Origin of the sequence: Microcystis aeruginosa NIES-843 (assembly GCF_000010625.1) — a bacterium.
Classification (GTDB): Bacteria; Cyanobacteriota; Cyanobacteriia; order Cyanobacteriales; family Microcystaceae; genus Microcystis; species Microcystis aeruginosa.
The window spans coordinates 974,662-1,032,332 of record NC_010296.1 but is presented as its reverse complement, the minus strand read 5'-3'; the positions used below and the strand labels follow the sequence as shown (position 1 = coordinate 1,032,332).

Annotated in this window: 47 protein-coding genes and 11 pseudogenes (2 of these 58 only partly in view); 29 read left to right on the top strand and 29 right to left on the bottom strand. The window is 41.1% G+C overall.

The genetic code is table 11. The features are described from left to right. The 3 genes from MAE_RS05210 to MAE_RS05200 all read right to left on the bottom strand — a co-directional run. Positions 1 to 5, bottom strand: the 5' end (the start) of a protein-coding gene (locus MAE_RS05210) for a DUF3226 domain-containing protein (protein WP_012264643.1). 517 nt of this gene lie to the left of the window's left edge; only the first 5 of its 522 coding nucleotides appear in the window; the start codon lies at positions 3 to 5; its stop codon lies beyond the left edge, outside the window. A gap of 145 nt (positions 6 to 150) precedes the next feature. After that, positions 151 to 378: a hypothetical protein gene (locus MAE_RS05205; RefSeq protein ID WP_041803830.1), complete on the bottom strand. Its 228-nt coding sequence runs from the start codon at positions 376 to 378 to the stop codon at positions 151 to 153. Further along, on the bottom strand, positions 356 to 1,450 hold the full coding sequence (locus MAE_RS05200; protein ID WP_012264642.1) for an AAA family ATPase: 1,095 nt from the start codon (positions 1,448 to 1,450) through the stop codon (positions 356 to 358). Before MAE_RS05200 ends, MAE_RS05205 begins: the two co-directional genes overlap by 23 nt. Positions 1,451 to 1,630: 180 nt before the next feature. On the opposite strand from MAE_RS05200, the gene MAE_RS05195 reads away from it, so the two are divergent. Then, positions 1,631 to 3,136, top strand: coding sequence for a UbiD family decarboxylase (locus tag MAE_RS05195; protein WP_012264641.1), 1,506 nt, complete (start codon positions 1,631 to 1,633; stop codon positions 3,134 to 3,136). Positions 3,137 to 3,457: 321 nt separating this feature from the next. Here the strand turns inward: MAE_RS05195 and MAE_RS05190 are convergent, their stop codons facing one another. From MAE_RS05190 to ndhC, 3 genes are read right to left on the bottom strand one after another with little or no spacing between them, the layout of a single operon-like run. Continuing rightward, a complete protein-coding gene (locus tag MAE_RS05190; protein WP_002780471.1) occupies positions 3,458 to 3,961 on the bottom strand; it encodes an NAD(P)H-quinone oxidoreductase subunit J in 504 nt (167 codons plus the stop codon). Beyond that, positions 3,962 to 4,705, bottom strand: a complete 744-nt coding sequence (ndhK, locus tag MAE_RS05185; protein ID WP_002760976.1) for a photosynthetic/respiratory NAD(P)H-quinone oxidoreductase subunit K — start codon at positions 4,703 to 4,705, stop codon at positions 3,962 to 3,964. It abuts the gene before it with no gap. A gap of 47 nt (positions 4,706 to 4,752) precedes the next feature. Then, positions 4,753 to 5,115, bottom strand: coding sequence for a photosynthetic/respiratory NAD(P)H-quinone oxidoreductase subunit C (gene ndhC / locus MAE_RS05180; RefSeq protein ID WP_002739390.1), 363 nt, complete (start codon positions 5,113 to 5,115; stop codon positions 4,753 to 4,755). 38 nt (positions 5,116 to 5,153) lie between these two features. On the opposite strand from ndhC, the gene MAE_RS33170 reads away from it, so the two are divergent. Further along, positions 5,154 to 5,381, top strand: coding sequence for a hypothetical protein (locus MAE_RS33170; RefSeq protein ID WP_012264640.1), 228 nt, complete (start codon positions 5,154 to 5,156; stop codon positions 5,379 to 5,381). Positions 5,382 to 5,533: 152 nt separating this feature from the next. Here the strand turns inward: MAE_RS33170 and MAE_RS05175 are convergent, their stop codons facing one another. After that, positions 5,534 to 6,820 (bottom strand): RNA-guided endonuclease InsQ/TnpB family protein, encoded by a 1,287-nt coding sequence (locus MAE_RS05175; RefSeq protein ID WP_012264639.1) that lies wholly within the window; start codon positions 6,818 to 6,820, stop codon positions 5,534 to 5,536. A gap of 238 nt (positions 6,821 to 7,058) precedes the next feature. Between MAE_RS05175 and MAE_RS05170 the strand changes: the two genes are divergently transcribed. The 3 genes from MAE_RS05170 to MAE_RS05160 all read left to right on the top strand — a co-directional run bounded on the left by MAE_RS05170 (position 7,059) and on the right by MAE_RS05160 (position 11,772). Then, positions 7,059 to 8,804, top strand: coding sequence for a VWA domain-containing protein (locus MAE_RS05170; RefSeq protein ID WP_012264638.1), 1,746 nt, complete (start codon positions 7,059 to 7,061; stop codon positions 8,802 to 8,804). Positions 8,805 to 8,995: 191 nt separating this feature from the next. Next, positions 8,996 to 9,718: a hypothetical protein gene (locus tag MAE_RS05165; RefSeq protein ID WP_004163389.1), complete on the top strand. Its 723-nt coding sequence runs from the start codon at positions 8,996 to 8,998 to the stop codon at positions 9,716 to 9,718. Between the two features lie 68 nt (positions 9,719 to 9,786). Then, the gene (locus MAE_RS05160; protein ID WP_012264637.1) at positions 9,787 to 11,772 is read left to right on the top strand and encodes a M48 family metalloprotease; all 1,986 of its coding nucleotides are present in this window, start codon (positions 9,787 to 9,789) and stop codon (positions 11,770 to 11,772) included. 32 nt (positions 11,773 to 11,804) lie between these two features. Here the strand turns inward: MAE_RS05160 and MAE_RS33730 are convergent, their stop codons facing one another. Beyond that, the gene (locus MAE_RS33730) at positions 11,805 to 12,023 is read right to left on the bottom strand and encodes a hypothetical protein (protein ID WP_173351103.1); all 219 of its coding nucleotides are present in this window, start codon (positions 12,021 to 12,023) and stop codon (positions 11,805 to 11,807) included. 265 nt (positions 12,024 to 12,288) lie between these two features. Here MAE_RS33730 and MAE_RS34730 point away from each other — a divergent pair. The 8 genes and pseudogenes from MAE_RS34730 to MAE_RS05115 form a co-directional block, all read left to right on the top strand. Continuing rightward, a pseudogene (locus tag MAE_RS34730) lies at positions 12,289 to 12,463 on the top strand (ISNCY family transposase); the annotation flags it as partial. A 62-nt stretch (positions 12,464 to 12,525) separates the two neighbouring features. After that, entirely contained in the window at positions 12,526 to 13,368 is an 843-nt protein-coding gene (locus MAE_RS05150; RefSeq protein WP_012264635.1) for an IS5 family transposase, read from the top strand. Positions 13,369 to 13,773: 405 nt separating this feature from the next. Further along, positions 13,774 to 14,355: pseudogene (locus MAE_RS05145) on the top strand (IS4 family transposase); the annotation flags it as partial. Between the two features lie 179 nt (positions 14,356 to 14,534). Beyond that, positions 14,535 to 15,080 (top strand): annotated as a pseudogene (locus tag MAE_RS05140) (transposase family protein); the annotation flags it as partial. A 143-nt stretch (positions 15,081 to 15,223) separates the two neighbouring features. Then, positions 15,224 to 16,072 (top strand): annotated as a pseudogene (locus MAE_RS28550) (ISKra4 family transposase); the annotation flags it as partial. 185 nt (positions 16,073 to 16,257) lie between these two features. Then, positions 16,258 to 16,479, top strand: a pseudogene (locus MAE_RS05125) (ISKra4 family transposase); the annotation flags it as partial. Positions 16,480 to 16,518: 39 nt separating this feature from the next. Continuing rightward, positions 16,519 to 17,211 (top strand): annotated as a pseudogene (locus tag MAE_RS05120) (ISL3 family transposase); the annotation flags it as partial. Between the two features lie 27 nt (positions 17,212 to 17,238). Further along, a pseudogene (locus tag MAE_RS05115) lies at positions 17,239 to 18,074 on the top strand (IS4 family transposase); the annotation flags it as partial. A 118-nt stretch (positions 18,075 to 18,192) separates the two neighbouring features. Here the strand turns inward: MAE_RS05115 and MAE_RS05110 are convergent. From MAE_RS05110 to MAE_RS05075, 8 genes are all read right to left on the bottom strand, one after another. Beyond that, positions 18,193 to 20,049 (bottom strand): hypothetical protein, encoded by a 1,857-nt coding sequence (locus MAE_RS05110; RefSeq protein ID WP_012264627.1) that lies wholly within the window; start codon positions 20,047 to 20,049, stop codon positions 18,193 to 18,195. Positions 20,050 to 20,070: 21 nt separating this feature from the next. After that, a complete protein-coding gene (locus MAE_RS05105; RefSeq protein ID WP_012264626.1) occupies positions 20,071 to 23,301 on the bottom strand; it encodes a DUF6603 domain-containing protein in 3,231 nt (1,076 codons plus the stop codon). Between the two features lie 136 nt (positions 23,302 to 23,437). Beyond that, positions 23,438 to 24,820: a hypothetical protein gene (locus MAE_RS05100; RefSeq protein ID WP_012264625.1), complete on the bottom strand. Its 1,383-nt coding sequence runs from the start codon at positions 24,818 to 24,820 to the stop codon at positions 23,438 to 23,440. Between the two features lie 35 nt (positions 24,821 to 24,855). Next, the gene (locus MAE_RS05095; RefSeq protein WP_012264624.1) at positions 24,856 to 28,062 is read right to left on the bottom strand and encodes a hypothetical protein; all 3,207 of its coding nucleotides are present in this window, start codon (positions 28,060 to 28,062) and stop codon (positions 24,856 to 24,858) included. A gap of 121 nt (positions 28,063 to 28,183) precedes the next feature. Beyond that, positions 28,184 to 28,519 carry a nucleotidyltransferase domain-containing protein gene (locus MAE_RS05090; RefSeq protein WP_012264623.1) on the bottom strand — a complete coding sequence of 112 codons (336 nt, stop codon included), beginning with the start codon at positions 28,517 to 28,519 and terminating at the stop codon, positions 28,184 to 28,186. A 130-nt stretch (positions 28,520 to 28,649) separates the two neighbouring features. Then, the gene (locus MAE_RS05085; RefSeq protein ID WP_012264622.1) at positions 28,650 to 29,303 is read right to left on the bottom strand and encodes a hypothetical protein; all 654 of its coding nucleotides are present in this window, start codon (positions 29,301 to 29,303) and stop codon (positions 28,650 to 28,652) included. A gap of 222 nt (positions 29,304 to 29,525) precedes the next feature. Continuing rightward, positions 29,526 to 31,733 (bottom strand): LamG domain-containing protein, encoded by a 2,208-nt coding sequence (locus MAE_RS05080; RefSeq protein WP_012264621.1) that lies wholly within the window; start codon positions 31,731 to 31,733, stop codon positions 29,526 to 29,528. Positions 31,734 to 31,783: 50 nt separating this feature from the next. Continuing rightward, on the bottom strand, positions 31,784 to 35,782 hold the full coding sequence (locus MAE_RS05075) for a hypothetical protein (protein ID WP_231859724.1): 3,999 nt from the start codon (positions 35,780 to 35,782) through the stop codon (positions 31,784 to 31,786). A gap of 326 nt (positions 35,783 to 36,108) precedes the next feature. Between MAE_RS05075 and MAE_RS05070 the strand changes: the two genes are divergently transcribed. The 3 genes from MAE_RS05070 (at position 36,109) to MAE_RS05060 (ending at position 38,309) form a co-directional block, all read left to right on the top strand. Then, positions 36,109 to 36,561 (top strand): DUF29 domain-containing protein, encoded by a 453-nt coding sequence (locus tag MAE_RS05070; protein WP_012264618.1) that lies wholly within the window; start codon positions 36,109 to 36,111, stop codon positions 36,559 to 36,561. A gap of 256 nt (positions 36,562 to 36,817) precedes the next feature. Further along, a complete protein-coding gene (locus MAE_RS05065; RefSeq protein WP_041803828.1) occupies positions 36,818 to 37,447 on the top strand; it encodes a calcium-binding protein in 630 nt (209 codons plus the stop codon). A 409-nt stretch (positions 37,448 to 37,856) separates the two neighbouring features. Next, complete coding sequence (locus tag MAE_RS05060; protein WP_012264614.1) at positions 37,857 to 38,309, top strand: DUF29 domain-containing protein; 453 nt, start codon at positions 37,857 to 37,859, stop codon at positions 38,307 to 38,309. A 148-nt stretch (positions 38,310 to 38,457) separates the two neighbouring features. On the opposite strand, the gene larC is transcribed toward MAE_RS05060, so the two are convergent. After that, positions 38,458 to 39,714, bottom strand: coding sequence for a nickel pincer cofactor biosynthesis protein LarC (gene larC, locus MAE_RS05055; protein ID WP_012264613.1), 1,257 nt, complete (start codon positions 39,712 to 39,714; stop codon positions 38,458 to 38,460). Between larC and MAE_RS05050 the strand changes: the two genes are divergently transcribed. After that, on the top strand, positions 39,691 to 40,332 hold the full coding sequence (locus MAE_RS05050) for an L-threonylcarbamoyladenylate synthase (protein ID WP_004163397.1): 642 nt from the start codon (positions 39,691 to 39,693) through the stop codon (positions 40,330 to 40,332). The two genes, larC and MAE_RS05050, sit on opposite strands and share 24 nt — an antisense overlap. A gap of 33 nt (positions 40,333 to 40,365) precedes the next feature. Here MAE_RS05050 and MAE_RS05045 read toward each other — a convergent pair whose 3' ends face one another. Then, on the bottom strand, positions 40,366 to 40,578 hold the full coding sequence (locus MAE_RS05045; protein ID WP_041803826.1) for a hypothetical protein: 213 nt from the start codon (positions 40,576 to 40,578) through the stop codon (positions 40,366 to 40,368). 157 nt (positions 40,579 to 40,735) lie between these two features. Here MAE_RS05045 and MAE_RS05040 point away from each other — a divergent pair, with 157 nt between their 5' ends. Continuing rightward, positions 40,736 to 41,146 (top strand): Hsp20/alpha crystallin family protein, encoded by a 411-nt coding sequence (locus tag MAE_RS05040; RefSeq protein ID WP_004163398.1) that lies wholly within the window; start codon positions 40,736 to 40,738, stop codon positions 41,144 to 41,146. Positions 41,147 to 41,204: 58 nt separating this feature from the next. On the opposite strand, the gene hpf is transcribed toward MAE_RS05040, so the two are convergent. Next, positions 41,205 to 41,804 (bottom strand): ribosome hibernation-promoting factor, HPF/YfiA family, encoded by a 600-nt coding sequence (gene hpf, locus MAE_RS05035; RefSeq protein WP_004163399.1) that lies wholly within the window; start codon positions 41,802 to 41,804, stop codon positions 41,205 to 41,207. 501 nt (positions 41,805 to 42,305) lie between these two features. On the opposite strand from hpf, the pseudogene MAE_RS36000 reads away from it, so the two are divergent. The 4 genes and pseudogenes from MAE_RS36000 to MAE_RS05020 all read left to right on the top strand — a co-directional run. Then, positions 42,306 to 42,434: pseudogene (locus tag MAE_RS36000) on the top strand (lipoyl(octanoyl) transferase); the annotation flags it as partial. 120 nt (positions 42,435 to 42,554) lie between these two features. Continuing rightward, positions 42,555 to 43,033, top strand: a pseudogene (locus MAE_RS05030) (IS4/Tn5 family transposase DNA-binding protein); the annotation flags it as partial. A 290-nt stretch (positions 43,034 to 43,323) separates the two neighbouring features. Continuing rightward, positions 43,324 to 43,932: a DUF3782 domain-containing protein gene (locus MAE_RS05025; RefSeq protein WP_012264610.1), complete on the top strand. Its 609-nt coding sequence runs from the start codon at positions 43,324 to 43,326 to the stop codon at positions 43,930 to 43,932. Positions 43,933 to 44,144: 212 nt separating this feature from the next. Next, positions 44,145 to 44,822, top strand: coding sequence for a Uma2 family endonuclease (locus MAE_RS05020; protein WP_012264609.1), 678 nt, complete (start codon positions 44,145 to 44,147; stop codon positions 44,820 to 44,822). Between the two features lie 6 nt (positions 44,823 to 44,828). Here the strand turns inward: MAE_RS05020 and MAE_RS33165 are convergent. The 3 genes and pseudogenes from MAE_RS33165 to MAE_RS34725 form a co-directional block, all read right to left on the bottom strand. Next, positions 44,829 to 44,996: pseudogene (locus MAE_RS33165) on the bottom strand (30S ribosomal protein S6); the annotation flags it as partial. A gap of 30 nt (positions 44,997 to 45,026) precedes the next feature. Continuing rightward, positions 45,027 to 45,215: pseudogene (locus MAE_RS33725) on the bottom strand (hypothetical protein). A 226-nt stretch (positions 45,216 to 45,441) separates the two neighbouring features. After that, complete coding sequence (locus MAE_RS34725; RefSeq protein ID WP_012264606.1) at positions 45,442 to 45,891, bottom strand: PEP-CTERM sorting domain-containing protein; 450 nt, start codon at positions 45,889 to 45,891, stop codon at positions 45,442 to 45,444. Positions 45,892 to 46,412: 521 nt separating this feature from the next. Between MAE_RS34725 and MAE_RS05005 the strand changes: the two genes are divergently transcribed. Then, positions 46,413 to 47,021 (top strand): DUF3782 domain-containing protein, encoded by a 609-nt coding sequence (locus MAE_RS05005; RefSeq protein ID WP_012264605.1) that lies wholly within the window; start codon positions 46,413 to 46,415, stop codon positions 47,019 to 47,021. 244 nt (positions 47,022 to 47,265) lie between these two features. Continuing rightward, the gene (locus tag MAE_RS05000) at positions 47,266 to 47,985 is read left to right on the top strand and encodes a Uma2 family endonuclease (RefSeq protein ID WP_012264604.1); all 720 of its coding nucleotides are present in this window, start codon (positions 47,266 to 47,268) and stop codon (positions 47,983 to 47,985) included. Positions 47,986 to 47,991: 6 nt separating this feature from the next. Here MAE_RS05000 and MAE_RS33160 read toward each other — a convergent pair whose 3' ends face one another. Then, positions 47,992 to 48,156 carry a hypothetical protein gene (locus MAE_RS33160; RefSeq protein WP_158303492.1) on the bottom strand — a complete coding sequence of 55 codons (165 nt, stop codon included), beginning with the start codon at positions 48,154 to 48,156 and terminating at the stop codon, positions 47,992 to 47,994. A gap of 253 nt (positions 48,157 to 48,409) precedes the next feature. Next, positions 48,410 to 49,102: a PEP-CTERM sorting domain-containing protein gene (locus tag MAE_RS04990; protein ID WP_012264602.1), complete on the bottom strand. Its 693-nt coding sequence runs from the start codon at positions 49,100 to 49,102 to the stop codon at positions 48,410 to 48,412. Between the two features lie 230 nt (positions 49,103 to 49,332). Between MAE_RS04990 and MAE_RS04985 the strand changes: the two genes are divergently transcribed. Next, positions 49,333 to 49,989: a Uma2 family endonuclease gene (locus MAE_RS04985; RefSeq protein ID WP_012264601.1), complete on the top strand. Its 657-nt coding sequence runs from the start codon at positions 49,333 to 49,335 to the stop codon at positions 49,987 to 49,989. 6 nt (positions 49,990 to 49,995) lie between these two features. Here MAE_RS04985 and rpsF read toward each other — a convergent pair whose 3' ends face one another. After that, positions 49,996 to 50,385, bottom strand: a complete 390-nt coding sequence (gene rpsF / locus MAE_RS04980; RefSeq protein WP_004163403.1) for a 30S ribosomal protein S6 — start codon at positions 50,383 to 50,385, stop codon at positions 49,996 to 49,998. A gap of 145 nt (positions 50,386 to 50,530) precedes the next feature. Here rpsF and MAE_RS04975 point away from each other — a divergent pair, with 145 nt between their 5' ends. Continuing rightward, positions 50,531 to 51,313: a fumarylacetoacetate hydrolase family protein gene (locus tag MAE_RS04975; RefSeq protein ID WP_012264600.1), complete on the top strand. Its 783-nt coding sequence runs from the start codon at positions 50,531 to 50,533 to the stop codon at positions 51,311 to 51,313. On the opposite strand, the gene tpiA is transcribed toward MAE_RS04975, so the two are convergent. Further along, the gene (gene tpiA, locus MAE_RS04970) at positions 51,310 to 52,035 is read right to left on the bottom strand and encodes a triose-phosphate isomerase (RefSeq protein ID WP_080506938.1); all 726 of its coding nucleotides are present in this window, start codon (positions 52,033 to 52,035) and stop codon (positions 51,310 to 51,312) included. The genes MAE_RS04975 and tpiA overlap by 4 nt on opposite strands. Positions 52,036 to 52,412: 377 nt before the next feature. Between tpiA and MAE_RS04965 the strand changes: the two genes are divergently transcribed. Next, a complete protein-coding gene (locus tag MAE_RS04965; protein ID WP_004163405.1) occupies positions 52,413 to 53,177 on the top strand; it encodes a metallophosphoesterase family protein in 765 nt (254 codons plus the stop codon). On the opposite strand, the gene MAE_RS04960 is transcribed toward MAE_RS04965, so the two are convergent. Next, positions 53,096 to 54,343, bottom strand: a complete 1,248-nt coding sequence (locus MAE_RS04960) for a site-2 protease family protein (RefSeq protein WP_012264598.1) — start codon at positions 54,341 to 54,343, stop codon at positions 53,096 to 53,098. The genes MAE_RS04965 and MAE_RS04960 overlap by 82 nt on opposite strands. On the opposite strand from MAE_RS04960, the gene MAE_RS33720 reads away from it, so the two are divergent. After that, positions 54,306 to 54,467: a hypothetical protein gene (locus MAE_RS33720; protein ID WP_162467756.1), complete on the top strand. Its 162-nt coding sequence runs from the start codon at positions 54,306 to 54,308 to the stop codon at positions 54,465 to 54,467. The genes MAE_RS04960 and MAE_RS33720 overlap by 38 nt on opposite strands. Before the next feature lie 129 nt (positions 54,468 to 54,596). On the opposite strand, the gene MAE_RS04955 is transcribed toward MAE_RS33720, so the two are convergent. Together MAE_RS04955 and pgl are read right to left on the bottom strand one after the other, a co-directional pair. Beyond that, a complete protein-coding gene (locus MAE_RS04955) occupies positions 54,597 to 55,223 on the bottom strand; it encodes an FHA domain-containing protein (RefSeq protein WP_004163407.1) in 627 nt (208 codons plus the stop codon). Positions 55,224 to 55,468: 245 nt separating this feature from the next. Further along, on the bottom strand, positions 55,469 to 56,191 hold the full coding sequence (pgl, locus tag MAE_RS04950) for a 6-phosphogluconolactonase (protein WP_012264597.1): 723 nt from the start codon (positions 56,189 to 56,191) through the stop codon (positions 55,469 to 55,471). Positions 56,192 to 56,955: 764 nt separating this feature from the next. Between pgl and MAE_RS04945 the strand changes: the two genes are divergently transcribed. Further along, positions 56,956 to 57,671, top strand: the 5' portion of a protein-coding gene (locus tag MAE_RS04945) for an RRXRR domain-containing protein (RefSeq protein WP_041804547.1). 382 nt of this gene lie beyond the right edge of the window; only the first 716 of its 1,098 coding nucleotides appear in the window; its start codon is at positions 56,956 to 56,958; its stop codon lies off the right edge, out of view.

Genomic DNA, 57,671 nt, shown 5'->3' with positions numbered 1-57,671 from the left:
CTCACTTACGCGATAAGTAATTATACTTAGCCTAAAAGCCACTCTTAATCGTGTCTTGGAACGAAATAGAGGCTTTTAAAGACTGCGTACATGGAGAATTAAAACAAGAATTACCCTCGAAAAGCCTATTTTTCCACTAAGTATTTATGCTCATTGCAAAGGTGAGATGCTCCCGTTATTAAGTCGTTTCAGTCGTTGTTCAAGGCTACGATAATTTTCTCGTTCTATTCCGTCTAGAATATAAAATTCAACAATAGTTATCGTTAAATGATTCGATTCATTAATATGCTCAATAATAGCTCGTAAAAAAGCCGCATCATCTTGACTTTCAACAATTATTACATTAGCCACGATTCTACTCACCTCTGATTCGATCATTATGCTTGAGAGCGTAATCTAAGATATCTAATTCACTTTTAATACCGATAATTTTATCAGTTCTGGGACTCCTTGCTAGTTCAAAATAGGCCCCCTCTTCTGGATAATATTCTAACCCCACATCGGCAAAAGCTTGGATCATCTCTAAACTGTGGGTTGTGGCAAAAATTTGGCTATCTAGTTCGATAGCTAATCGGAATAAAGTTTTCCAAATATCTGGGTAAGCAGTATAGTGAAGACCATTTTCTATTTCATCGATAAAAATAATTTTTTTAGGATTGATGAGTAGAGCAAAAATCATCTCTATCAGACGATTAATAGCTTCACCAAACAGAGATATGGGTAGGCGTTTTCTCTCTTTTCTTTTCAGATATAAATTTGGTTCACCCAGAAAAAAACTTTCTATTTTTTCAATGGACGGATCGAGAATTTGTAGAGCTTTTAGCACTTCTTCTTCCTGTTCATTAAAAACTATTTTAGTATAGGACTCGCTCAATTCTTCCAAAGATTTATTGACAGATGCGGCAATGATTACTGGTTCCTCATCACCCGCATCAGGCAAAGCGAGTATTCCCTCAGAACTAGCAATTAAAAAATAGTTCAGTTGACCATCATTTGAGTCATTATCATGGTCAAAACTTGTGTGAATATTTAAGATAGAAATAACTGATTTATTTTTAGCGATAAAATCGTATAATTTTTGTAAGTCTTCAGAGATTCCTAAAACGCTATCTTTAAGAGAATCGGAAATCGATATTTTTACCAATTTATCCCCTTGATTAGATTGGGAGCCTTTTAACTCAATAATATTTTCTCTATCAAGATTGAATAATAAATTATCCCAGGCATTTTTGGGAACAGCCTGAACAACTGCTAAAGATTGCCTACGAATGATTCCTCTGATGTAGGGATGAATAGTATTTGGATAGGGATAACTATATAAAAATATTGCCTCTAACAAGGCAGTTTTCCCTGAATTGTTTTTACCACCAATTAAATTAACTCGCTCAAAACCTTCAATTTTGGTATGCTCAAAACATCTAAAATTACTAATTTCAATATCCTTAATCATGTTGACCTCCGGGCTGAATAAGCATAAATTTAGGGGTAGGAATGAAGCTGGCGAGATGGGGATTTTTTTACTTAATTCTAGACGAGAATCGCCTCCAACTCTCAAACCGGTGACTATCCCCCACCGAAACTGCCGCCCTAAGAGATAATAGAGAGAGGGATTTATTTACATTTCTTCATCATGGCTAGAGACTTACGAGGATTTATTAAGCTTTTAGAAGATCGTGGCCAATTACGCCGCATTAGTGCATCGGTCTCTGCCGATTTAGAAATTGCCGAGATCGCTAATCGGATGCTGCAGGTGGGGGGACCGGCCCTACTGTTTGAAAACGTGCAAGGAGCAGAGTTTCCCGTCGCTATTAACCTGATGGGAACGGTAGAACGCATCTGTTGGGCGATGAACCTGAATAAACCCGAAGAATTGGAAGATTTAGGCAAAAAACTCGCCCTCTTGCAACAACCGAAACCGCCGAAAAAACTCTCCCAAGCGATCGATTTTGGTAAAGTTTTATTTGATGTCCTGAAAGCGAAACCCAACCGTAACTTTTTTCCTGCCTGTCAACAGGTGATTTTAGAAGGGGATGAAGTAGATTTAAAGAAAATTCCGATGATTCGTCCCTATCCGGGCGATGCAGGCCAGATTATCACCCTAGGGCTAGTAATTACTAAAGATTGCGAAACGGGAACCCCTAATGTCGGTGTCTATCGCCTACAGCTACAGTCTCACAATACCATGACCGTCCACTGGTTGTCCGTGCGCGGTGGGGCGCGTCACCTGCGAAAAGCGGCACAGATGGGCAAAAAATTAGAAATAGCCATCGCTTTAGGGGTAGATCCTCTGATTATCATGGCCGCTGCCACTCCTATCCCCGTAGATCTCTCCGAATGGCTGTTTGCGGGATTGTACGGCGGTTCCGGGGTACAGTTAGCCAAATGTAAAACCCTTGCTTTGGAAGTGCCGGCCGACTCAGAAATCGTCCTCGAAGGAACAATTACTCCCGGAGAGGTATTGCCAGATGGACCCTTTGGTGATCACATGGGTTACTATGGCGGTGTGGAAGATTCACCCCTGATTCATTTCCACTGCATGACCCATCGTCGTGACCCCATTTATTTGACCACTTTTAGTGGTCGTCCTCCCAAGGAAGAAGCGATGATGGCGATCGCTCTTAATCGTATTTATACGCCGATTTTACGGCAACAGGTGTCGGAAATCAGGGATTTTTTCCTGCCGATGGAAGCTTTAAGCTATAAAGCGGCGATTATCTCCATTGATAAAGCCTATCCCGGACAAGCGCGGCGAGCGGCCTTAGCTTTTTGGAGTGCCTTACCCCAGTTCACCTATACTAAATTTGTCATCGTCGTCGATAAGGAGATTAATATTCGCGACCCCCGGCAAGTGGTTTGGGCAATTAGTTCTAAAGTGGATCCGGTTCGCGATGTGTTTATTCTCCCGGAAACCCCCTTTGATAGCCTCGATTTTGCCAGCGAAAAGGTCGGTTTGGGGGGGAGAATGGGAATTGATGCCACCACTAAAATGTATCCCGAAACCGACCACGAATGGGGGGAACCTTTGGAGTCGGATCCTGCCATGGCGGTCAAGGTTTCCCAACGCTGGTTAGAATACGGTTTAATCGATATTAATTTACAAGAAGTAGATGCCAATAAGTTTGGCTACGAAATGTAGATTTAACTGACTAAATAGGGTCTGCTGAAAAAGTTTTTCCTGGGGGCAGGGTGTGGGGTGTGGGGTGTGGGGTGTGGGGTTTTACCGGTTTTGAGGTGGCCAATTACCTAATTTTCAGGGAAAAAGTCCCTGAATTTTCCCCCTGATCACTCCAATCGCTGGTACTTTTTGATTGACAAAAAGTCTAAAAGTCTTACCCAACAAGGTTTTTAGATTTATTCAGCCAACCCTAAATACTCAAGAGCTTATCTTGTCCCTAAATCTCAAAAAAATCGGGCTAGAAATATCTTCTAACCCGATGTTACTGATTAAATTCTCGACTTAGTAAGCGTCCTGTAGTTCGTAGAATTCGGGAGAAACGTAATCTTTGCGTAGAGGCCAACCGACCCAATCTTCCGGCATTAAAATCCGTTTCAGGTGGGGATGTCCTTCATAAATAATGCCGAACATATCATAACTTTCTCGTTCTTGCCAGTCAGCTGCTTTCCAAATCCAGTAAACCGAGGCAACCCGGGGATTATCTCTGGGAAGAAAGACTTTTAAGCGCACTTCCACGGGACTATCGACATTATCGGTTACTTTGACCAGATGATAGAAACTAACTAATTCTTTCCCCGGTCCCAAATCGTAAGCACCCTGACATTGGAGATAATTAAAGCCATAAGCGTATAAAGCAGTGGCCAGAGGAATTAAAAAGTCTGCTTCTACTTTAATCAATTCCACACCACTATGGTCAGCTTCTAAAGCTTGATGCTCAAAACCATTTTCGCTTAACCAAATCGAAGTGGGGCCAGCTTGCACAATAGCTGTCGTTTCTTCAGTCATTTAGATTTCTTCCTTTTGTTTCGTGGTCAAAAGAGCGGGGGGAACAGGCATACCGGTGGCTTCTAGCAACTCTTTCGGAGGTGCTTGACGGGTGGCTGATTGCAGATATTTACCCGTAAGAATCGGTTCCGTGGCCTGCATTTTGTGGGTAGTGCTGTAATAACGATTGGTTTGCTGGAGGACAGTCCCGCGTTCTTGAATAGATTCGTTAGCGACTTTTTTCCGCAGTTTAATAATCGCATCGATAATCGCTTCCGGACGAGGGGGACAACCGGGTATATAGACATCCACGGGGATAAGTTTATCTACCCCTCTAACCGCAGTGGTGGAGTCACTGCTGAACATTCCCCCCGTAATCGTACAGGCACCCATGGCGATAACGTATTTAGGTTCCGGCATTTCTTCATACAGACGCACCAAAGCGGGGGCCATTTTCATGGTGATTGTACCGGCAGTGATGATTAAATCGGCTTGCCGGGGACTAGAACGGGGAACTAAACCAAAGCGATCGAAATCAAAACGGGAACCAATCAAGGCCGCGAACTCGATAAAACAGCAAGCTGTACCGTATAGCATCGGCCAAAGACTTGACAAACGCGCCCAGTTATACAGGTCATCAACGGTGGTGAGGATGACATTTTCCGATAAATCCTGGGTAACTTTGGTGCGTTCGATGGGATTGAGGATTTTTTCGCTTTGTTGTTCGATAATTTGCTTAAATTCGCTGGTAGGGTTGGGACTCATCGGGTTATCCTCTTATGAAAAGTCAAAAATAAGGAAAATTATGGCCGTTATGACCATTCTAAGGCTCCTTTTCGCCAAGCATAGACGAGAGCAACCACAAGGATAGCAATAAAGATCAGTGCTTCTACAAAAGCTAATAGGCCCAATTGATTGAAAGCTACTGCCCAAGGGTAGAGAAAGACGGTTTCCACGTCAAAAACCACGAAAACGAGGGCAAACATATAATAACGAATGTTAAACTGAATCCAAGCACCGCCGATCGGTTCCATCCCCGATTCATAAGTGGTGCGTCTTTCCGGACCACCACCACTAGGCCGCAGGACTTTGGAGGCAGTTAGGGATAGGATTGGTACTAAACTGCAAGCAAGCAGAAATCCTAGAAAATACTCGTAACCTTTGAGGACAAACACTGGGTTTTTTTCTCCTTATTCGCTATCGACAGGGGAAGTTGTCGGCATCTCTATGGCTACTTATTATAGAGGCTTTAGCAACCCGTCTCCTTCTCAAAAGCAGCATTGAAGATGTTTATCCAGATTGCTCGTTAAGATTGTACGGGAGTGCCGGAGTTGCCAGTTCAAGCATTTGTCCTAAAATTTCCTATAGGCAGTATAGTTTGTTAATGCACAGGCTCAAAGCAGCGATCGCACTAAGAGGAGAGTATCTGGTGTGGGGATAACCTTAAGTTGGGAAAGTTGAGCATCTCATACGGCCGCTCCTTTTGACACCCCCCAGTCTGACTGCAAATCCTTGTACAGAAAAACTTTCAAGAGTTCTCAGCACCACTAGGGTATCCCCGGCCGGGGAGATCAATTTGACATACTCCCACCGTCAAGCTACGCTGTGACGGGAGATTCTTTCCAGATCACTATCGGAAATTCCTTGTTCAACGAGACAGCTTAGATTCTCAATGTCTCCATTAAGAATCCAGAGGCCGGACTCTCCCAAGGCGTTTGGGTCGGTTTCTGTTTGCCCAACAGTACCGTTGAGATGATTTCCCAAATATTTCAACCCTTTTTTAAGAATATTTATTGCTGCATTATGATCCCTATCTAAGACTGTTTGACAATTAGGACATTGATGAGTTCTAGTGCTTAAGGTTTTTTGAACTCTCGTCCCACAAACTGAACAATCTTGGCTAGTAAAATGGGGAGGAACAGCAATACAAACAATCCGATAAATCTTGGCAAAATAATTCAACCATTCGGTGAATTGATACCAAGAAGCATCAGAAATCGACTTGGCAAGCTTACGGTTTTTGACTAAGTTTCTTACCTTTAAAGCTTCATAGACTACCAGATCATTAGACTGGACTAACGCCAAAGCGTCTTTAATTGCTTTGTCTTTACGTTGTCTTGATACCTTAAGATGAAGCCTAGCTACTTTTATCCGTTGCTTGTGATAGTTGTTAGACTGTTTCTTTCCTTTGCGAAATCGTTTTGATAATCTCCTTTGTGCTTTTTTCAGTCGTTTTTCTGACTTTCTTAAATAACGTGGATTCTCTACAGTATTACCTTGGGCATCGGTATAAAATTCCTTTAAACCTAAGTCAATTCCTGTTATTTGTCCCGTTGGTTCATGGTATTCTTGCCGTTCTACGTCAATCAAAAACTGACAATAATAACCATCGGCACGTCTAACAACTCTTACCCGTTTAATCTGTTGATCTGAATAATAAACTAAGGTTTTTTGACTACACCATAAATCAAATTCTCCTGCTTTAAAACCGTCAGTAAATCTGATTTTACGTCGATCCTCAGATAGTTTGTAGCCCGTTAGTTTGTATTCAACCGAACGACTAGGTTTTTTAAATCGGGGAAAACCCTTTTCCCCTGGTATCTTGGCATGACAATTCTGGTAAAACCTATTAATTGATTGCCAGGCTCTATCAGCAGCCGATTGACGAGCTTGAGAGTTTAATTTATTAACCCAAGGGGTCTCTTTATTGTTAGCTAGTACAGCACAAAGTTTTTGGAGATCATTACGGGTTGTCCCTTGATTGAACCGCCAATAACGAACACAAGAGTTACGCACAAACTGAGAAGTTTTGATAGCTTCATCAAGCTGGTGATATTGCTCTGGTGTTCCGTTTTTTAGCTTTGCTTCTACGACTAGCATCTAACATCCTCGACCTTTGGCTAAATTAAGTATAACACAGTTTACCTACAAATGGTAGAATTAAAATAGTGCTTCGCAGTTAATATCTTGGTCGGATTTCATCCCCCGCAAAGGTTGATGTCTTGTCGAAAAATTTAGCGGGGGCATTCATCCGACATTTTAGGGAAATATGTTCTCATCCCATCTGCATTGATCCGAGTAACTTCGTGCTTTATTGGTTATTACTCTGTCAAGACTCATGATTAAACGCCAAAATCTTCCTTTTTCTCGTTATTTAACCTCAGTTACTCCCTTAACCGTCCTGTCTACCTTAGTATTTCTAGGCGCTTGTGGACAGCAACCCCAACAACAAGGAAGCCAACAACCCAGACAACAGGGACTTGAAGTCAAATTTCTCGTGGGAAGCGACCTAGCCCAATTCTGTCAGCAAGCAGCCACGAAATTGAACCAAAGCCAACCCAAACTCGCTAGCGGTGAAGCCTTTTACCTCAGTTGCGAAGCTAAAGGAAGCGGCGATGTGGTCCAAACGATTCTCTCGCTGGCCCAACAGTACCAAAATGGAACTCTCAAAGCCGATGCGCCCGAATTTCCCACCCTTTTATCCGTCGATGGCGAAATTTATCAGAGTCAACTCATCTACCAGATGAACAAGCTATTTCCCGGACAAAATTACATCCCGGAAATTACCGACTCACCCCTGATCGCCTACAGTCCGATGGTTTTCATGACAACCGCTGACCTCGCCAAGGGTTTAGAAAAAGTAGAAGATCCCTTCGTCGCCCTAGCTAAATTGGGTAACTACCGCCAACTCGATCCCAAAGCCCCACCCCTCCCCATCACTTACGTCCACACCGCGCCTACCCGTTCTAATTCTGGCTTACAAACCCTGGTGGCCCAATTTGCTGCTGTAGCAGGTAAGCGCCCAGAAGATCTGACTGTAGCTGACGTAGAAAAATATCAGGGACAAATTCAACAGATCCAGAGTAAAATCACTCGCTATGGTACTTCTACCGCTTCCCTTGCCCAATCTATGGTCGCCAACGGACCCTTTTGGGCTTCAGTAGCCTCAGTTTACGAGTCTTTGGTAATTGCTGCTAACAGCCAAGCTGGTTCCAATCAAACGCGCTATCAAGCCGTCTATCCCAAGGCTACTTTCAGTTCCAATATGCGGGCAATTTTAGCCCATGCGCCTTGGATAAGTGACCGAGAAAAAGAAGCTGCTGAAAAGGTAATTGAATTCATTCTTTTGCCCGAAACCCAACAAATTGCCACAGATTTGGGACTGCGACCGGGTGTTCCAGGAGTAGCCTTGGGAAGCAAGTTTTCTGCTGAATTTGGCGTGAATCCTCAACCCACCTATGACTCTTACCGTTCGCCCCAACCAGAAGTAGTTGAAGCCATGCTTAAAAGCTGGCAAAATTATGCCAAGAAACCGTCGCAAGTAGCAGTAGTAATTGATACTTCTGGGTCGATGGAAGGGCAAAAACTGACATCAGTTAAGAATACTTTACTTAATTACGTTCAGAACCTGGGACCGAAGGAAAGAATTGCCCTAATTAGTTTCAATTCAGTTATTAACGAACCTGTGATTATAGAAGGAACTCCACAGGGGCGAGATCGCGGCATTGAATTTATTGGCCAACTGCGGTCCAGTGGTGGAACCAGACTTTATGATAGCGCCCTCTATGCCCGCAACTGGCTATCTCAAAATTTGCGGACTGATACTATTAATGCCGTGTTAATCTTAACTGATGGAGAAGATTCGGGGTCACAAATTAATCTGGATCAGTTGGAACAAGAGTTGCAAAAGAGTGGCTTTTCTTCCGATCAGCGAATTGCTTTCTTTACTATTGGTTATGGGAAAGAAGGAGAATTTAATCCCCAGGCTTTGCAAAAAATTGCCGAAGTTAACGGCGGTTACTATCGTCAAGGAGATCCAGCGACTATATCAACTGTGATGGGAGACTTGCAAGTAGAGTTTTAAGTAATGAATTATGAATTATGAATTATGAATTATGAATGGAATTCGGAGGTGGCTTCGCCGCCGAGTCAAGCGCAGGGCGGAATTCGGAGTTCCGAGGCGCATTTGTAAGTCAACCAAATGTAGAGACTGTGATTAATTCCTGAATTAATCTACTAAATCATCAACCAGCAATCATCAACGGTTAACTAAAAATGAAAATTGCTAACCCTCTTTATTACCCTTTAGCCGTTTTAGCAGGCGGGATCGTTTTAGTTGTTGGTGTTCGCTTTTTGGGATTATCTAATACTGTTACTTTACCAACAGCATTGGCGGTAACTGTAGTCGGCGCAACCGCCTTGAAAGCTAGAGAACCAGATGGGGAGAAACGGGTCAAACAACAATTACAACAGGAACTGCAAGTTATTCAAGGTTCGGCTCAAAGTTTAGCAGGAAAGGCAGAAGTTCTGCGTCAAGAAGCTAACCAATTATTAAGCAGCAGTTCAGTGCAAATGGACTTATTAATCGCCGTACAGCAAGCTTGCGATAGTGCTATTGAACTTCCCCCAAAAATAGAACAAATTGCTCAACGTTTGCCAGAAAGTGAATCCTTATTATCAATCAATGAGTTACAACAGCAACTCTTGGAAGTTAAAAGTAAAATTCGTTCGAGTTTCGGTGTATCTCGTAAACAATTAGAACAGTTGCAAGCCAGTTTAGAACGGAATATTGAATTAGCACAACAAGGACAAGATACTCGTCAAGCAAAATTAACTAGCTTGTACACTGTGATTCAAGACTCGGCTGGGGTTCTGCAACAATTACAAAATAAATTGCGGACGGCTGACTTGACTAATTCGGAAGAACTTATAGAGTTAAGAAATTTGAGTGAAGAATTGAGTGGCTTTCAAGAAAATATTGATTTTATCATTTCTTGAACCTGACTAATAAATCAACTAAACTGGAAAAATCAACACCACAATACTACCCTGGAGATTGACGAGTAATGAACTTCTTAAAAACAGTTGCTTTATTAGCGTTATTAAGCAGCATCTTAGTTCTGACTGCTTATCTACTCATTGGCGGGACAATTGGAGCTATTATTGGCTTAATTGTTGCTGCTGTAATTAACTTTAGTCTCTGGTTCTATTCCGACCAAGTTGTTTTAGCCGCTTTTGATGTTCGTCCTGCCAATTCTCAAGAAGAAGCTATACTCAACCCCATAGTTGAAGTGCTGTGCTACAGGGCAAATTTACCAGAACCTAAACTGTATATCATTCCTACTTCTTCTCCTAATGCTTTTGCTACTGGAAGGAATCCCCAACGGGGTGTTGTCTGCATTACAGAAGGGTTGATGAAACTGCTTCCTGAAGACGAATTAGAAGCCGTTATCGCCCACGAACTTAGCCACATTAAACACGGTGATGCCCTTACTGCTACAGTTGCTGTCACTATTTCTGTAGCAATTTCTCTCCTCACGGAAACAGGAATGACGGGAATGTTTGCCATGTTTAACTACCGCAACGCCAATCCCATCCGCCTAGCCGCCTTATTCCCTACCTTGCTACTTGCGCCCCTTACGGCTACCTTAACTCAATTAGCCATATCTCGAACGAGAGAGTATGCTGCTGATGCAGGTTCAGCAAGTTTAACCGGAAATCCTCGCGCCCTCGCTAACGCCTTAGAAAAATTAGAAAATAACAGCCAACAGCAGTCAATATCCACAGAAGAAAACCCAGCGTTAGCTCCCCTTCTAATTATTAATCCCTTCAAGGGTAAACTTGTCAATCGCTTATTTGCCACCCATCCTCCCACTAACAACCGCATTCAAGAATTACTCGCCATGCAACCAGGACTCTTAACGCCTCCCACTAGGAGAAACAGCCCTCAATCGAAACGCAGACGGGCAATAATTTCGGCTGCGATCGCCCTAATTGCTTTCGCTTTAGCTTATGCACCTCTTCCTGGCGTGCAGCAAAACCTTACCATCGTCAGTGGGACGGAACTTCAAGAACCATTGGCAGTCCTAGAGCCACAATTCGAGGCATCTCATCCCAACATTAACTTAGAACTGAAGTTTCAAGGCTCTCAGGACATAGTTAATAACTACATCGACCAGAAACATGACTTTACGCCTACTATCCTCATTCCAGCCAATGGGGAAATCTTAGAGGAATTGCGCGATCGCCTGGCGGTACAGGGAGAAAGCAATCCCTTCTACGATACGCCCCAACCCATTGTCAAAACCTTCCTGGTGGGTATCGCTTGGCCCGAGAGAGGAAAGGTTATCTTCCCTGGGAGACGCTTTCAATGGCAAAGTGTAGAACGAGCCATGCAAAAGCGTAACTGGACTGCTATCGGCGGACAATCTACCTGGGGAAGCTTCGATTTTGTCATGACAGACCCTAGCCGTTCCAACAGTGGTCAGTTAACCTTAAGTTTGTGGTCCCAGTCCAATCTTGGCGGAAGTCCCCTAGCTGGTACTAACTTGAATGGGCCGGGAATTCAATCTTTGTTTGCTCTGATTAAGCGTTCCGTCTATCAGCCGCCCCTTTCGAGTGACATTCTCTTGCAGGAATTTATTGCTCGCGGATCCAACGACGCTGATGTGGCGACTACCTACGAAAGTATCGCCCTCTATCGCTGGTCCCAGGCCCAAACTACCCAGGAAAAACCTTACCAAATCTACTATCTTGACCCGACTATTGAGACAGTAGCGACGGCGGCGATCGCACGGCGGGATGTGAATGAGGGACAAGCGAAAGCAGCCAGGGAGTTTGTCGCCTTTCTCAGACAGCCTTCCCAACAGGAAGTATTCGTCCGCTACGGGTTTCGCCCTGTGATAAGTGGCATAAACTTAGAATCAGTCTCCAACAGTCCCTGGAATCAGAATATTCCCGGTGTGCAGGTCAATCCTTCTGTACAATTTAGCCAGCCTCCTGATGCACAACTGAGGAAAGAAATTCAACGTTTATGGCAGCGAGTTAATTAATTTGAATCAATTGACATACTCCCACCGTCAAGCTACGCTGTGACAGGGGATTCTTTCCATATCACTAAGTAGGGTCTGCTGAATAAATCTAAAAACCTTGTTGGATAAGACTTTTGGACTTTTTTACCCTCAAAAAGTGCCGGCCATTGGGGGGATCGGGGGGAAAATTCCGGGACTTTTTCCCTGAAAATTAGGTAATTGGCCTCCTCAAAACCGGTAAAACCCCACACCCCACACCCCACACCCCACACCCTGCCCCCAGGAAAAACTTTTTCAGCAGACCCTAAGTAGTCGTGCAAAATTAATTTCCTAGTCGAGACAGGAGACTCCGAGACAGGAGACTCCGAGACAGGAGACTCCGAGACGGGAGACGGGATACAGCTATTAGGGATCGGATTTGGGTAATGATTCGGTAGTAGTGGCGTAGCTCTCTTGCTTACCTGGTATGAATTGTGTAAAATATTTATTAATAAAAATAATTGCAACCCGCTCAGTCTTTAAACCTCTAGCTTGATCATGACTTTTCTAATAAATATCTTTTTCTGGCTCCTGTCTGGCTTACTCAAATATCAGTCTAGCACCGAACAAAATACCCCCTTCACCTCTATTCCCCTGTCCTAATTGTGGTTCTCACCATACTATCAAGAATGGTTCTATTCATAATGGAAAACCCAAACGTCAAGGTAAAGAATAGATCTCTTGCATAAGTCTAGACAAAATAGGATAAAATAGTCCAAGAGTTAAGATTGAAAGATGACTTACGAACAAGTAAAAACTTTAAAGCCAACAGAGTTCAAACGCTTGTGTGGCGTGTATCCAGATACATTTAAGGATATGGTAACAGTCCTAAAGGCAGAAAAAGTTTGGCAAAAAAAGACAGGTAGACCTAGCAAATTGAGTAGGGAAGACCAACTACTAATAACACTAGAATATTGGCGAGAATATCGCACCTATTTTCATCGGGGAAATAGTTGGGGTATTAACGAATCAACGGCGTATAGAATTGTTAGGAAAGTAGAGAATATTCTCATCAAATCAGGTCTGTTTAATCTACCCGGAAAAAAAGCCCTATTAGAAAGTAATAGTGAAATAGAAGTAATAGTGGTGGATGTGTCAGAACAGGAGATAGAAAGACCCAAAAAAAAACAGAAATCATGCTATAGTGGCAAGCAGGGATACCACACATTAAAGTCGCAAGTCGTTGCCGATCAAAAAAGCGAGCAGGTAATCTGTGTCCGTTGTGAGAAAGGAAGAGTCCATGATTTTCGACTGTGGAAAGAGAGCAAAATAAGGTTAAATAAGGAAATAGAAATATTAGGGGATAAAGGCTATCAAGGAATTCAGAAAATCCATCAAAACAGTCAAATTCCTCATAAAAAAAAGAAAAAAGAAAAACTAAGTAAAGAGCAAAAAAAAGCCAATCGTCAGTTATCACAACGGCGCATAGTTATAGAACATATTCATCGTCGTCTCAAAATATTTCGGATACTTTCATCAAGATACAGAAATCGCAGACGGCGATTTGGTCTGAGATTGAATTTGATTGCTGGTATCTACAATTACGAACTTCGTTACCGACAAAAGGATATATCTTGATTACTTTTGCAAGAGATCTATGGTAAAACCCTTTTAAAATAAGGCTTTTGACCTGTTAAAATCCGATGTTCATGCTGCGAAAATCGGATTGAGACCTTCAAAAACCTTGCATTATCCTTATTATAGTACATAAGTTGGTACAAAAAGAGAGGGCAACAAAGCCTGAAACTCCCGACTCCTGACTCCTAACGACCGGCTACTGACTCCTAACCCCACCAACAAACTTTTTCAGCAAACCCTAATTAAATTAAAAATGGATTTTAGGTTCGATCCCCCCTGCCCCCCTTGATAAGCTATCCATTAGTCAGATCTTTCTTAACAAAAAGAGAAGAAACTTAAAAAAAGGGGAAACGATTGATAGGTATAGTTTTGAAAGAAGGAATTAAGGTGGAGGTAAGCAAAAAAATGGAGAAATGGGCAGCCCAAGAATTACAGTATGCAGACCTAGGGGACACCAGAAGAAAGAAAAGGTTAATCAGTATCGTAGAAAACTTGGCCAGCCAACCTAGTACAAGTGTGCCACAAGCTTCGGGAAATCTAGCCGCAGCGAGTGCCACCTACGACTTTTGGAATTCCCCCTATTTTCACCCCTCAGCTCTAATTGCCGCCCAAGCCAAAAGTACAGTAGAAAGAATCAAAGAACATCCAATAGTTTTGGCAGTTCAAGACACAACAAGTTTAGACTTTACGACCCAAAAAGCCAAAAAAGGAATGGGTTATCTAGATTATAAAAAATCCTTTGGTCTCAAAGTTCATACCACCTTAGGAGTCTCAGCGCAAGGAGTACCTTTGGGACTAATTAATCAATAGGTCTGGGCAAGAGAAGAAAAGAATTTAGGGATTGCCAAGCAACGAAAAAAAAGAGAAACTCAAGAAAAAGAAAGTCAAAGATGGTTAGATTCTTTGTCAGAAACACAACAACAAATACCCGAAGATATTCAAGTAGTAACAATCGGAGATTGTGAGGCAGACATATTTGATTTATGGCTCTTCGGGAATTGTTATGCAAATAATTAACTTAAAATAAAATTCGATGAGAGCGCCTACGCTCAAAAGTAGCTGAAATCCATATAGGGAAGGACTTAAGGCATCAACAGGTTAATACCAAAAGATAGACAATCGAGTTAAGATTTGATATAATAGCCAAAAACGAGATTATTTTACTTATGATACTTGACAAATTTTTGAACCTAAAAGGAACCTGTATTCAAGGCTATCTACACCTAGAAAATATCGGTATAGTTTGCCGAATCGAATCGAAAAATCAAAAAGCAACCTGTCCTCGTTGTGGCTTAGAAAGCGATAAACTCCACCAAAATCATCGACATTTAGTCAAAGATTTACCAATCTCAGGACAACCAGTGTACCTACAGGTTAATCGTCGTCAATTTAAGTGCGATAATTGTCGAAAACCCTTTAGCGAAGAGTTAGATTTTGTCGCCAAGAAACGAACCTATACGAAAAGACTAGCCGAGAATATACTCGAACAATTAAAAGAAGGAGATATTTTAAATGTTAGCCGAAGAAATAACGTAACGGAAGAAGAGATTCAAAGAATGGTAGAGGACATCGCCGAAGAAATTACAGAGCCAGATTTATCGAAATTAAAAAGACTAGGAATTGATGAAATCGCTCTAGTCAAAGGACAAAAAAATTACTGTGCGGTTTTAGTAAATTTAGATACGGGAAAACTAATAGCTATTCTAGAGAAGGGGAGCATCTCACTTGTGCAATGAGTATTAATGCTTATAGCCGTCAAAAACTAGAAAATCTCGAACTTTATCACAAAGAGAAATGAGATTATAATAGTTATAACTTACGATTCAGAATATATCTCGATGGGAGGAACAATCCAATGTTATCAGAAAATGAAAAAAGAATTCAAGAGTTATCCCGAGAGTTGGGAGCGTGTCTCTATGAGCAATCCCAAATTAAGAAATTTAATAACTTGGGAGAAATAGAGGAGACGGTCAGAGATTTAATGATTCAGTATGTTAACCCAGAAATCGGTATTTTTTTATCAAAACAAGTACAGAAGAAACCGCCGGTCGGACGAGAAAAGTGAAAAGTATTTTGGGGGAATTACCAATTACAGAAAAACAAGCGAAGAAGTTAGAAGTAAAGCCGAGAACTCAGATGAGTCCAATGTTAGAGAAGAACTGTTTGCTATTAAGTGGCGATGAATCCTATGAGAAATCGGAGCAGAAAATCAAATCATTGACAGGAATTGCTGTTTCTCACAGTACCCAACAACGCCTCGTACATCGCTATCATTTTGAAGAATTACCGTCTAACCTAGAAGTCGAAGTCGAAGAAATGAGCATAGATGGCGGTAAGGTACAACTGAGAACTCCCAAGGGAGAAGCCTTAATTTGGCGTGATTATAAAGCAGTGAGTTTTCATCAACTGGGGGTAGCGGCTTTTTTTCAAGATAACTCGGCTTTATTAGATTTGGTTAATTCTCAAGTTTTGGTTAAACCTTTAATTTGTTTAGGAGATGGACATGATGGTATCTGGAATTTATTTCGTCAGATAGGAGAGAAACATGAAAGAATTGAAATTTTGGATTGGTATCATTTAATCGAAAACCTCTATAAAGTTGGCGGGTCATTCCAGCGAATTGAGGAGGTAAAATGTTTTCTATGGAAGGGGGAAGTGGATGCTGCTATCTCTTGTGCGCGAAGGATGGTCAGAGGGGAGCATCTCACCTTTGCAATGAGCATAAATACTTAGTGGAAAAATAGGCTTTTCGAGGGTAATTCTTGTTTTAATTCTCCATGTACGCAGTCTTTAAAAGCCTCTATTTCGTTCCAAGACACGATTAAGAGTGGCTTTTAGGCTAAGTATAATTACTTATCGCGTAAGTGAGATGCTCCCTGGTCAGAGCCTCAAGTTGAGAATTTTATTACTTATTTGAACAAGCATAAACATCGAATTGTCAATTATGGTTATTTTCAAGAAGAGGGGATTTCCATTGGTTCTGGCTCTGTGGAATCTCAGGTGAAACAAATTAGTTTTCGTGTTAAAATTGCCGGTGCAAGTTGGAATTCTGGCAATGTACCGCAAGTCCTTCGTCATCGCTGTGCCTATCTGAATGGTTCTCTTTTTTAACTTTTTTATTTACCTCATTAAGCATAAATGCTTAATGCAAAGGTGAGATGCTCCCTAGAGAAGCGAACACAAGAAGAGTTGAGAGAAACGCTTACGGGCTGGGGAAAAGAGGTGTTAGAGCAAATTGAAGAAGTGAGCATAGACCTTTGGTTGCCTTATAAAAATTTGGTGAAAGAATTGATGCCATCGGCCGAGGTAGTCGCCGATAGATTCCATGTAATGAAACAAATTAATCAAGAGTTAGACGAACAGAGAAGAGCGGAAAAAAGAGCCGTAGAAGCGCAGAAAAATAAAAAACAGAAAGCAGAAAAAGAAGCAAAGCTAGAAGTTTTAAAGCGAAGTAAATATAGCCTGTTAAAAAATGAAGAAGATTTAACGGAACCCCAAAAAATTAAACTAGAAGCTATCAAAGAAAAATTCCCAAATTTGAAAAAGATGCAGGAATTAAAGGAAGAATTCAGAAAGATTTATGAAACCTCAGAGAATCCGACAGAGGGAATGCTATCCATCTCGGAATGGTTGGCAAAATCCTCCAGTGTTTTTACCAAGAGTTGTCAAACAATCCGAAACTGGTTTGGAGAAATCATTAGTTATTTTGAGCGAAGGACAACGAATGGGGTGGTCGAGGGAATCAACAATAAACTTAAACTAATAAAACGGAGAGGCTATGGCTTGAGAAACTTTCGGAATTTTTGGGTTAGAAGTATGTTGTCTTGGCATCTTGTCTGTTGATTTAGCATAAAGGGTAACGAAGAGCCTGATTTATTTGCCCAATCAAGAAGTCCTAACTCTCATTTATTAATCCGAGGAACTCATAACCGAAAAGTTAACTATCTCGAAGACAAGCAAAAGTCAGGGCATCCAGAGACTAAATATTTACATCAATCCATCAGAGAAATAAAAGCCTGTGGTAGCCTAGATGTGCAAGTAAAACGCAATCCTAATCACGAGGCTAGACTAGCTAAACTAACAGTTAGATTTGCCAGTTTTGAAATACAAGTACCTAGCCATCACCCCAAGGCGAACCCTCGTCAACCGGTCAAATTACAGGTAATTTTAGCCGAAGAAGAAAAGCCGCATCCCGGAGTTAATCCTATCAGTTGGCTCCTCTTAACTAGCCTAGACATTAGTAGCTTTGAATCAGCGATAACCTGTGTGCGCTGGTATAGTTATCGCTGGTTAATAGAACGCTATCATTTTGTTTTAAAAAGTGGTTGTGGATTAGAAAAACTGCAATTAGAAACGGGTCGGAGAATTGAGATGGCTTTAGCTACCTATTCAATTGTAGCTTGGAGATTACTTTGGTTAACCTATCAAGCACGCTTACACGGAGAGGAGAGTTGTGAAAGTTTTTTGGAAGAACATGAATGGCAATCTTTGTGTGCCACTATTCATAAAAAGAGTCCGCCACCTGAAAAGCCGCCCTCCTTTAGGGAAGCGGTCAGAATGATTGCTTCTCTTGGGGGGTTTTTAGGTAGAAAAGGCGACGGTGAACCTGGTGTTAAAACTATTTGGTTGGGACTGCGAAGGTTACATGATATCAGCCAGACTTGGAAACTATCTCATCAAATTAGTCCCCCATAGAACCCCCTTGAGCCATCTGGCACACTTTTCTCTTTTTGTCAAATTTTATGTTAAGAAAGATGTGACTAATGGATAGCTTAATAAGGGGGGGATCTGATAATTTTTAACGCCTACCTACTTAATAGGTTTTTAAGAACCAATAAATCTCACTTTTTCTACTCCTTCAATCATCTCTAAAGCCAATTGTGCAGAGGTAAATGAGCTACTATTGTCCACTTGTTCTTTAATCCTGTTAGTAAGTGAATTGATAGCTATAACTCTTTTTTCTGAATCTTTCCAAGGAATATTATCAACCTTTTTGTTAATTTCCTGACCATCTAAGTTTTTTAATTTTTTGTAAAAGGTTTTATTCTCATCATCCGAGTCTAGTCCGAAATGTAAGGTTTCTGGTTTTTGGTGAATATCTAATCTCTTGATTTCTCCCTTAAATAAACAAATCAAAACATTAGCAGAAAGACGTTCCATCCGTAGTAATTCAATCTTGTTTATATCATCTTCATTATAACCATCAACGAGTAAACCGGGCCAACCTGACACCACATCTGAACGGAGTAAAAAACCAGTTACTATGGGGTAATTGTTAACAGCAGGATTTGTTTTATTTTCTTGATCATGTTTATGATCTGATGTAGTGACTCGACCAATACTAAATGCTCCATCTAATAAGCATTCTATCCAAAGAGAATCAAGATAGAAGAAACGAATTGATTCTACAGGTAACATAAGTTCATCGGGAACGAGATAATTAAAGGGTACACCTTTAAGAAGATTTAAATCTTCAAACCAATTATAAATACTTTCAGGAAGTTCTGTATTAGGTTGATTATAAACAGGTAAATGAGTTTCTACATTTTGTAAGCTTTGTCTATGAGTGCGTTTCCAATTATAGAGACTAACGGATAAATTTTTACTCTGTAAAGCGAGTAATCTTCCTAATTCCCAAGCAGCAGAGTATGAAACATCAAACATACCATTATCAGGATTATATATGATTAATTCATCTGCTGTACGAATGGGTAAAGTGATGTTATTGTTAGGGTTGTTTCCTGTGATTAAAGGGCTATGATACCAAGAGAAGGTTTTCCCTCCTTGTCGTAAAAAATGGGGTAGGGGAACATAACCCATAGATAGATATTTTTCGGCTTCAGTATTATTAACTTGTGGCAATCTTAGGGTACTAGGTTCTCGGTTAAGATGGGTCAAAAGTCCTTGAAAACTTTGCTTTTCATCAATACAAGAAAAACTCCAACTTTTTAGGGTAACTAAACGGATATTATCATTATCTCCTGCTCCCTGAAAATCAAAACCGTTATTATTATAACGTCCTTCTAAAGAAACCAGATGGACGATACTTCTGCCACTTTTTTGAGGAAGTCTATTACAAATAATAACGGCTAATTCATCGCCGATTAATTTTCCTTGCTCATCTGTTCCTTGACGAACATGAGCAAGATAAGTTAAGTCTTCTTTAGTGGGTAAAATTTTTTCTAATAACTGTTTCTGGACATCAACAATTATTACTTTATCGTCTTCATGTTGTCCACTTTCTAGGGTAAAATTAGGAAATTTAGCAGTATAACTATTAATATCTTTTAAGGTTTCTAGGGTAATAATTTTGGATTCGGGGTTTTCTATTTCTTCAAATAATAATAAAGCTAACCAAGGAGTATTATTATTATTATTACTAATAGATTGACGTTCCCAAGGTAAGGTACTACGGTTTAGGATAATATGGGGTAAAACATTGGAATGTTCTCCTAAGCTACCATCAGGGGGAAATACAGCGTGGATGTCTGTAGGTTTTAAGTCAAATCTTTCTGCACCTACAGAAAATTTTCTAGTAATCCGAAAGGAGTTATTTGCTGTAATTTTTTCCTCTTTTATTTCTTGTGTAATAGTAATCTCATAATCACCATCTTTTAAAGCTGGTTGATGATACTGAATAAATTCAATTTTAGTGGGTTCATTTGTGGTAGTTTCTGGCATTTTTGACTCCTTTAATAATAATTAATTAACTAAAACTCCAATTTTAGGTGAACCTAATAAATGATCGGCAATTGTTGCACTGAGATCAATTTCTTCACTTTTCAAATTTAGTGCTTTTAGTAAATTATCTCTGGTGTTGTTGACTGCGTTATCTACAATAGTGTTACGGATGTTTTTAGTGGGTTCCTCCTGAAAAGTGCTAATCGTTCGCCAATGATAAGCATTATTAATTGGAGTAGGGCTAAATTGTAATTTACTGCGATTAATGGCTTTGGTTGTTCCTGTATCTGGTTGTTTTTTAGGTTTAATTTCTAATCCAGATAGGGTATTTTCAATAAATTGATTACCATTCAAACTAGGGTTTAAAGATTCGCCCCAAAGTGCGATGGGAACTTTTTTAAATAGGGGAATACAAGTAAAATTTTTGTCAAATTCTGCTGAACTTAGATACTTGCCATCTCTAGTTATACTAATCGTTAAATCTGAGGTTAATTGCTCCGATTTGACTTCCATTGGACTGATGCCAAATTGGGTATTACTTGCCGCAATTTGGATTTGATCGTCTTGAAGAGTTATATCTTTAGTATAGACAGCTTTCTTAGCAGGAATGACTAAATTAGTGACTAAGCAGAAATCTTTAGGATTAATGATCCCTAAATCTGTTTTATCATCTTGATTAACTTTTCTGACTAAACCCTCTTTAACGGCAATGGTACAAATAGCATCAGCAGCAGGGAGAAAAGAGGTTTTAAACTCATTCCAGTCAATGGCTGTGGGTGCTTGCGAGGCACTGCTACCAAAGCTCACATCAAAAGAGATAATCCAAAGATGAATATGGGCAATACCTGTAAATTCGGGTCCCCAGATGTGTAAATCTGCCCCTAATTGAACAGTAATATGATGGGTTCCAAAAAAGTGAAAAGTATAGGACACTCCCATATCAATATAGATAGAAATATCGTAGTGATAGGGTTTCCAAGACATGAGAAAATCTGCCCCGGCGTTGAACCAAGCACTCAGAGGACCACTATTCCAAGTAGCTTGGAGGTGTCCCCCGGCCATGATAGCGGAAGGAGTCAAGGCAAAATAAGCATCTGCTTTGAGGTAAAGTTCACTGCTAACTTGCCAATTAAGCCCAAGGCGAGGTACTTTCGGGTAATGGTCTGGGACTTTAAAGAGGGGATGATAACCCCCTAAAGTGAGGACAAAATCTCCCTCATGGACGTTAGGGGCAAACCAGCCATAAAAGGCAAATCCTCCGGTGAGATGACAAGCTTGAGAAAGGATATAAGAGTTAGGAGTAAGTTGGGCAATAACGCCGATAAATCCTTCGGCGGGCAGAAAACTGGCTTTGAGGGCTAGTTGTACCTCGGCAACTGGGGGGACTCCTGCGCCTACATTTGGGGGGGCGATGAGGGTGGCTAAACCAAGTATATTAAGTTCAAAACGATTACCAAAAGCGACGGTAAGCAGGAGAAAAGAGTCAATTAGTTTAAAAGAGGTGAATTTAATGCCGATGGCGAGGAATATTTGCCCAGTTTCGGGGGGGATATAGTCTCGGAGTTTGGTTAGTTCTCCTGTGAGTCGGGCGGCTTGGTCTGAGTTAGAACCCTCAGCAGGAGGAGGGTTAACGGCTTCGGCGACGAGGGGGAAGGTGGCAACTTGGTCAATGGTGGGGACTTTGAGGGCGCGGTTATAGCCAAAGCCGGCGGCTAACCCGGTGACGAAGAAGAAAGAGGGTCCACCGATGGGATAGTCGAGGAGGGCGTAGATAAAGAGGGAGGGATGTCCTTGAAAATAAGCATAGGACCCTATGGCGGAAAGGTTGAGGGTTTTGGCTTTGACGTTAAATTTGATAACGGCGGCACCGTCGTATTCGTCGTAGGTTTTTCCATCTTGGGTGGTGATTTTGGTTCTGAGGAATGCGCCACCGATTTCTAGGGTGTCGCTGCCTTTGTAGTCGATGCCGATGCCTTTAAGGTCAAATTTGGGGTCAAATTGATTGAGGGGGGAGTTAACGGCAAGTCCATCGAGGGAGAGGGAAAGTCCGGCTAGGTTAAGACTGGCATCTAATAAAACCCAGATTTTTGAGTCTTGGTATTTCAGACCAATTCTTTGAAAGTGGACGGGACCCAAGCTTTTTTGCAGTGTAAACCATTTGGTACTATCACTAATTGGGGTGGGAGTAGAGGAAGGGGTGACGACTGGGGGAGAAAGGTTATTATCCCGTGGGGGGGTTGTTCCTTCTATTTGACCCGTCTGTTTATTGATGGTGATGGGGAGTTCTAATTGTTGGATTTCGCTTCCGAATTGAAGCGAGGGGATAAGGTCGAGACGTTGGTTAATATCGGTGGTGGGTAGTTTAATGCCTCCGTCGGTATATAAAGTGTTTAAGGCTTGTAATTCTGGGGCTGTAAAATCAGCTTTAGTTGCTAAGATTTGTAGGGAAATTTTCAGGGTTTGATTGGGAGGAAATTCTTGTCCGACTAGGGGTAGGTTAGAGAGGTTAATGCCACCATCAATATTTAAACCAAAGAGAAAGTTAGTTAAGGTTTGTTGTTTAGCATAGGCAAATAAGGCATCTTTTAGGCTTATTTCTAGTCCTTCTGGTATATCCTCTTTTAACTGAGAATCAATATAACCAATCAGGTCTTTAATTTTTATCGTCTGGTCATCATGGTAAGCGGCGAGGAATTTGGTAGAGGTTTGGTCAGTATCGAAAATGAGGGCAAATTTTAAGCTACCAATGGTGATATGTCCATCAAAGTGTTTTTTATAAGAACCGTCTAATTGTTGGGTAATATTAATTTGAAGAATTACATCAATTATTTCTTCTTCGATCTCCAATATAGATTCACAGGTAAAGTAGAAATTCTTTGTTTCAGTATTGAAATAAGTTGCTATATTTTCAACCACTAATCCCTCAATAGCTTTGGGAAAACCTTCATCTGTTATTCCAAAGGTTGTTACTAAATCTTTTATTAACAGTCCGATGGGAATTTGCTGTCCAGGTCTGGTACTTCCGGCAAAAGTCCAACCCCCACTTTCGTTGGCATTAGTCGCCAGCAGAATCAGATCTACCCCGGCAATAGTCAGAACACTGTTAATTGTAGCAAAGCTACCACCAAGGTTCTTTTCTATCTCTAGATGTAAATATTTAAGGGGTAAGATAGAAGTTCCTCCCAAGTTCAATTCCCAATCACTAGCCATCTCTATTTCAAAGGCGTATAACCCTTGTTTGATAGGGAGCATCTCACCTTTGCAATGAGCATAAATACTTAGTGGAAAAATAGGCTTTTCGAGGGTAATTCTTGTTTTAATTCTCCATGTACGCAGTCTTTAAAAGCCTCTATTTCGTTCCAAGACACGATTAAGAGTGGCTTTTAGGCTAAGTATAATTACTTATCGCGTAAGTGAGATGCTCCCGTTTGATATCAGCACTTATCGCAAGGTCTAATATGGAGATGTGTGGCAGGTGAGCATTGGGGATTATTTCCTCAATGATTTGCTCTAAGGCGATGGTTTGATATAAGCCAAGTTCACCATAAAAAGCAAAGTCGGGAAAGACGGCTGAAGCGTTTACTAAACCCCCTCCCACATTAAAAGCGGATAGGAGATAAAAACGAATAGGAGTAGGATCTCCGGGACTAACTTCCCATCGTAATAATAAATCCTCAATTGTTAATGCTTTTCCTAATAAGGGTTGATTCCAGTTTGCTGTCGGACCGATACTTAAGACAATATAAGATACCCTAAGTGGACTTAGGGATAAGTGTAGGGATAATTCACGAATTTCTAGGGTACTTAATGAGTTTATTGCCAGAGGAAAGGTATCGCTATTGTTGGGTAAATGACCACTTAATAAGTTAGTAAAAGTGTCGAAACCGGGAAAAGGAATAGGTTCTGCATTTTCGATGATGAGTTGTGTACTCCCTACGGGCCAGACTATCTCTACGTTTTTAGGTGTTTTTGAGGTTCCTATGCTAACTCCCCCTAAAAAGCTAATCCCTGATCCTATATAGTTAGCATAAAGAGAGATGCTGGTATGCAAGACAAGTGAAGAAATCCCAAAACTGAAAATATCTTCATAGGTTTTAGTAAAATTTAGTTCTATCTCTAAGCGTATTTCTTCGTATTCAGGTTGTTGATTTAGATAGCCATAAAAAGGTAAAGATAAATCTTGATAACCTGCAAACTCTATTAGTGTATCTAAAAGTGGCATCTCAGAAAGTGCTATCTCTGAAACAAAATTTAGCCCCTGATGGATTTTACTAATATTTAAGGTAGTATCTAGTAATGTGAGATAGGATTTTGGGGTTTGATCTTTCTGAAAATTGTGGGAAGAAAAAACCAGTACCATCGGCTTATCAGCGGGAAATCGTAAGTCGTAAAAAAGTGAGGATTGATTACCCGCATCTGGACCTAAGTTGCCAAAATTAGTATAATCGGGAAGGTCTGGATAAGACCAAGAAAAATCCCAAACCTTCGGGAGAGTGGCTTTTAGTAGGTACTCTAACTGACCGTTATAGACAAAAAAAATGCCTTCGACAGCTTGCAGTCTTACCCCCAGTAATGAAGGTATTCTTGCTTGAAAATGCAGGGAATCATCCGTTTCTGCGATGGGTTGTTTTACTTCCTCAAGTTGTAATATTTCTCCAGAAAAGGCTTGTTGAAGTTGATTAGCTAAAGCTGAACCGATGGCATTCTGATCCAGTGTTAAATGTCCTAAGTGGAGTTGGTTTTTGATAGATTGAAGGTTGGGATTGATCATATAAATAGTTTTGTTTTTTAATGGGATAGATTGATTTACAGTTTCTTAGCATTTGAAACCATACTTTGTTGTTTTTTTAATCTTTTCTTTTCATCCCCAGGTAAAGTTGCTTTTTCTTCTTCTGTTTCTTTAATCTGTCTCTTCAGGCTTTCGACTTGTTCCCCAATGCTGTCAACTTCCATTTTAGGGTTCGCCTTCTTAAGTTCTTCTTTCATGACCCCAATTTTCGTTGCTATATCTTTCTGAATTTTCGATATTTCTTCAATAGTTTCTGTCAAATAATTAATGTTTTTCAACAAAACTGAATCTTTAATAATCAATTTAAGTTGGCTTTGATTTTGCTGTTCTACGGTCATATTTTTAAAATCTTCTGCAATTTTATGGTCAATAGTTATTTGAGATTGAATGTCAGTATTAGCATTTTTAAGCAATTCTTGTAGCATATTGCAATTTTCCTCTAGTTGCTCTAGATTTATGGTTGTAAAATCAGGAGTAGAATTTTGTAGAATCTTCTTTATTTCAGATGTTTCCGTTACTATTTGTACTGCAAACCCGTTTATTTGCTTCAGGTTATTGAATATTTTACGAAGTTCTTGATCTAAATCTAAAACTCTGCCGATAATCCCCGCTTCTTCCTCGCTAGGTAGCAGTTTTTCTACACGGCTTTTAATTTTTTGCTTGTACTCAGACTCTTTACCCATTGCTATATACAACGCTCTTTCTACCATGTAATCAAGGATCTGGCATTCATGTAAGTTTATGCTTTCACTTTGAGCATCGTAGATGTGGTCAAACACTTTTTTCCCATCATAATAAAGCTTGTAGCGCATCCAACGGGCTATTGGTAGATACATGAAAAAATGTCTTTCCAAATTGTACCGGAACTTGAAAAGCTGTTTCTTTTTATCTAGATTAGTAGCAGAATCGCTAATTGCATCTGACAATTTCTTAAAAGCTGTTCTAAGAGCCTGATCATCTATGTTACCAGAAGCATTTATTTTAAATTTTAATCTATATTCATCTGGGGATACATTAGGAACTTTTTCAAAGAATTCGCTTTGTTGATTTTTTACCGTATGATCTGTAACACCATCCAATAAAGTTTCATTTAATTTGTCTTGCGTATAACTTCCTCCTGTTACCCATGTACCCGCATTCGGTATCAAATAAGCCGTAATTCGGGCTTTTAATTTACTTCGTTCAACTTCTTTAAAATCGGTTTTATTTTGACTGACGCGACGTTGACCAGTTTCAATCGCCAGTTGTTCAGTGTTGCAGTGTTTACTACCAGAAACAAAATTACCCAATTCTTCTGGACCGCCATCCCCATGACCAAACAGGTGACACCATTCTTGATCGGTTTTTAAACTAGAAGCATCAACAGTAGCATTTACATCTAGTTTATTATCTACACGCCATTGCTCCTTAACAGCATTATCATTAAGCTGTCCTAGTACATATTTAGCAAAGGAGGTGGCCGATAATTTAGAATCAGTTATTTTAGGCGTGATATTACTGGCTTTCATCCCAGGATATACATGAAAATCACTCAAGGCTTCTGCCATCGTTTTCCCCGCATCTACTCGTTCCTTTTCGTTAAAACCTAAAGTGAGATCTTCTCCAACAGCGTTGAACTTTTTCCATACCCGGTAGCCAGTATTGTCTAACTTTACAGATATTTCAATTTTTTTGATATCAAATTTATAATCATAACCAGGAATGCTCGGATTCGTAACGCGAGGCGGAAATGGGTCTTTTAGAGGCTTATTTCTCTTAGGTTCTGACGGATTAAATGTTTTATAATATTGAATCAAACTATTTATACTACCAATGACAGGATTTTTAAATCCATCTTTTTTGACTTTGTCGTAAGGCCAATTAGTAGGGTAGAAAGCATCAGATGTGTTAGTTGTGCGGTTTTGTTGAATTTTTGGACGATTAGCTGATGTTACTAAAAACTCTGGATTTAATTCAAACAAATAACTCCATAATTTTGCTAAGGGAAAATTTGCATCTCCATCAGGCAAATTAATTAACCATTTATAGTTTACCTCATTCACCCTATCGGCACGCATAGGATAGCCACTACTTCCACGCCCTCCCTCGCCTATATTTACGGCGGAGATATGCCCCATTAAAGTTCCCCCGTTATCGTGGTAAAAACAGTGATAGTTTCCCTTAGGAAGCTCGCAAGCCGCCTGATGTGCTAAGGCTTTAGCTGCGTCTTTTTCAGTCTGATTTCTTGAAACATCGTCTTTGTTTTCAGCCGTTTTGAAATGAATTTTTTGTAACAATTTATCTTCTTTGTTGTTTTTCTCTAGGAATGGATTTTTTCTTGCAACTCGATCTACGTTGTCCGTGCCATATTTAGTATTCAACTTATTAACTACCTTTATTAATTTAATCAAATAACGATATTTCTCATTTTCTTTTCCTAAAAAATATTCAGCCATAGATTTGTCTGTAGTAACACCAACAGTAACATTTTTTTTGACATTATTATTGTATATATAAGTTCGCTTTATCTCATAATCATTAGAACCATCTTTTTTTCCGTATTTATATCTTTGGGTATCTTCACTATTATCCAGAAAAAGCAGTCTAGCGTTAGGATTTACATAAACACCGTAATATAAGTCAGTACCATTTTTATAAGATTCCTCTAGGCTGATAGCAATAGCTGGCACGATTAAGGTTGTATCCTGAAGTGGTTTTTCATTGTTTATCCAGTGTTTTCCTCCTATCTTATTACCTGTACTATTAGCAAATGTTACAAAAATTTTATTGAGCAAATTTGCATTTACAATGCGTAATCGGTTCAGTATTGTTTGATTGTCAGCACTATCTTTTACCTCATTGTCACCTTCGAGCCATTTCCAGTAGTATTTATTTTCTTCATCGGCTATTCGAGCTAAAAGTGTGTCAACATCTTTAGAAAGATGGGTGTCTTGTAAGATATAGCCAATGAGGCAATCATTGAAGTTGCATTCCTTTCCCCAGAAATCTTTCATTGAAGTCTCAAACTCCGAAGATATTTTTTCGTTCCTCGTGGGTTCTGGTTCGTTTTTAGGCTTAAAATCGGTTTTAAGCTTAAAAGTTGTTAAAGCCGCTTTGAGTATAGATTGATAGTAATCTGTTATGGTAAGCGTTTGTGTGGTATTAATTGTAATGACATTAATAACATTGTCTTTAAACTCAACTCGATCATCTGTTTCGATTTTTATAGCTTGGAAGTTTCCCATGATTTGACCTACCTGTTAATAGATTAATAAATTGTGAAGAAGATTAAGATTTATCTGCGATCGCTTTTCATTTTCCTTGCAAGTTGACGAGCTTTTAAAAGTAATTCAATCTGATCTTCTGTCATAGAATTATTCCCTTTTTACGAATATTCCTAAGCAAAAAACCAGAACGATGAATGAATCGGTATTCATCCATAAATATACAACTGATTACCGCATCTTTTTCTAAAGATAAACTGGCTATAATGGATCCAGTTTTTTCAATTTCTTCACCTGCATTTACTTCTCCTTTGAGAACGACTAAGACATCAATATCAGAGTCTGGATGCGCGTCACCCCTGGCCTGAGAACCAAACATGATCAACTGTTTAAGGCGATCGCCGTAATGATTTTTTAATTCTCGTTTCAGTCGAGCGAGAATGGTTTTTAGGGTATCATTAACAATCGTTAATGTCATGCTTAATCATTCTTTTAGGGTAGGGGTTGAATTAGGAGGGTGCTGCCCTCGGCAGCTCCCTTCGATACGCTTTCCGCATTTTAACATAGGACTAGAATAAAGAGCGATTATTTCAATATCTTTTAATTTCTTAACCCGTCCTGTTTATGATCATAATTTTAGCAATTTGTTTGAGAATTTGCAAGATATCCTCTAACTGATTTCTCCGGGGTAAAAGCAGGGAAAAAATGTTAGAAAAGTCATATTGAGGAACGCCTTGAGTCAGCATTTTAATAAACATAAATTCATCACCGTTACCTATCAAACCATAGACAGGGATTTGAGGGTTAGGATTTGCCATCATGTAAGTCATTATTTGCGGTAATGCAACGGGAAAAGCAATGGTAGATTTAGACTCAATGATTAACACCCACAGTTGTGGAGCAATAATTAAAGTATCAATTCTCCCCCGTAAGATTTCCTCCTCTTCTTCTATTTCTAGTTCAACACTTGCTTCCGTGGTGACATAGAAAGGTTCATCATATAAACCCGCCAAAGTTAGTAAAGGAGAAATGAGTAATTGATTGATCACTCCTTCTGCTAAAGGACTTCTCTCTCTATGGCGTTCAAATCGTCTTTTGATTTGCTCTAAGGTTTCTTTTTCTTGAGTAGTTAAATCAGGTAAGTCCTGTTGCCATTCATTAAAAAATTGATCGTTATCTGTAGCAGATAAATTAAACTTTTGCTTCAGAACAGCCAAGGTGGTGATAGTTTTAGAAATTGGGTAAGTCTGTATCGGGAGCATCTCACCTTTGCAATGAGCATAAATACTTAGTGGAAAAATAGGCTTTTCGAGGGTAATTCTTGTTTTAATTCTCCATGTACGCAGTCTTTAAAAGCCTCTATTTCGTTCCAAGACACGATTAAGAGTGGCTTTTAGGCTAAGTATAATTACTTATCGCGTAAGTGAGATGCTCCCGTCTGTATCATGCTTAACATAATCTTTTGTTTAGTTTATCGTTCATAATTATTCATTTAATGTAGCTCCAATCCTCCAAGCAAAAATTCGATAGCTACCTTTGGTAAAACGTTGACTTTTCCTTTCCGGTCCATAAGTTGAAGTATTGTCTGCAGCAAAAACGGCCTGTCCTGCTGTTGCAAAATCAAAAGTATTATGGTCTGGCATCAATAAATAATAACCACAATAGCTATTTTGGAAGTCACCATCATTGACTCTACGAAGTGTCGTTTTTGCATCCCATATTCTGCCATTAGTATCTTTAAAAAGAATTTGAGTAACTAATAAGAAAGTTCCTAAGTTATGCTCTTTCTTATAATTTTTATTTATTTCAACATCAAACCAACCACTATCATAATTGGCAATAAGTTGACCTAGAGAAAATTTGCCTGTGATCGCTGTATCTCCCTTTACTTTCAATTGTTCAGTCCCTGGAGTAATACCCATGCCAACCTTGCCGCGCTCATCAAACAAAATGGGTGATTTTTCTATCGTACAAATAAAAGTTCCATCCCAATAACCCGGAATATTTTCATAGCGGATATAAAGATTTGTCTGACCGGAAGGAAGAGAAGAAAGGATATTACTAACTATTAATTCAATACCCTGTTCCTGTCGTAACTCAACGTTTTCTTCATTTTGATTAGTTATTGTCCAAGTTGGCGATTCTCCTTGAGTCTCTTTAACAATTTTCCACTCCTCTATATGTCTTGCAGTCAGTCGAAAATCTGTTCCTTGAATCCCTATTCCTTGTACTTGACTTGTGGTTCCCAAAGCCCAATCTTTATTCTGCCCTTCTTCTTGAACATCAAAAGAGATAATAAACTTAGAGGCATTATCCCCCTTACTATCTGGAATCAAAGGAATAGATTTATCTTTTAATACATTAACAATTCGCAAAGTTAACTTATTTGTCGTTGTGCCATCATTCAAAATGCGATTGGAGCCTACAAAACTGACATGAAGCGGAATATTTTTCTTCCCTCGATGATCGATAACGCTGAGTTTTTTTTCTCGGTAATAATGAGTTAAAGTCTCTCCTTGATAAGTAAACTCTGGACATAAAAACTCAACTCTGGTTGTTCTCGCCCCTCCCGCTGCTGAAGCACTGACATTTTGCAGGGTTAAAGTAACGACCTCATTAGCTGACAAAGTAGTATTAGTTGTTAGAAAATAGAGAGAAACTATCCCATCTGCTTGAGTAACAGGAGAACTCATACTCCAATTACTTTGAGGTTTAAAAGCCAATTGCTGTAAAGATTTAGGCGATAGAGTATCAGGTCTAAATCTTAATTCAAAATGATAATTATTTTGACTGACTGCTCCACTTTTTGCTGGTAAAGTAATCCCTTGTTCTGTATCATTTTGAATTTCAAAAACCAGTTCTTCTCCCTTAGTATCATTTTCAATAAAGATAATGGACTCTTTATTGTCCCCTTCATATAAGTCAAAATCAAGAGGATAGGCAAGATTAAAAGCGGCGATCACCGTTAAATTATCATTTATATCCTGTTTAATTTCTTCTGGAGATAATGCCTTTTTATAGATGCGGAGATGAGCAATTGTTCCCGCGAAATAGTTAGCATAAGCTTCATTGCTTCCTCCTCTACGTGCTAGATAAAGAGGTGAATCATTTTGTGTTTGAGATTGGGTTGTATCATCCGTACTATTTTCTTCATGTCCATCTAAATAAAGCCGTAACTTGCTACCTTCTTTCACAAAAGCAATGTGATAAAATTGCTCACTATTAAGTTTAGTTGTGGTGGTGATAGAGGGATTATTAGAACCATCATATCTTGCTGCATGGATTGTTTGGCTATCACGCATATATCTGATGACATAGGGATAACCTCCACTACCATTCCATTTTTCAATAATATCGTTGTCACCATTGGTTTTAAATGGTTGTTCTTTGGCTATTTTTATCCAACTGGCAACGGTAAAATCTTGATTAGTTGCAAAGTTAATGTCCTCTGAATTAGGAATTTCTATATAGTCTTGTCTTCCATCAAAAATGAAACAACTGCCAAAATGTTCATCACTTACAAATTGGGGATTACCATGACTCCTATATTGGCTCTCAGTAAAAGCTGAAACATTCTCACTTGACGCTAAGAAATTCTCAGTTAAAGCACTGCGAACTCTCTGATTACCTCCATCAGGGATAATTGTATCTAGTTTTAGATGTAAAACTAAGTCATTGCTTGCGTTACTCATAATTGATACTCCTTGGTTTAAAAAAATTAGCGGGTGAATCTTGAATAAAATTAGGGATTAGGACTATTAGGGTTGGGTGGCTCTTTTTTGGTGCTTAATTTTAACCATCCCTCTCGAATTTCTTGCTTGCCAGAGAAGATAGCATTAACATTAGTTTGACCTATTTTATCGGCAGTTGACCATTGTTCCTTTTCTTTCTCCAACCATGACCACTGATAACCAACTTCATCAGGTAAAGCTAAATTAATTTTACCATAATCTGTCAAGATAGGAGCAGAGAAGAAAGTAATTTCTATTTTCTCTAACGCTTGTTGATATTGATCCGGGGGAATATCAATTGATCTCGTCGGTAAAATTCCAGTAGTTGCGTGAACTTTTCCTCTGGGATCGATGAGCATAGTCAATAAAGTGGGTGGATCTTTTAGATTAAGATCAATAGGCCAAGGATTGTTACCATTATGAAATTCAATAGCAGGATGATTAATTCCCTCTAAATCACTTTGAGGGGCATAAAATACATCCTTAAGACTTCCATTATCCCCTTCCAACCAATAACCTAATAAACCATCATTTAACTGTTTATATTCCCCTAAACGAATTGGAAACTTGACCTTTTCAAAGCCATCCGTTTCTCGGAAATTACGTCTTAAATCTTGCCAAAATACCCCCCAATCTTGGTTAATAGCTGGAAGTCCCTCTAATTCCAAATTTAAAGAAGCTCTGACTACGGCAATAGGTCGTCCCATTAACAGTGCTAAACCTTGATTTTGCGCTGAGTTTTCGGGATCAATGTTTTCTAAACCACTATCTAAAGCCGAAATAAAATTAGACAAAAATTCTGCCCCCTGCTTAATAATATAGTTAATCACTTTTTGTAAATGATCATCAATTTTATCAAAGGGGATAACCGTATTTTCCCCCGGCGCAGCTTCCCATTTTGCTAATTGATTAATCGAACCCAAAGCCTTACCCTGATTATCATAGATAGCGAGACTATTATCTAAATTATTAGGCAATATCCAGCCACAAATAGGAGTAGTAGCTGGATGACTATTCATTTCCTGTTCCCCTTCAATTGCAGATAACCAACGGAAATTAATGCGTGCTGGTTGTACCAAACGAGGGGGTAAAGATATCAGATAGGGACTGCCTGGAGTCGTCATCTGTTCAGGAGTGATAATATTTCTAATATCTAAATCCTTCACCTGTCCAAAAGTATCCACCAACCGTAACCGCAAAATCTTCATCACTCCTGATCTTATGGGGTTAAAATCATTTAAAGGTTCTGGCGCACTACGGATACTTTGTTGTACCATTTCTTTTATTTCATCTGTAAAAGGCTGATAATCATTAAATCCTAAAGGATCAGCAATAGGTAATTGTAACGTCTGTTTGTGCATCAATAAAGCCTCGTTAAACCCTCCTAAAGCTTGAGATAGACAATTTAGGCTTAAAAGATTTTGATAAGCTCTAATGGCAGTATAAATGGGGTCTTTAGCTTTTTGATCCGAGAGTAGATTAGTGAAAATTAAATTAGGATTACTAGGATCATAACAGGGTTTTTGCTCATACCAAGCTTGAATGGCTTGAATCTTTTCTTGTTGGTCTAAGTTGGTCAAAGAATTTGGTTTGTCCTTATACCAATCTTGGATTCTTTTTTGGTAAGCTTCTTCTTGTTCAGACAGGTTTAGTTCGTAATATTCTTTAGCCTCATCAGGTAACTGTTTCTTTAAATAAACTTCTATTTTTTCCTTAAGCTTAATTCCGGCATGAGGTGTTAAAATACTCCGACCACTATAAACATTAGCAGCTTTAAGAACAGCCCCCTTTCCGTACTGTAAAGAAAGCTCTGGCTCGTTTTCTTTCAAGGTATAATTACCCGTAATAAACTCAGCATCATATTGATGATTATAGATGCCATGATTACAGCCATTTTGGAGGGGAAAAACTTCTACCTCCCACTCTAGTAAAAACGGATGCCAAGGTTGTTCTTCCCAAGTGCTAAAGCCAATATGTTCCCCTTTTTTATTGTTTTCTATCTGATCAATTTTACCGAGAATAGACGAAAATCCATTGAGAAAAATGTCCTCTTCCTGTTGTAAAATCTCACATTCTAACAGTCCATCATTCCTCAATCTTCCATCTTGTCCATGACGAATGGTGGGTTTTACCCCTTCCCCCGCCATCAAGACCACTGGTTCTGTTGGTTGCCAATAACGGGAACCGGCAATAGGTTTCAGGGTATAAGGTGGTGGAGCTTTTAAAATTAGCTGAGGGAAAGAAACTTCTAAAAGCAGACGATTGCAACGGACTAATTCTTCTTCGTTTTTAGTAAAAATTAAATTTAAGGCATCTATAATTTCTCCTTGGTTTTTCCCTGCAATTTTACTGGACAAATCGGGGATTAACTGCTCAATTCTTTTAATTGGCTCTGTTTCGTTTTTAGTAAAAATTAAATTTAAGGCATCTATAATTTCTCCTTGGTTTTTCCCTGCAATTTTACTGGACAAATCGGGGATTAACTGCTTAATTCTTTTAATTGGCTCTGTTGTTCCCCGTTCTAACTGATTAATCAATTTTTCCCAGTCTAAAATATCACTAACTTTTAATTTACACTGGGTAATATTTGCTTGAGTGATCGCCTGTTGTAATTGAGTTAAAGATTCATTCAATAACTTTTTATAATTCTCTAGATTATTCAGTTTTGCCTTTAAAGGTTCAATTCCCTTCTCCTCAATATAATATTTAACTTCATCAATATCAGGATACTGAGCGGTGCTACCTTGGGGGGGATAAGCACTTAACATATACTTATACCAATCAGAAAAGAGTTGCCGACGCATTGACTCAATTTCATCGAAAGTGCAGTCATATTTCTGTTGAGAGAGATTAAGCTGATTCAGTTTAGGAGCTATATTATCGGGTAAAGTAACTTCGCTCTGAGCTTGAGCATCTTCAGCATTTGCTGTTGTAGCGTTTGTGCTTCCTAAAGTAATTGTCCATATTGTGCCAGATGAGACCGCATTAAACCCTTTTTCATGGCGTGCTTCCTCAAACTTAGCCGTTAGATCCAACTGCCGATGTTCTAGACTAGAAGATAGGGTTAAAGCTTCTAATTGATCTTCAATAATAGATTGATAATTGTTGTCAATTTTTTGACCTAAATAAGCAGATAATGCCTCCGTTCCCGTATTTCCTACAGCCACTTCTACCGAAATTTCTCTCTCTGTATTGGTTGAAGAAGCAAACTTTAAGCGGGCATAGCAGAGCATTCTTTGAGGTATTTGTTCATTGCTCTCAACGGCAACCGCCCATTTTAATTCCTCTTGTATCGCTTTGATTAATTCTTGTGTAGTTAATTGAGATTTTGATTTGATGAATTGATTGAAATAATCCTTTTCTAAGTGACTATACCACGCAATCACATCATACTGTAACCCATCAGTATTTTCAGGAGAATAATCATCATAAAATCCAAAAACACTGTGACAATTGGGATAAAAAGCCGCAAAAGTCGGTTCACCATAACCTACCGCCGTCAATAAGGGTAAGTATTCAGCCTTGGGATCATTTTCTAACCAAGCTTCTATAGGCAGTTTGCGACCTAAATAGCGAAATGGTTGATGATTACCATTTTTTATCTCAATGGGATAAGCAATACTACCTAACTGCTCCCCTTCTCCTTCCCGATAAAGATAATCACTCTCCACCACCCATTGACGTTTTTCGCCGTTAAGAGTGCGTGTTACTAACCAGCGATTAGGAACTGATGGGAAAACTGTCTTTTTATCGCTATCTTGAATCCCTTTTGTTAAAGCATCGGGTAACGCCCAATGTAAATGGATTCCTGCTTTCAGGTAGAGATTTTGATTTTGAAAGGGTTGGGAAACAATCTCCTCGCTGATATGAGCAATATTCGGATTTACGTCTCTTTTTCTATTAAAATAAGGAATTATGCTCAAATCTGCCATCGCCTCTACAACTAGGCGCTCTCTTTTCAGATAGAGAGCATCCAAATGAATAGGAATCATTAAAATACTATTGACCATGTTCTAATTAGGATTACAAGCATTTACTGTTGCTCTGATTCTAACAGGTTTAGTTTTCTAATGTTATAATGTTTAGTGTTTATTCACAAATCAGATTTATTTTTTCGGGTGCATCTCACCTTGGCAGAAATACCGACAATCAGCAATTATCAGTCACTCTTAAACTGGTATAAATGTATGACAACCGCGTGTAAACATCTCACCGAAAAGCTAATGTGCGGGGGAGGGTGGAGGGTTAAACCCCCCAAGAGCCAAGATTGAGTGATAAAATCGCAAGTAACGACCAATTTTGGCAGAGAGTTTCCCTTTAAAAATCCCACATCGACATGAAAAATCAATTATCTCAGCTTTATGAAACTGATTTTAATTTGTGGCTTGAGCAAACCATAAATCACTTAAAAAAGGGCAATTTAGAGGCACTCGATTTAGATAACTTAATCGAAGAAATATCCGATATGGTACGTAATAATAGACGGGAGGTATTCAGTCGTTTAAAAGTTCTCTTGATGCACTTACTTAAATGGCAATATCAACCAGAAAAACGGACTAATAGCTGGATAAATACCATTGATGAACAAAGAGAACAATTAGAGCTTATTTTAAGGGATAGTCCTAGCTTAAAACCCTATTTAGCCGATATTTTCGCAGAATGTTATCAAAAAGCAGTGCGAGGGATGGTAAATGAAACTAATTTACCAAAAGAAACTTTTCTGGTTGATTGTCCCTTTAGCCAAGAACAGGTTTTAAAGTGGGATTATCTTCCTGAAAATAGCTTTTGAACAATGGATATAACTAGGGAGGAACAATTATTTGTAGGATGGGTTAGCGGTAGCGTAACATGAGCGGGCGTTGGATTTCATGCTTCAACCAAACCTACGTTCTACGTTCTTTCAAGAGTTCTCTGTCATCATCCCCGTGTCTCCCCGGCCAGGGAGATAAATGTAAAAAATTATTAAATTGTAGCGTACGATACAGTCTGGGGGGGGGTAGAGTGCAGACTGGCCACTATCTACAACTAGACAGGAGGATTAAGTCATGGCTACTTACTACGGTACAAATCTTGCAAACTACTACAACTATATGGGAAGTGAACAACTTTATGCCTATGGTTATGGTGGCAATGATACCATTTACGGTAATACCAACAATGATTATATTGACGGTGGCGACGGCAACGATTATTTGTATGGATGGTCGGGAAATGATCCCCTATGGGGATGGAATGGCAACGATTATTTAGATGGGGGAACTGGTAATGACACTTTATGGGGAGAATCGGGAAATGATACCTTATTAGGGGGATCAGGAAATGATTATCTGAGTGGTGGTAATGGTAATGATCGCTTAATGGGCACTGCTATTACCAACTATTATAACAATGAGTATGACACTTTAGTTGGGGGGGCTGGATCGGACATTTTTGTGCTAGGTAGCGGTGCTGGCAACTATTATCAAGGTAGTGGTTATGCTCTTATTACTGACTATAACGGAGCAAACGACTATATTGAAATATATAGGATTATTAATTCAATTAGCCTATCGAGGGTAAATTGGTTTGGTACTTCTGCTTTAGATACAGCCATCTATCAAGGAGGTGACTTAATTGGAGTCGTTCAAGACAACACCAGCATTTCGTTAACCAGTTCTTACTTTCAATTTGTTTAGCATCGCCTCGTAGGTTGAGTTGAGCGCAATAATAATCTAGAGAAAACTTACACAACCTAATTCCTTGAGAATATTTAAAACCTTTCTATATCTAGAGAACGGGTTTCTTTAAGAAACCCGTTTTTTGGGCTTTTTGTGGTCGCTAATGCTTACTCTTAAATTGCTCGACACAACAGAATAAATATCCTCTTTATTCAGTCAGAAGTATCAGAGAAAACTATCATTTTGCTATGAGTTCTTGGCACTTTGACCACCATTAAATTTATGAGAAAAAAGAGAAAAAAATACCTTGAAGAGTAGATAAATTATGGTAAATACTCTGCATCTCATATTTGTAAAAATATCATCTGGACAAGACACCATTAAGATAGGCACAACGTAAAGATAGAATAGAAGAAACGTTCTCATTATGAAAAATCAATTATCTCAGCTTTATGAAACTGATTTTAATTTGTGGATTGAGCAAACCGTAAATCACTTAAAAAAGGGCAATTTACAGGCCCTTGATTTAGATAACTTAATCGAAGAAATATCCGATATGGGACGTAATAATAGACGGGAGATATTCAGTCGTTTAAAAGTTCTCTTGATGCACTTACTTAAATGGCAATATCAACCGGAAAAACGGACTAATAACTGGATAAATACCATTGATGAGCAAAGAGAACAATTAGAGCTTATTTTAAGGGATAGTCCTAGCTTAAAACCCTATTTAGCCGATATTTTCGCAGAATGTTATCAAAAAGCAGTGCGAGGGACGGTAAATGAAACTAATTTACCAAAAGAAACTTTTCCAGTTGATTGTCCTTTTAGCCAAGAACAGGTTTTAAATTGGGATTATTTTCCTGAAAATACCTTTTGAACAATGGATATAAGTAGGGAGGCACAATTATTTGTAGGATGGGTTAACGGTAGCGTAACATGAGCGGGCGTTGGGTTTCATGCTTCAACCCAACCTACGTTCTTTTGAACAATGGATATGGCAGTTTTAGGAGAAAATCGCCCGGCTGTTAAGACTGATTTTTTTCTTGCCAAACAGCTAAGGCCATTTGATGAACAAATCGCCAAGGTAGATGATGCTGACGGGCAATTGCGGCACAATCTTCGTATTCTGGTTGTACGGTAATCGGTTGATTAATTGACTCTTTGTAGGCAACTTTTAGCCGAATTTTACCATAGACAGTATCGATCGATTGTATCTCTCTTTTTAAGATTGATCGCTCTTGAATCGTCCTTCTAATGCCTAAAGTTGTGGTTTCCTGAAAGATCATACTTTCACAAATCGCAATTTTATCCAAGGCACAAATTACTGTCAAGAGTATCCCTAAACGAGATTTTTTCATAGTAATTGCTTGACTAAATACATCCAAGGCACCCACTTGTAATAAAGACTCACTTAAGTAGGCGATCGCTTGCGGATTTAAGTCATCAATTTGAGTTTCTAAAACTGCCACGGTTTCCCTTTCATCTAGCTTTTCTGGTGTTTTTTTCCCTAACCAAAGCCGGACAAGATTGGGAATCGGTAAATCTTTTGTACCTGCCCCTAAACCGACCTTTTCTAACTGCATTTTCGGCGGTTTACCGAAACTTTTAGCTAAAGTTGTCACAATAGCTGCCCCCGTAGGTGTTACTAACTCCGCTTCGATGCCATTACTATAAATTGGTACTTGTCCCTGACTGAACAATTGTACTACTGCTGGCACGGGAACCGGTAAACGACCATGGGCGGCCTGAACTGTACCGCCGCCAGTGGGTAGAGAAGAACAGTATAATTCACTCACCGATAGCCAATCCAAACCCAAACAAGTCCCGACGATATCAACAATGGCATCGGTTGCCCCCACTTCGTGAAAATGCACCTTTTCCGGCGCGATCCCGTGAACGGCTCCTTCTGCGATCGCAAGTTGTTGAAAAACCGCTAAACTCCATTCTTGGACTTTCTGGGGTAAATTTGCCTGTTTAATTAAATTTTCGATCTCCGGTAAATGGCGAGCGGGGGTATGATGGTGATGGTGGTGATGATCAGCAGACTTCTCGGCAGTGACATCGACGTGAATCTTAGTGGCAATTTGACCGCGACGATGCACTTTTTCGGCCCTTAACTGATATTCATCCTCAATTCCTAAAGTTTGTAGTTGTGCAATCAGGTATTCTAGGGGGACTCCTAAATCTACTAACGCCCCTAAACACATATCCCCGGCAATTCCCGTGGGACAATCCCAATAGGCGACGATTTTGCTATCATGGCTACTATTTACTCTCTCCATCCGGAAAATCCCCAACAACGTTCTATCCAAGAAATCTGTCATGCCCTTAAAAATGGGGCAATTATGCTTTATCCTACCGATACTGTCTACGCGATCGGTTGCGATCTCAATGTGAAATCTGCCGTCGAACGAGTTCGCCAAATCAAGCAACTATCTAATGATAAACCCTTGACGTTTCTCTGTTCTTCTTTGTCGAATATTTCCGAGTACGCAGTGGTCAGCGATTATGCCTATAAGATTATGCGACGAGTTATACCCGGTCCCTACACTTTTCTCTTACCGGCGACTAAATTAGTGCCGAAAGTGGTGATGAATCCGAAGCGGAAAACCACCGGTATCCGGGTTCCCGATCACGTTATCTGTCGCACTATTCTCGAAACCCTAGAAAATCCCATTATCTCTAGTTCTGCCCATCTTCCCGATCAGGAGGGGGATTTTCCCACCAAGGGATTAGAATCCGCTAGGTTATTCGATGCCCTCGATCATATAGTTGATTTAATTATCGAAGATGGTTCGGCTCCCGGTTCGGAAGTGTCAACAATTGTTGATTTTACCGGCGATCAACCGGATATCGTGCGTCAGGGTTTGGGTTGGCCGGAATTACAACAATGGTTTTAACGAAGGCAGGGGGCAGCAGTCGGGAGTCAGTATTCAGGAGATGGGAGACAGGAGATAGGAGATAGGAGACAGGAGATAGGAGATAGGAGATAGGAGATAGGAGATAGGAGATAGGAGATTATTTTTATTTATTCTTCCCACACCCCACTTCCCCACTTCCCCACACCCCACACCCCCACTTCCCACACCCCACACCCCCACTTCCCACACCCCACACCCCACACCCCCACTTCCCACACCCCACACCCCACAACTTCCCACTTGCCACTGATAACTGATAACTGATAACTGTATCGGTTATTGCGACTTTTTATTTCCTGAAAACCGCCTTGTGGAAGTCAAGTTAGTTGCTTAAGATGGAGATAATCGCAGTCAGAGAAAACCTCTCGAGGAAATTATTACTATGGCTTTCACTCTTTATTCCCCCTTCCTAGAAATTAATTCTGTTCAACGTCAAATCGATCAACTTTTTCAAGAAGTATTACCGACAACTTCATTGGTATCTCGTCCCCCGGTGGAAATCTCCGTTAACGAGGATTCCGTGGAATTAAAAATCGAATTACCTGGTGTGGATATTAAAGATATCGATGTGGAGGTTAGCAAGCAAATGGTGGCTATTAATGGGCAACGTGAATGCGCTGCCGAGGTAAAAAACAGCGAATTTTATTATGGTAAATTTAGTCGCTTGATTACCCTGCCAGTAGAGGTGCAAAATAGCCAAGTTACCGCTAACTATCAAGACGGTATTCTTTATCTCACCCTCCCGAAAGCGGCGGCAGAAAAAAATAAAGTGGTGAAAGTTAATCTTGGTTAGATGAGAAAAAGACTGGAGAATTTCTCCAGTCTTTAGTTTTATTTGTGGTCGCTAACTGTTAATTGGATTCTTTGCCATTGAGGTTGACGGGACGGGGCTGAATAACACCAAAACCGCCGTGATTGCGTTGATAGATAACGTTGATTTCGTTAGTGTCTTTGTTGCAGAACATATAGAAATCGTGATCGACTAATTGCAATTGTGTTAGTGCTTCCTCAATAGTCATCGGTGGCATGGCAAAGTATTTCATCCGCACTACTTCCGCAGGTAATTCGGGAGTGCGATCGCCAATTAGGCTACCATCTAAGGGTTTCTCTTGCACCACCTCGCTAGTTTTAACGGGGGCGTTGGTGCGATGATCCACCAATCTTTCTTTATACTTGCGGAGTTGACGAGCGATTTTATCAGAAACTAAATCAATACTCGCGTACAAATTTTCGCTTCCTTCTTGAGCGCGAATCACTGTCCCATTAGCATAAACCGTTACCTCCGCTCTGTGGCGATCGGGAATGCGTGCATTCTTTTCCACGGAGAGGTGAACATCAACCTTTGTGGTTATGCCGTTAAAATGTTTCACCGCTTTCTCCAGCTTTTGTTCCACATAATCATGAATAGGTTCGGTGACAGCGATATTATTGCCCTGAATCAATAGCTTCATACTCACTACTCCATCTAAAAATTTTGCTATGGACTGCCCACATCAACTATTTTTAAGGGATGTTGATGCCAGGAATTTAATCCTCAAAAAAACTGCTCGATCGCGCTGTTGATTGAAAGTCAATTAGAGGTCACAGTCTAGATATTGTCGGTGTTCTCGTTCTCTTTTTTTTGTCGGATCGCGCGGAAAATTCATCGGGTCGAGCGCCTATTTGCAACTGGATTTATCTACCTCTATTCTAACAAGTTTCTTTAAACCTTCTCTTAACAGAAATGCGAAGTTCTGTTAACTTTCATTTAAAGAAACTGATTTTTGCCGCCAGCAAGGGAATCCGGTGATTGTTTCTCCTGCTCGACGGTTAACCTCGGAATAGATGGGATAACCTTAGATTAGCACTTAGTATTCTCCCCAACATCTATATCTTCCCTTCTTTTAATTTTCCTTTGCGCTCCTTCACATTTCTTAAATAATTTGACAAATCTCGCCATGAATGCTTAAAAAATACCTCGTCTCTGTGGGCTAAAAATTCGGGCAATTACGCCCTATTCTTTGGCAACAGCGATCGCTGGTGGGGCGAGAATTGCTAATCCCGACTTACCTGATATCCTGCTAATACTGGAACAGCCCCCGTTTATACCCTATCCATTAGTCGGATCTTTCTTAACAAAAAGAGAAGAAACTTAAAAAAAGGGTAAACGATTGATAGGTATAGTTTTGAAAGAAGGAATCAAGGCTGAGGTGAGCAAAAAAATGGAGAAATGGGCAGCCCAAGAATTACAGTATGCAGACCTAGGGGACAGGAGAAGAAAGAAAAGATTAATCAGTATCGTGGAAAATTTGGCCAGTCAATTTAGTACAAGTGTGCCACAAGCTTCGGGAAATCTAGCCGCCGCCAGTGCCACCTACGACTTTTGGAATTCACCCTATTTTCACCCCTCAGATATAATTGCCGCCCAAGCTAAAAGTACAGTAGAAAGAATCAAAGAACATCCAATAGTTTTGGCAGTTCAAGACACAACAAGTTTAGACTTTACGACCCAAAAAGCCAAAAAAGGAATGGGTTATCTAGATTATAAAAAATCCTTTGGTCTCAAAGTTAATACCACATTAGGAGTCTCAGCGCAAGGAATACCTTTGGGACTGATTAATCAATAGGTCTGGGCAAGAGAAGAAAAGAATTTAGGGATGCCAAGCAACGAAAAAAAAGAGAAACCCAAGAAAAAGAAAGTCATACTAAATCCGTAGCCTATGCTCAACGGATTTAGTATTAAAACTATTTGGTTGGGACTGCGAAAGTTACATGATATCAGCCGGACTTGGAAACTATCTGATCAAATTAGTTCCCCCATAGAACCCCCTTGAGCCATCTGGCACACTTTTCTCTTTTTGTCAAATTTTATGTTAAGAAAGATGTGACTAATGGATAGCTCTTACTCAAAGGCAGAAGCACCATCTTCTTCATGAATCGGCAAAATTCAGTAAAATAGCAATAGACCAAATCAAAGAGAAAAAATTAGCTATGGCAACTACATCCGAAGACGTATGGCGACTCTTAGCCGAATTAGCGACTGCTCAAAAAGAAACCGACAAACAACTGAAGGAGACTGACCTACTATTGAAGGAAGTTAGTCAGCAACAGAAGGAAAACGCGCAACAACAGAAGAAAACTGACAAACAACTCAAAGAATTAGGTCAGCAAATTGGGGGACTCGGTGCCAAATTCGGCAGCTTTACCGAAGGACTTGCCCTCCCTTCAATGGAAACGATTCTCAGACAACGCTTTGGTATGGAAGTTATCAGTCCCAGTGTGCGAGTCAGTAAAGAAGGACAACACCTAGAAATTGATGTCCTTGCCTATACTAATGGTGAGCTAAATACTGCTTATATCGTCGAGGTTAAAAGTCATGCTAGAGAGGAGTCTATTTCACAATTAAAAAGTATTTTGCAACGGTTTCGCCGCTTTTTCCCTGAACACAAAGATAAAAAACTCTATGGCATATTAGCGGCGGTTCATTTATCATCAGAATTACGGGAAAAAATTCTGCAAGAAGGGTTTTATGTGGCTCGGATTCATGACCAAGTATTTGAATTGGATATTCCCGATAATTTTCAACCTCGACTTTATTAAAAATTTAGATGTAATCCTAAATCCTGTTATTAAATGATTATTTATTCTCCCCTTTGACTTTTGCCTTTTGCATGAGTGCCTCTCCTGATATGTAGCCCATACTCAACGGATTTAGTACAAGGCAAAGTCGTCCTAAAAGGACAGGGTTTCAAACCGAGGATTTGCGGTGATACAATAAAGTTAGGCCAAAATGCGATCGCAAGAGATAAAGCATGGTTCAAGCACCCATCGAACCCCAACTTTTCTATCCTGACTCCGACGGTAAACCTATGGCCGACAACACAGTTCAATATCGCTGGATTGTTCGCTTGGTTGCCAATCTCAAGTATTTATTTAAAGGGCAAACCGTCTTTGTCGCTGGAGATTTGCTCTGGTATCCCCAGCAGGTAACTGTACCCCCCGCTCCCCGTCAAGCTCCCGATGCCATGGTAGTTTTCGGCCGTCCACCGGGTGAGCGCGGCAGCTATAAACAATGGGAAGAAGACAATATTGCCCCCCAGGTAGTGTTTGAAATCCTCTCTCCGAGCAATAGTGCCAGGGAAATGCTCAAAAAGCAGTCTTTCTATCGGGAGCATGGGGTATTAGAAATGTTTTTCTATGACCCAGACTCCCATGATTTCTGGGGATTGGTGCGGGCCAATCAGCAAGAGGATTTTTTCCCAGTAACGGCCTTGAATTTTCCTTGGACTTCCCCAATCCTAGGGATTCGGTTTGAGATGTTTGAAGAGGGTTTAGAGGTCTTTTATCCCGATGGGGAACGATTTAAAGACCCTGAAACCCTCTTTGAGGAACGCAACCAAGCACAACAAGAACGCAACCAAGCACAACAGGAACGCGACCGCGCTTTTGCCCGATTACGCGAATTGGGCATTGACCCGACACAGTTGTGACTATAATTAATCTTCCGCGGAGATACCGTCATCTTCCACCACCGCTTCGGTGATAGGAGAGGGCGGAATTTCCGTTAAGGGAGATAAATCGGCAGGGGGGGCCACCACGCGATCGAGTTTTAGGGTTAAATAACGAATAACCTCATCACTTAAACCCATGGCCCGTTCCATGGGGCGACTTGTTGCTGAACGACTTCGTGAGACTCAAAAAGAAGCTCTACAAAATATCAAAGAGGCCATTGACTTATGTTGAGAAGTTAGAAAAGAAAAAGGGTTCTTCGTTACTTGGTATGGTTCGATAGGGGGGCATAAATCGACTAAATCCTTATCTGGTAAGAGACTTAATGGATTAGTTCGCTCTAGATCAAAAACAATTGTCAAAAATCGCTAAATGCCTTTCTATATAAGGGTTACATCCCTTATAACCCCCGTCCATTGCATAACACAAACCGAAGAGCCAGAAAAAGACCTACCTTTGACAATTATAAAATAGCAGGTTAGGCCTTGCTATTGCTCAACCCAACCCCTATTTTTCTATAAGTAGGTAGGTGTTAAAAACTGTCAGATATCCCCCTTATTCAGGGAAGATTAAGGGGGGATAAATCCCAAAGTTCTCAACTCAATTGTCCTGTTTTGACTTCTTCCCTTGAGATAGTTTGCGCTGGCAGAAAGCACCAAATCCCAATAAACCTAAGCCTAAAATTGTGCTAGGTTCAGGGGTCGAGGCAGGGGTTGAGGTAATGACAAATTGACCGCTATTATCAAAAGAATTAATATCGTTGATACGAAACTGAAGAACAGTGCCATTAGCAATACCCGTAAAGCCTACATTTGTAAATATGCTGGATAAAGGCACACCAGATAATGATAAATTTGTTGGTGGATTGGCACTGCCTAAACCATTGGCTGCATTAGCTGAGAATAGAGGAAAAAATCCCAGTGTGCTATTACCAATAAGTAGAGAACCACTGGGTTGACCCGGACGTGTTGCCCCGGAACCCACCGGGGTAGTTTGTCCCACACTGAATCCTGGCTGTGTTGTTTGGGTAATAATACCCGCAGCATTCATAGCCAATGTTCCAGCCCAGATATCTACTGTTCCAGACACATTAACACTTAAGGTGTCTGACGGAAGAAAGTTTTGAGAAACCGTGAAAGTTGGCCCGGAAAAAACATTAGTCCCTAAAACAGTTGTGTTGGGAATAATTAGCTGAGCAGCTTGAACTGGTGATATTGCTAGAGTGCTAAAAGCAATGGCAGAGGAAGCGATAGCTATTTTTGATAAGCTATTCTTACCCCCCCCCCCGACAATCAATCAGTTTTGCTAATACCATAACTAAATGCCTCCTAAAAAATGGCGTTGCAGTCGCGAGATTAGCATTTTTGTCTGTAGATGTCAAGCTCTTGCCGTTAAATTTATCAAATCTTAAAAATACTCTAAGTTACTTATAAAAATAAAGGTATGTTAGCGACAGTGTAACACGCCCTACTTATCGCTCTCTTACTCAAAGGCAAAAGCACTATCTTCTTCATGAATCGGCAAAATTCAGTAAAATAGCAATAGACCAAATCAGAGAGAAAAAATTAGCTATGGCAACTACATCCGAAGACGTATGGCGACTCTTAGCCGAATTAGCGACTGCTCAAAAAGAAACTGACAAACAACTGAAGGAGACTGACCTACTATTGAAGGAAGTTAGTCAGCAACAGCAGGAAAACGCCCAACAACAGAAGAAAACTGACAAACAACTCAAAGAATTAGGTCAGCAAATTGGGGGACTCGGTGCAAAATTCGGCAGCTTTACCGAAGGACTTGCCCTCCCTTCAATGGAAAAGATTCTCAGACAACGCTTTGGTATGGAAGTTATCAGTCCCAGTGTCCGAGTCAGTAAAGATGGAAAACACCTAGAAATTGATGTTCTTGCCTATACCAATGGTCAGCTAAATACTGCTTATATCGTCGAAGTTAAAAGTCATGCCAGAGAGGAGTCTATTTCACAATTAAAAAGTATTTTGCAACGGTTTCGCAACTTTTTCCCTGAACACAAAGATAAAAAACTCTATGGCATATTAGCGGCGGTTCATGTATCCCCGGAATTACGGGAAAAAATTCTGCAAGAAGGGTTTTATGTGGCTCGGATTCATGACCAAGTATTTGAATTGGATATTCCCGATAATTTTCAACCTCGACTTTATTAAAAATTTAGATGTAATCCTAAATCCTGTTATTAAAAACTGATTATTTATTCCCCCTTTTGCCGTTTGCCGAACGTCCGAAGTCTCACCGTTGAAGCCTTTTGCCTGAGCAGAAAACGGGTTTCTCGGAGAAACCCGTTTTCTGTGCGTTACTCAACGGATTTAGTATAAAAGGACAGGGTTTCAAACCAAGGATTTGCGATGATACAATAAAGCTAGGCAAAAATGCGATCGCAAGAGATAAAGCATGGTTCAAGCACCCATCGAACCCCAACTTTTCTATCCTGATTCCGACGGTAAACCCATGGCCGACAACACAGTTCAATATCGCTGGATTGTTCGCTTGGTTGCCAATCTCAGGTATTTATTTAAGGAGCAAACCGTCTTTGTCGCTGGGGATTTGCTCTGGTATCCCCAGCAGGTAACTGTACCCCCCGCTCCCCGTCAAGCTCCCGATGCCATGGTAGTTTTCGGCCGTCCACCGGGTGAGCGCGGCAGCTATAAACAATGGGAAGAAGACAATATTGCCCCCCAGGTAGTGTTTGAAATCCTCTCTCCGAGCAATAGTGCCAGGGAAATGCTCAAAAAGCAGTCTTTCTATCGGGAGTATGGGGTATTAGAAATGTTTTTCTATGACCCAGACTCCCATGATTTCTGGGGATTGGTGCGGGCCAATCAGCAAGAGGATTTTTTCCCAGTAACGGCCTTGAATTTTCCTTGGACTTCCCCAATCCTAGGGATTCGGTTTGAGATGTTTGAAGAGGGTTTAGAGGTCTTTTATCCCAATGGGGAACGATTTAAAGACCCTGAAACCCTCTTTGAGGAGCGCAACCAAGCACAACAAGAACGCAACCAAGCACAACAGGAACGCAACCAAGCACAACAGGAACGCAACCAAGCACAACAAGAACGCGATCGCGCTTTTGCCCGATTACGCGAATTGGGCATTGATCCGACACAGTTGTGACTATAATTAATTTTCAGCGGAGATACCGTCATCTTCCACCACCGCTTCGGTGATAGGAGAGGGCGGAATTTCCGTTAAGGGAGATAAATTGGCCGGGGGAGCCACCACGCGATCGAGTTTTAGGGTTAAATAAAGAATCACCTCATAACTTAAACCCATGGCCCGTTCCATGGGGCGACTTGTTGCTGAACGACTTCGTGAGACTCAAGAAGAAGCTCTACAAAATATCAAAGAGGCCATTGACTTATGTTGAGAAGTTAGAAAAGAAAAAGACCTACCTTTGACAATTATAAAATAGCAGGTTGGGCCTTGCTATTGCTCAACCCAACCCCTATTTTTCTATAGGTAGGTAGGTGTTAAAAACTGTCAGATATCCCCCTTATTCAGGGAAGATTAAGGGGGGATAAATCCCAAAGTTCTCAACTCAATTGTCCTGTTTTGACTTCTTCCCTTGAGATAGTTTGCGCTGGCAGAAAGCGCCAAATCCCAATACACCTAAGCCTAAAATTGTGCTAGGTTCAGGGGTTGAGGTAATGACAAATTGACCGCTATTACCATTGACATCCTGATCATTGACACGAAACTCAAGAACAGTGCCATTAGCAATACCCGTAAAGCCTACATTTGTAAAGATACTGGATAAAGGCACACCAGACAATGATAAATTTGTTGGTGGATTGGCATTGCCTAAACCATTGGCTGCATTAGCTGAGAATAGAGGAAAAAATCCCAGTGTGCTATTACCAATGAGCAGAGAACCAAATGGTCGACCTCCGGGACCGGCGAGAACTTGTCCCGGATTATTTCCCGTATGTGTTACTGAGGGTGAGACAATAACACCTGCGGCATTAGTAGTAAATTGTCCAAAAAAGAGATCTACTGTTCCAGACACATTAACACTTAAGGTGTCTGACGGGAGAAAGTTTTGAGAAACCGTGAAAGTTGGCCCGGAAAAAACATTAGTCCCTAAAACAGTTGTGTTGGGAATAATTAGCTGAGCAGCTTGAACTGGTGATATTGCTAGAGTGCTAAAAGCAATGGCAGAGGAAGCGATAGCTATTTTTGATAAGCTATTCTTACCCCCCCCCCGACAATCAATCAGTTTTGCTAATACCATAACTAAATGCCTCCTAAAAAATGGCGTTGCGGTCGCTAGAGTAGCATTTTTGTCTGTAGATGTCAAGCTCTTGCCGTTAAATTTATCAAATCTTAACAATACTCTAAGTTACTTAGACAACTTTGGCAGGAGGTCTAAGGCAAAGCCGTCCTAAAAGGACGGGGTTTCAATCCAAGGATTTGCGATGATACAATAAAGCTAGGACAAAATGCGATCGCAAGAGATAAAGCATGGTTCAAGCACCCATCGAACCCCAACTTTTCTATCCTGACTCCGACGGTAAACCCATGGCCGACAACACAGTTCAATATCGCTGGATTGTTCGCTTGGTTGCCAATCTCAGGTATTTATTTAAAGGGCAAACCGTCTTTGTTGCCGGAGATTTGCTCTGGTATCCCCAGCAGGTAACTGTCCCCCCCGCTCCCCGTCAAGCTCCCGATGCCATGGTAGTTTTCGGCCGTCCACCGGGTGAGCGCGGCAGCTATAAACAATGGGAAGAAGACAATATTGCCCCCCAGGTAGTGTTTGAAATCCTCTCTCCGAGCAATAGTGCCAGGGAAATGCTCAAAAAGCAGTCTTTCTATCGGGAGCATGGGGTATTAGAAATGTTTTTCTATGACCCAGACTCCCATGATTTCTGGGGATTGGTGCGGGCCAATCAGCAAGAGGATTTTTTCCCAGTAACGGCCTTGAATTTTCCTTGGACTTCCCCAATCCTAGGGATTCGGTTTGAGATGTTTGAAGAGGGTTTAGAGGTCTTTTATCCCAATGGGGAACGATTTAAAGACCCTGAAACCCTCTTTGAGGAACGCAACCAAGCACAACAAGAGCGCGACCGCGCTTTTGCCCGATTACGGGAATTGGGCATTGACCCGACACAGTTGTGACTATAATTAATCTTCAGCGGAGATACCGTCATCTTCCACCACCGCTTCGGTGATAGGAGAGGGGGGAATTTCCGTTAAGGGAGATAAATCGGCAGGGGGGGCTACCACGCGATCGAGTTTTAGGGTTAAATAACGAATAACCTCATCACTTAAACGCATGGCCCGTTCCATGGGGGCGACTTGTTTGCCGCTGGCCTGATAATTCATCTGCACATAGACACCATCATTGAGTTTTTTGATGGGATAGGCCAGACGTTTTTTACCCCACACCTTCACTTGAATGTCTGTGGCGCTGTGTTCGGTAATCAGAGTCCGATAACGTTCCACTTGTTGCTGAACGACTTCTTCCCCTAAATCGGGACGGAGAATGTAAAGAGTTTCGTAGTTATTGCTCATCTTAGAATCCTTATGGACTAGAAGGCTTCTTTGTCAAGACCGGAGGTTAATTGATTTTCATAACTCTCTAGCTTTTAATAAAGAAGCAAGGATATATGATCATACTACTATCCGAGAGTCGATCGCTAGTCATTCCCAGAAAAATATGGCGCAACGCTATGTACGAGTGAAACATCGTCAAGGACAAATCTTCTACGGACTGTTACAGCTAAACCGTAGCGTTGCCGTCTTTGATGCCCCTCCCTGGCAAGGAGGGCAACTAACCAAGCTAGAATTAGAACCTGATAGCTACCAACTATTAGCCCCCTGTTTCCCGTCGAAAATTATTGCCGTGGGCAAAAATTACCGCGCCCACGCCGCCGAGATGGGAACACCTGTACCAGAAGAACCGCTTTTATTTCTCAAGCCACCGACGACAATTATCGCCGACGGTGAAACGATTTTTTATCCGCCCCAATCGGAAAGAGTGGATTATGAGGGAGAATTAGCATTAATTATCGGAGAAACCGCCAAAAACTGCACCACAGCCCAAGCCAGAAGCAAAATCTGGGGTTATACCATTGCTAACGATGTCACCGCTAGGGATTTACAGAAAAAAGATAGCCAATGGACGCGGGCGAAAGGATTTGACAGTTTTTGTCCCCTCGGCCCCTGGATTGTCCGGGAATTGAGTATCGGGGCGCAATTAACCACTTTTCTCAATGATGGCAGCGAACCGAAACAAAGCAGTTATCTGAGTGATATGGTCTTTCCCCCCGATGTCTTGGTGGCTTATATCTCTCAAGTGATGACCCTGCTGCCGGGGGATGTGATTTTAACGGGAACTCCCGAAGGAATCGGACCGCTGCAGGTGGGGGATAAGGTTCGGGTGGAAATAGAAGGCATCGGGGTTTTAGAAAATAGCGTCATGGCAGCAGAAATCGATTAACGATAATTAACAATTCTGGCGAATACGGCGGGGTCTAGACTCGCCCCACCGACTAAAGCCCCGTTTATCTGCGATTGGGCCATAATTTCATCGATATTATCGGGTTTTACCGAACCACCGTACTGAATGGTTACTTCGGGATTGTCTAATTGTTGCCGAATCAAACCGATAACTCGATTAGCTTCCTCGCTTTCGCAGGTTTCCCCCGTGCCAATCGCCCAAATGGGTTCGTAGGCGATAACGAGGTTTTTTTGGTCAACATTGACTAAACCTGCTTGAATTTGCTTGATAATTACCTTTTCCGTTTCTCCGGCATCTCTTTGGGCTTTACTTTCTCCCACGCAGATAATCGGGATTAAACCTTGTTTTTGGGCAGATATGACCCTTAAATTGACGGTTTCATCGGTTTCGCCGAAATATTGACGGCGTTCACTGTGACCGATAACCACATAGTGAACCCCGATTTCGGTTAACATATCCGCCGAAATTTCCCCCGTATAAGCCCCCGATTTTTCCCAGTGGACATTTTGCGCCCCCAAGCGAATACGACCACCGTGGAGGGTTTTAGAGAGGACAGCTAAAGCTGTGAAAGGCGCGCAAAGAACTACTTCTCGGTCGTCGGGGGTTTCCTCTAGATGGGATTTAAAATCTTGCAAAAACTCCAAAGCTTCTCTCTGGGTTTTGTGCATTTTCCAGTTACCTGCAATAACAACTTTCGGCACAGCTTAATTAATTTAGTAGATTTGATAATTTATGGTACATTTTACTGTAAGCCTTTTTGTTACCCTAAGCAAGATCACCGATAATCGCTGTTTGTCGTGAACAGATTTCTTTAATACTTTTACCTGTACCTAGGGCTTGCTAAATAAATCTAAAAACTTTGTTGGATAAGGTTTTTAGACTTTTTTCCCCTCAAAAAGTGCCTACCATTGGAGTGATCGGGGGTAAAATCCCTGGACTTTTTCCCTGAAAATTAGGTAACTGACTACCTCAAAATCGGTAAAACCCTACACCCTACACCCCACACCCCACACCCTACCCCTACGAAAAACTTTTTGCCGCAAACCCTACCTATGCCCTAATCCCCTACCAAATCCTCATGCGAACCTTAGCGATCGGCGATATTCATGGTTGCTCGAAAGCTCTAGATCACTTACTAGAGATCGTCAACCCCAAACCGCAAGATACTTTAATCACCCTCGGTGATTACGTTAATAAGGGCAGAGACTCGAAAGGGGTGATCGATCGCCTGATTTCCCTACATAAACAGGGAAATTTGATTCCCCTCAAGGGTAATCACGAGATTATCATGCTGCAAGCCCGTAATAACCCCCTCAAACAGCGTCTCTGGTTAGAAAAAGGCGGTAAAGCCACCCTCAAATCCTATAGCGAAGGCCACCTGATTAAAATTCCCGAATCTCACTGGGATTTTTTAGGAAAAGTCTGTATAAATAGCTACGAAACTGCAAATCATTTATTTGTTCACGCTAGTCTCGATCCCCATCTACCCCTAGCCAGACAACCAGAATACAAACTCTTTTGGGAGAAATTTCAATATCCCGCCGCCCATAGTTCGGGAAAAACCATGATTTGCGGCCATACCAGCCAAAAAAGCGGGAAACCGATTAATCTCGGCCATGCCATTTGTATTGATACTTGGGCCTACGGCCAAGGCTGGTTAAGTTGTTTAGATGTGGAAACGGGGAAATTGTGGCAGGTTAACCAGCGAGGAAATTTTCGGATTAGCCATATTCAAGATTATTATCTTCCATCCTCTCTACGTCAGGACATTAAGGACGGTTCGCCGATTTTTGGCGGTTCACTCTTGTCGAGAGCGGCAGCAATAACATTTAAGGGCAAATAACTGGGGTAAACTCCCTCGCGAGCGCGTTCAATATCCGTTTCCTCTAGGGGAATTTGGTATTTAATCGCAATTGCCTTGAGGATATCGCCGCGATCGATCACTCCCGCTACGGCGGAGGCTGGTGTTAACACCGTGATCATCGGGTCCTGGATGGTTTCCAATTTCTGCACCACTGTCACTAAGGGGGTTTTTTCCTCAACACTGGGAATTTCCGTGAGGGGATGGGCAATATCAAGCAGTTGTTTTTCTGACCATAAACTCCGCTCGATCGCCTGTAAATCTTCCACCCGAATTAATCCCCGATAACGTCCCTCGGAAGCGGCAAAATAAGCAGTATTGGCAGCCGCTCGGTCTAAAACGTATTCTTGGGCGAATTCCTGTAGGGTTTGATGGGCGTTTAAAACCCGCAAATCTCTGCTCATCACCTCTCCCGCTGTAAAATTGAGGAGACTTTCCTGTAAATTAGTCAAATTATCGTAGGCGCTGGCATTTCTGAGGATAAACCAGCCCATTAATCCTAACCAGGCACCCCCCACATCTGCCGTCAAGAGAACCAAGAAAATCCCTAAAATAATCCCCAACCAACCGATGAATTGACCACTGATCGCAGCCCAATGTAAACCCTTCCAGCGATCGCCAGTCGCTTGCCAGACCATTGCTTTTAAAATTTGACCCCCATCGAGGGGTAAACCGGGGATAAGATTAAATAGAGCCAAAAACAGGTTAATTATCGCTAAATGTCCGCATATATAAGTTAAATTGGCGTTTAAATAGGGTAAGTGACTGGCTAGGGATAAGAGACAAAACAGGAGAAAACTAACGGCGGGTCCAGCGATCGCTACTTGCAGGGCCTCTGGAGGAGTCCGCGATTCTCGATCGATCGAAGCCATACCCCCAAAGAGAAACAGGGTAATGGAATTGACCTCGATGCCTTGGCAACGAGCCATTAAACTATGACCTAATTCGTGGAGTAAAACCGAGATAAACAGCAATAAAGCCATGATAAAACCAAGTAACCACGCTAAAACAGAACTCTGGGCGGCCAGAGACTGAATTTCTGCATCAGTGGCATTGATCAAGGTGACAAAAGCCAGAATCAAAAACCACGAGGAATCAATATAGAGAGGAATGCCCAATAAAGAGCCGATTCGCCAATTTGTAGGCATAATTTTCAGTGGGGGAAGTGGGGAAGTGGGGGAATGGGGAAGTGGGGAAGTGGGGAAGTGGGGAAGTGGGGAAGTGGGGAAGTGGGGAAGTGGGGAAGTGGGAAATGGGGAAATGGGGGAATAGGGGAATGGGGGAATAGGGAAATGGGGGAATTCAGCTAAAACCCGAAAACCCGAAAACCCGAAAACCCCAACACCCGAAAACCCGAAAACCCGAAAACCCTAACCCCTAACCCCTAACACCTGTCCCCTTTTAGGACATTTGGAAAATAAAAGTCATTTTGTCGCCTTTACCGAGGGAAATGCGATCGCCAGCCCGGAGACGATGACGATTGCCGGGGGGTAGGGGAGTGTGATTAACGTAGGTTCCGTTAGCGCTGCCGCTGTCTTCGAGGTAATAGAGGCCCGCTTCGACGCGGATATCGCCATGAACCCGGGAGACGATATCAGAATCGGGAAAACCGGAAACATCGATATCGGGGGGAATGCGATCGTTAGGTTTGCCGATATGAATTACCGATAGATGTAGGGGTAATTCAATTTTGCTATCGGTTTGCAGGTGCTGCAAACTAGCTATTTCCGTCTGTAAGCGGGTGGCAGCCCGAACCGGTGGAGGGGCAACAGGAGGAGGTGCGATCGAGGCGACGGTGGGTGTAGGGACTGGTGGGACGGGTTCAGGTTCCGATTCGGGTTGGGCTGCCACCATGGGAACGGAATTAGGCTGTAAATTGTAGCCACACTGACCGCAAAAGGTGGCATCAGTTTGGATGGTTGCCCCACAACTAGGACAGGAAGACATCCGCGGCAAGGGAGTGTAACAGGCCTCGCATTGACTGGCCTCATCGGGGTTAGTATGTTCGCAATTAGGACAAACGATCATTTTTAAGGAAAAAGTAAAAAGTAAAAAGTAAAAAAGCAGATTAGGGGTTGGGGTGTTAGGGTTTTGGGGTTTTGGGGTGTTGGGGTGTTAGGGTTTTCGGGGTGTCGGGGTGTTAGGGTTTTGGGGTTTTGGGGTGTTGGGGTGTTAGGGTTTTGGGGTTTTGGGGTGTTGGGGTTTTAGGGTGTTGGGGTGTTGGGGTTTTAGTTGAATTCCCCCATTTCCCTATTCCCCTGTTCCCCTATTCTCTAGACAAAAGAGGAACCAGCGGCCGCATCGAGCAACCAATATAATTCCCCGGCCGAGGGGTGGATGAGACGGGAAGGATAGGAGAAAGAGTCACCATAGGCAGAGAAAATCTCATGTAGAGCGGGGCGTTTACTTTCGCCGGCAGCGATAAAGATCACACAACGGGCCTGATTGATCAGGGGAACGGTAAAAGTTAAGCGGGGATTGCCGTCTTTCTCGCCGACGGTGATACAGCGATCGCTCACCGTTAAAGCTGCCGTGTGGGGAAAGAGAGAGGCGGTGTGACCATCATCGCCCATTCCCAATAAAATCAGGTCAAAAACGGGAAAATCGGGAGAATTGACCCCAAACCATTGGCGGAGATGATCATCGTATTTTTGGGCGGCCAGCTGGGGATCGGGGTCATCCGTGGGCACAGGATGAATATTAGCGGCTGGGATCGGTATGCGATCGAGCCATGCTAACCGGGCCATGCGTTGATTACTGTCAGGATGATCGGGACTAACGTAGCGCTCATCTCCCCAGAAAACGTGAATTTTTGACCAGTCGAGGGGTTGAGAGGATAAAGCTTCGTAGAGAGGTTTCGGGGTACTACCGCCGGACAGAGCGATGGTAAAATAGTCCTGTTGGTCGAGGCTGGTTGTGATTTTTTCCAGAACCAGCGCCAGAGATTTTGCGATCAGAGCTTGTTTATCAGCTAAAACTTCCACCAATTTCTGCATGGGTTTTGTTATCAACTCAGGGGGCTGTCTTTACTATAGGCTAACCATTCAGGACTCATCTGAGAGCTTGGGAAAATTTTATTCTTTGACAGCCTCTGTCTTAGGTAAGAGATACGGGGGGAAAACCTCGTCTGAGAGCTTGGGAAAATTTTATTAGACCTGCTGCAAAAGTAAGTTATCGAGGCACTATCGGGTTAAAATATCTAAAAAAATGGATAAATTTGACATAATATTAGGTTTTATCGATATTATAGTTGTCTATTGTCTTTTTTCTCCTCCTGACGACCGTCTCCTATCGACCGTCTCCTCGCCTAACGGCAGATTTTTGATTTTTGCAGGAGATCTATTCTTTAACAGGGATAAGTTTACCGATGCCATATTGAGGTAATATTTCTAGAGTCGATTCTCGAAAGGGGTTGACAAGCAGAACGATTTGACATAGGGTTTAGCGGGGGGTTGAGCGAGAGTTAATTAGAAATTGCAGTTTGTCAGAGTGCCTCTCGGCAAAATCCTTCTGGGAATCCCCAGCGAGAACTTTTAAACAGACTAGTCACTAACCCCGCCCTAAAAGGGACGGAGCTTGCCTAGACCAATTTAGGCGACGCAAGTAGAGACTACCGCATCGAGACACAATCTGGCACAGACTTCCGAATGCTTCCCTAGTTCGGATTCCCTCTCAGCTTTATTGGTAAAGCGTTGTTAGACAAGACATCTTGATTGTGTTGCGGAAAGGGACTTTAACTTTACTCTTAAGGATTATCTCCATGGCAAGAGTTCCTGTTATCTCAAAAGACGGAAAGTCGTTGATGCCCACTAAACCCAGTCGGGCCAGACGGTGGATTAAAGAAGGAAAAGCTATCGGTAAATTCAACGACTTAGGTATTTTCTATGTCCAGCTAATCGATGAACCTTCCGATAGTAAAACCCAACCGATTGCTATTGGTATTGACCCGGGTAAATTATTCTCTGGAATTGGCGTTCAATCCTCTCTTTTTACTCTTTGGAAGGCTCACTTAGAACTTCCTTTTAAACGAGTAAAAGAGCGCCTGGACAATAGACGGTTAATGCGAAGAGGACGTAGAAAAAGACGGATTAACCGCCAACTTTCTTTTAATCTAAGAGCGCATCGACAAAAACGATTCTCAAATAGAAAACAAGGAAAATTAGCTCCCTCAATCAGAGCTAATCGTCAACTTGAACTTCGCGTCGTTTCCGAACTAACCAAAATCTATCCAATTACTGACATTTACTTTGAGTATGTCAAAGCCGATGTTGATTTAACTTCCGGTAGAAAAGGAGCTAAGTCTGGAAAAGGTTTCTCGTCGGTTATGGTCGGACAGAAATGGGCAATTGAGCAACTGTCTCAATTGGCAACAGTCCATACTCGCTTTGGTTGGCAAACCTCTAATCTCAGAAAATATTTGGGACTAGAAAAGTCCAAAAATAAAGCAGAACAATCACCAGAAAGCCATGCTAACGA

Bases quoted from the DNA above. Each gene is read 5' to 3' on its own strand.
- MAE_RS05205 (WP_041803830.1), bottom strand. From the start codon at position 378: ATGATCGAATCAGAGGTGAGTAGAATCGTGGCTAATGTAATAATTGTT.
- MAE_RS05200 (WP_012264642.1), bottom strand. From the start codon at position 1,450: ATGATTAAGGATATTGAAATTAGTAATTTTAGATGTTTTGAGCATACC.
- MAE_RS05195 (WP_012264641.1), top strand. From the start codon at position 1,631: ATGGCTAGAGACTTACGAGGATTTATTAAGCTTTTAGAAGATCGTGGC.
- MAE_RS05190 (WP_002780471.1), bottom strand. From the start codon at position 3,961: ATGACTGAAGAAACGACAGCTATTGTGCAAGCTGGCCCCACTTCGATT.
- ndhK (WP_002760976.1), bottom strand. From the start codon at position 4,705: ATGAGTCCCAACCCTACCAGCGAATTTAAGCAAATTATCGAACAACAA.
- MAE_RS05175 (WP_012264639.1), bottom strand. From the start codon at position 6,820: ATGCTAGTCGTAGAAGCAAAGCTAAAAAACGGAACACCAGAGCAATAT.
- MAE_RS05170 (WP_012264638.1), top strand. From the start codon at position 7,059: ATGATTAAACGCCAAAATCTTCCTTTTTCTCGTTATTTAACCTCAGTT.
- MAE_RS05165 (WP_004163389.1), top strand. From the start codon at position 8,996: ATGAAAATTGCTAACCCTCTTTATTACCCTTTAGCCGTTTTAGCAGGC.
- MAE_RS05160 (WP_012264637.1), top strand. From the start codon at position 9,787: ATGAACTTCTTAAAAACAGTTGCTTTATTAGCGTTATTAAGCAGCATC.
- MAE_RS05150 (WP_012264635.1), top strand. From the start codon at position 12,526: ATGACTTACGAACAAGTAAAAACTTTAAAGCCAACAGAGTTCAAACGC.
- MAE_RS05110 (WP_012264627.1), bottom strand. From the start codon at position 20,049: ATGCCAGAAACTACCACAAATGAACCCACTAAAATTGAATTTATTCAG.
- MAE_RS05105 (WP_012264626.1), bottom strand. From the start codon at position 23,301: ATGCTCCCTATCAAACAAGGGTTATACGCCTTTGAAATAGAGATGGCT.
- MAE_RS05100 (WP_012264625.1), bottom strand. From the start codon at position 24,820: ATGATCAATCCCAACCTTCAATCTATCAAAAACCAACTCCACTTAGGA.
- MAE_RS05095 (WP_012264624.1), bottom strand. From the start codon at position 28,062: ATGGGAAACTTCCAAGCTATAAAAATCGAAACAGATGATCGAGTTGAG.
- MAE_RS05090 (WP_012264623.1), bottom strand. From the start codon at position 28,519: ATGACATTAACGATTGTTAATGATACCCTAAAAACCATTCTCGCTCGA.
- MAE_RS05085 (WP_012264622.1), bottom strand. From the start codon at position 29,303: ATGCTCCCGATACAGACTTACCCAATTTCTAAAACTATCACCACCTTG.
- MAE_RS05080 (WP_012264621.1), bottom strand. From the start codon at position 31,733: ATGAGTAACGCAAGCAATGACTTAGTTTTACATCTAAAACTAGATACA.
- MAE_RS05075 (WP_231859724.1), bottom strand. From the start codon at position 35,782: ATGGTCAATAGTATTTTAATGATTCCTATTCATTTGGATGCTCTCTAT.
- MAE_RS05070 (WP_012264618.1), top strand. From the start codon at position 36,109: ATGAAAAATCAATTATCTCAGCTTTATGAAACTGATTTTAATTTGTGG.
- MAE_RS05065 (WP_041803828.1), top strand. From the start codon at position 36,818: ATGGCTACTTACTACGGTACAAATCTTGCAAACTACTACAACTATATG.
- MAE_RS05060 (WP_012264614.1), top strand. From the start codon at position 37,857: ATGAAAAATCAATTATCTCAGCTTTATGAAACTGATTTTAATTTGTGG.
- MAE_RS05050 (WP_004163397.1), top strand. From the start codon at position 39,691: ATGGCTACTATTTACTCTCTCCATCCGGAAAATCCCCAACAACGTTCT.
- larC (WP_012264613.1), bottom strand. From the start codon at position 39,714: ATGGAGAGAGTAAATAGTAGCCATGATAGCAAAATCGTCGCCTATTGG.
- MAE_RS05040 (WP_004163398.1), top strand. From the start codon at position 40,736: ATGGCTTTCACTCTTTATTCCCCCTTCCTAGAAATTAATTCTGTTCAA.
- hpf (WP_004163399.1), bottom strand. From the start codon at position 41,804: ATGAAGCTATTGATTCAGGGCAATAATATCGCTGTCACCGAACCTATT.
- MAE_RS05025 (WP_012264610.1), top strand. From the start codon at position 43,324: ATGGCAACTACATCCGAAGACGTATGGCGACTCTTAGCCGAATTAGCG.
- MAE_RS05020 (WP_012264609.1), top strand. From the start codon at position 44,145: ATGGTTCAAGCACCCATCGAACCCCAACTTTTCTATCCTGACTCCGAC.
- MAE_RS34725 (WP_012264606.1), bottom strand. From the start codon at position 45,891: ATGAATGCTGCGGGTATTATTACCCAAACAACACAGCCAGGATTCAGT.
- MAE_RS05005 (WP_012264605.1), top strand. From the start codon at position 46,413: ATGGCAACTACATCCGAAGACGTATGGCGACTCTTAGCCGAATTAGCG.
- MAE_RS05000 (WP_012264604.1), top strand. From the start codon at position 47,266: ATGGTTCAAGCACCCATCGAACCCCAACTTTTCTATCCTGATTCCGAC.
- MAE_RS33160 (WP_158303492.1), bottom strand. From the start codon at position 48,156: ATGGAACGGGCCATGGGTTTAAGTTATGAGGTGATTCTTTATTTAACC.
- MAE_RS04990 (WP_012264602.1), bottom strand. From the start codon at position 49,102: ATGGTATTAGCAAAACTGATTGATTGTCGGGGGGGGGGTAAGAATAGC.
- MAE_RS04985 (WP_012264601.1), top strand. From the start codon at position 49,333: ATGGTTCAAGCACCCATCGAACCCCAACTTTTCTATCCTGACTCCGAC.
- rpsF (WP_004163403.1), bottom strand. From the start codon at position 50,385: ATGAGCAATAACTACGAAACTCTTTACATTCTCCGTCCCGATTTAGGG.
- MAE_RS04975 (WP_012264600.1), top strand. From the start codon at position 50,531: ATGGCGCAACGCTATGTACGAGTGAAACATCGTCAAGGACAAATCTTC.
- MAE_RS04965 (WP_004163405.1), top strand. From the start codon at position 52,413: ATGCGAACCTTAGCGATCGGCGATATTCATGGTTGCTCGAAAGCTCTA.
- MAE_RS33720 (WP_162467756.1), top strand. From the start codon at position 54,306: ATGCCCAATAAAGAGCCGATTCGCCAATTTGTAGGCATAATTTTCAGT.
- MAE_RS04960 (WP_012264598.1), bottom strand. From the start codon at position 54,343: ATGCCTACAAATTGGCGAATCGGCTCTTTATTGGGCATTCCTCTCTAT.
- MAE_RS04955 (WP_004163407.1), bottom strand. From the start codon at position 55,223: ATGATCGTTTGTCCTAATTGCGAACATACTAACCCCGATGAGGCCAGT.
- pgl (WP_012264597.1), bottom strand. From the start codon at position 56,191: ATGCAGAAATTGGTGGAAGTTTTAGCTGATAAACAAGCTCTGATCGCA.